Origin of the sequence: Microvirga pudoricolor (assembly GCF_016892705.1) — a bacterium.
Taxonomy (GTDB): Bacteria; Pseudomonadota; Alphaproteobacteria; order Rhizobiales; family Beijerinckiaceae; genus Microvirga; species Microvirga pudoricolor.
The window spans coordinates 115,344-167,883 of sequence record NZ_JAFEMB010000006.1; the positions used below are offsets into that span (position 1 = coordinate 115,344).

65 protein-coding genes, 1 tRNA gene and 1 pseudogene (2 of these 67 only partly in view) are annotated in these 52,540 nt (G+C 66.1%); 35 read left to right on the forward strand and 32 right to left on the reverse strand.

What is annotated here, in order from left to right; translation table 11 throughout:
• The 4 genes from ILT42_RS18230 to rpsD form a co-directional block, all read left to right on the forward strand.
• Window positions 1–251: the 3' end of an RNA methyltransferase gene (locus tag ILT42_RS18230; RefSeq protein ID WP_204217200.1), read on the forward strand. 487 nt of this gene lie to the left of the window's left edge; the window shows 251 of its 738 coding nt (coding positions 488–738); the start codon falls outside the window, past its left edge; the stop codon is at window positions 249–251.
• A 60-nt stretch (window positions 252–311) separates the two neighbouring features.
• Entirely contained in the window at window positions 312–1,472 is a 1,161-nt protein-coding gene (locus ILT42_RS18235) for a dienelactone hydrolase family protein (RefSeq protein ID WP_204217201.1), read from the forward strand.
• An 18-nt stretch (window positions 1,473–1,490) separates the two neighbouring features.
• Window positions 1,491–2,363 carry a glutamate racemase gene (gene murI, locus ILT42_RS18240; protein WP_204217202.1) on the forward strand — a complete coding sequence of 291 codons (873 nt, stop codon included), beginning with the start codon at window positions 1,491–1,493 and terminating at the stop codon, window positions 2,361–2,363.
• Between the two features lie 236 nt (window positions 2,364–2,599).
• Window positions 2,600–3,217 (forward strand): 30S ribosomal protein S4, encoded by a 618-nt coding sequence (gene rpsD / locus ILT42_RS18245; RefSeq protein ID WP_204217203.1) that lies wholly within the window; start codon window positions 2,600–2,602, stop codon window positions 3,215–3,217.
• A gap of 68 nt (window positions 3,218–3,285) precedes the next feature.
• Here rpsD and ILT42_RS18250 read toward each other — a convergent pair whose 3' ends face one another.
• The 4 genes from ILT42_RS18250 to purB all read right to left on the reverse strand — a co-directional run bounded on the left by ILT42_RS18250 (window position 3,286) and on the right by purB (window position 7,197).
• Window positions 3,286–3,870 carry a Spy/CpxP family protein refolding chaperone gene (locus ILT42_RS18250; protein ID WP_204217204.1) on the reverse strand — a complete coding sequence of 195 codons (585 nt, stop codon included), beginning with the start codon at window positions 3,868–3,870 and terminating at the stop codon, window positions 3,286–3,288.
• A 94-nt stretch (window positions 3,871–3,964) separates the two neighbouring features.
• Window positions 3,965–4,519 carry an RBBP9/YdeN family alpha/beta hydrolase gene (locus tag ILT42_RS18255; RefSeq protein WP_204217205.1) on the reverse strand — a complete coding sequence of 185 codons (555 nt, stop codon included), beginning with the start codon at window positions 4,517–4,519 and terminating at the stop codon, window positions 3,965–3,967.
• A gap of 30 nt (window positions 4,520–4,549) precedes the next feature.
• Window positions 4,550–5,800: an SAM-dependent methyltransferase gene (locus ILT42_RS18260; protein ID WP_204217206.1), complete on the reverse strand. Its 1,251-nt coding sequence runs from the start codon at window positions 5,798–5,800 to the stop codon at window positions 4,550–4,552.
• Between the two features lie 89 nt (window positions 5,801–5,889).
• Window positions 5,890–7,197, reverse strand: coding sequence for an adenylosuccinate lyase (gene purB / locus ILT42_RS18265; protein ID WP_204217207.1), 1,308 nt, complete (start codon window positions 7,195–7,197; stop codon window positions 5,890–5,892).
• Window positions 7,198–7,462: 265 nt separating this feature from the next.
• Between purB and ILT42_RS18270 the strand changes: the two genes are divergently transcribed.
• Window positions 7,463–7,951: a hypothetical protein gene (locus ILT42_RS18270; RefSeq protein ID WP_204217208.1), complete on the forward strand. Its 489-nt coding sequence runs from the start codon at window positions 7,463–7,465 to the stop codon at window positions 7,949–7,951.
• Window positions 7,952–8,044: 93 nt separating this feature from the next.
• Here ILT42_RS18270 and ILT42_RS18275 read toward each other — a convergent pair whose 3' ends face one another.
• Window positions 8,045–8,791, reverse strand: a complete 747-nt coding sequence (locus tag ILT42_RS18275) for a Crp/Fnr family transcriptional regulator (RefSeq protein WP_204217209.1) — start codon at window positions 8,789–8,791, stop codon at window positions 8,045–8,047.
• A gap of 125 nt (window positions 8,792–8,916) precedes the next feature.
• Window positions 8,917–9,588 carry a ribulose-phosphate 3-epimerase gene (gene rpe, locus ILT42_RS18280; RefSeq protein ID WP_204217210.1) on the reverse strand — a complete coding sequence of 224 codons (672 nt, stop codon included), beginning with the start codon at window positions 9,586–9,588 and terminating at the stop codon, window positions 8,917–8,919.
• Window positions 9,589–9,797: 209 nt separating this feature from the next.
• Here rpe and ILT42_RS18285 point away from each other — a divergent pair, with 209 nt between their 5' ends.
• Window positions 9,798–11,039, forward strand: a complete 1,242-nt coding sequence (locus ILT42_RS18285) for an NAD(P)/FAD-dependent oxidoreductase (protein ID WP_204217211.1) — start codon at window positions 9,798–9,800, stop codon at window positions 11,037–11,039.
• Window positions 11,040–11,323: 284 nt separating this feature from the next.
• Window positions 11,324–12,820 (forward strand): calcium-binding protein, encoded by a 1,497-nt coding sequence (locus ILT42_RS18290; RefSeq protein WP_204217212.1) that lies wholly within the window; start codon window positions 11,324–11,326, stop codon window positions 12,818–12,820.
• A gap of 126 nt (window positions 12,821–12,946) precedes the next feature.
• Here ILT42_RS18290 and ILT42_RS18295 read toward each other — a convergent pair whose 3' ends face one another.
• The gene (locus tag ILT42_RS18295) at window positions 12,947–13,969 is read right to left on the reverse strand and encodes a P1 family peptidase (protein ID WP_204217213.1); all 1,023 of its coding nucleotides are present in this window, start codon (window positions 13,967–13,969) and stop codon (window positions 12,947–12,949) included.
• Window positions 13,970–14,064: 95 nt separating this feature from the next.
• Here ILT42_RS18295 and ILT42_RS18300 point away from each other — a divergent pair, with 95 nt between their 5' ends.
• The 3 genes from ILT42_RS18300 (at window position 14,065) to ILT42_RS18310 (ending at window position 15,673) form a co-directional block, all read left to right on the forward strand.
• Window positions 14,065–14,793 carry a cytochrome c biogenesis CcdA family protein gene (locus ILT42_RS18300; protein ID WP_204217214.1) on the forward strand — a complete coding sequence of 243 codons (729 nt, stop codon included), beginning with the start codon at window positions 14,065–14,067 and terminating at the stop codon, window positions 14,791–14,793.
• A gap of 88 nt (window positions 14,794–14,881) precedes the next feature.
• Window positions 14,882–15,094, forward strand: a complete 213-nt coding sequence (locus ILT42_RS18305) for a DUF4287 domain-containing protein (protein WP_204217215.1) — start codon at window positions 14,882–14,884, stop codon at window positions 15,092–15,094.
• A 111-nt stretch (window positions 15,095–15,205) separates the two neighbouring features.
• Entirely contained in the window at window positions 15,206–15,673 is a 468-nt protein-coding gene (locus ILT42_RS18310; RefSeq protein ID WP_204217216.1) for a DUF1203 domain-containing protein, read from the forward strand.
• Here ILT42_RS18310 and ILT42_RS18315 read toward each other — a convergent pair.
• From ILT42_RS18315 to ILT42_RS18345, 7 genes and pseudogenes are all read right to left on the reverse strand, one after another.
• Complete coding sequence (locus ILT42_RS18315; protein WP_204217217.1) at window positions 15,670–16,059, reverse strand: ACT domain-containing protein; 390 nt, start codon at window positions 16,057–16,059, stop codon at window positions 15,670–15,672. The genes ILT42_RS18310 and ILT42_RS18315 overlap by 4 nt on opposite strands.
• Window positions 16,060–16,136: 77 nt before the next feature.
• Window positions 16,137–17,264: a branched-chain amino acid ABC transporter substrate-binding protein gene (locus tag ILT42_RS18320; RefSeq protein WP_204217218.1), complete on the reverse strand. Its 1,128-nt coding sequence runs from the start codon at window positions 17,262–17,264 to the stop codon at window positions 16,137–16,139.
• A gap of 186 nt (window positions 17,265–17,450) precedes the next feature.
• Window positions 17,451–17,807 (reverse strand): DUF6867 family protein, encoded by a 357-nt coding sequence (locus ILT42_RS18325; RefSeq protein ID WP_204217219.1) that lies wholly within the window; start codon window positions 17,805–17,807, stop codon window positions 17,451–17,453.
• The gene (locus ILT42_RS18330; protein ID WP_229428752.1) at window positions 17,807–18,580 is read right to left on the reverse strand and encodes an ABC transporter ATP-binding protein; all 774 of its coding nucleotides are present in this window, start codon (window positions 18,578–18,580) and stop codon (window positions 17,807–17,809) included. Before ILT42_RS18330 ends, ILT42_RS18325 begins: the two co-directional genes overlap by 1 nt.
• A gap of 26 nt (window positions 18,581–18,606) precedes the next feature.
• Window positions 18,607–19,419, reverse strand: a pseudogene (locus ILT42_RS18335) (ABC transporter ATP-binding protein); the annotation flags it as partial.
• Window positions 19,419–20,834 (reverse strand): high-affinity branched-chain amino acid ABC transporter permease LivM, encoded by a 1,416-nt coding sequence (gene livM, locus ILT42_RS18340; RefSeq protein WP_204217220.1) that lies wholly within the window; start codon window positions 20,832–20,834, stop codon window positions 19,419–19,421. The pseudogene ILT42_RS18335 and the gene livM, both read right to left, overlap by 1 nt.
• 13 nt (window positions 20,835–20,847) lie before the next feature.
• Window positions 20,848–21,768: a branched-chain amino acid ABC transporter permease gene (locus ILT42_RS18345; RefSeq protein ID WP_204217221.1), complete on the reverse strand. Its 921-nt coding sequence runs from the start codon at window positions 21,766–21,768 to the stop codon at window positions 20,848–20,850.
• Window positions 21,769–22,133: 365 nt separating this feature from the next.
• Between ILT42_RS18345 and ILT42_RS18350 the strand changes: the two genes are divergently transcribed.
• Window positions 22,134–22,655 carry a flavin reductase family protein gene (locus ILT42_RS18350; RefSeq protein ID WP_204217222.1) on the forward strand — a complete coding sequence of 174 codons (522 nt, stop codon included), beginning with the start codon at window positions 22,134–22,136 and terminating at the stop codon, window positions 22,653–22,655.
• Here ILT42_RS18350 and ILT42_RS18355 read toward each other — a convergent pair.
• A complete protein-coding gene (locus ILT42_RS18355) occupies window positions 22,650–23,507 on the reverse strand; it encodes a methionyl-tRNA formyltransferase (protein WP_204217223.1) in 858 nt (285 codons plus the stop codon). The two genes, ILT42_RS18350 and ILT42_RS18355, sit on opposite strands and share 6 nt — an antisense overlap.
• Before the next feature lie 335 nt (window positions 23,508–23,842).
• Between ILT42_RS18355 and ILT42_RS18360 the strand changes: the two genes are divergently transcribed.
• Both ILT42_RS18360 and ILT42_RS18365 read left to right on the forward strand, forming a co-directional pair.
• Window positions 23,843–24,112: an usg protein gene (locus ILT42_RS18360; RefSeq protein ID WP_204217224.1), complete on the forward strand. Its 270-nt coding sequence runs from the start codon at window positions 23,843–23,845 to the stop codon at window positions 24,110–24,112.
• A 94-nt stretch (window positions 24,113–24,206) separates the two neighbouring features.
• Window positions 24,207–24,806, forward strand: a complete 600-nt coding sequence (locus tag ILT42_RS18365; protein ID WP_204217225.1) for an exopolysaccharide biosynthesis protein — start codon at window positions 24,207–24,209, stop codon at window positions 24,804–24,806.
• A gap of 204 nt (window positions 24,807–25,010) precedes the next feature.
• Here the strand turns inward: ILT42_RS18365 and radC are convergent, their stop codons facing one another.
• On the reverse strand, window positions 25,011–25,694 hold the full coding sequence (gene radC / locus ILT42_RS18370; RefSeq protein ID WP_204217226.1) for a RadC family protein: 684 nt from the start codon (window positions 25,692–25,694) through the stop codon (window positions 25,011–25,013).
• A 76-nt stretch (window positions 25,695–25,770) separates the two neighbouring features.
• Here radC and ILT42_RS18375 point away from each other — a divergent pair, with 76 nt between their 5' ends.
• Window positions 25,771–26,202: a GFA family protein gene (locus ILT42_RS18375; RefSeq protein WP_204217227.1), complete on the forward strand. Its 432-nt coding sequence runs from the start codon at window positions 25,771–25,773 to the stop codon at window positions 26,200–26,202.
• Window positions 26,203–26,214: 12 nt separating this feature from the next.
• Here the strand turns inward: ILT42_RS18375 and ILT42_RS18380 are convergent, their stop codons facing one another.
• Window positions 26,215–26,847 carry a LysE family translocator gene (locus tag ILT42_RS18380; protein WP_204217228.1) on the reverse strand — a complete coding sequence of 211 codons (633 nt, stop codon included), beginning with the start codon at window positions 26,845–26,847 and terminating at the stop codon, window positions 26,215–26,217.
• 29 nt (window positions 26,848–26,876) lie between these two features.
• On the reverse strand, window positions 26,877–27,698 hold the full coding sequence (map, locus tag ILT42_RS18385) for a type I methionyl aminopeptidase (RefSeq protein ID WP_204217229.1): 822 nt from the start codon (window positions 27,696–27,698) through the stop codon (window positions 26,877–26,879).
• Window positions 27,699–27,861: 163 nt separating this feature from the next.
• Here map and ILT42_RS18390 point away from each other — a divergent pair, with 163 nt between their 5' ends.
• On the forward strand, window positions 27,862–28,686 hold the full coding sequence (locus ILT42_RS18390) for an FkbM family methyltransferase (protein ID WP_204217230.1): 825 nt from the start codon (window positions 27,862–27,864) through the stop codon (window positions 28,684–28,686).
• Between the two features lie 40 nt (window positions 28,687–28,726).
• Here ILT42_RS18390 and ILT42_RS23230 read toward each other — a convergent pair whose 3' ends face one another.
• From ILT42_RS23230 to sfsA, 3 genes are all read right to left on the reverse strand, one after another.
• Window positions 28,727–29,131 (reverse strand): helix-turn-helix domain-containing protein, encoded by a 405-nt coding sequence (locus ILT42_RS23230; protein ID WP_204217231.1) that lies wholly within the window; start codon window positions 29,129–29,131, stop codon window positions 28,727–28,729.
• Between the two features lie 13 nt (window positions 29,132–29,144).
• Window positions 29,145–29,390 carry a type II toxin-antitoxin system RelE family toxin gene (locus ILT42_RS18400; protein ID WP_204217232.1) on the reverse strand — a complete coding sequence of 82 codons (246 nt, stop codon included), beginning with the start codon at window positions 29,388–29,390 and terminating at the stop codon, window positions 29,145–29,147.
• A gap of 92 nt (window positions 29,391–29,482) precedes the next feature.
• A complete protein-coding gene (gene sfsA / locus ILT42_RS18405; RefSeq protein ID WP_204217233.1) occupies window positions 29,483–30,202 on the reverse strand; it encodes a DNA/RNA nuclease SfsA in 720 nt (239 codons plus the stop codon).
• A 211-nt stretch (window positions 30,203–30,413) separates the two neighbouring features.
• Here sfsA and ILT42_RS18410 point away from each other — a divergent pair, with 211 nt between their 5' ends.
• The 7 genes from ILT42_RS18410 (at window position 30,414) to ILT42_RS18440 (ending at window position 36,978) form a co-directional block, all read left to right on the forward strand.
• The gene (locus ILT42_RS18410; protein WP_204217234.1) at window positions 30,414–31,160 is read left to right on the forward strand and encodes a competence/damage-inducible protein A; all 747 of its coding nucleotides are present in this window, start codon (window positions 30,414–30,416) and stop codon (window positions 31,158–31,160) included.
• A 24-nt stretch (window positions 31,161–31,184) separates the two neighbouring features.
• Window positions 31,185–31,691, forward strand: a complete 507-nt coding sequence (gene gpt, locus ILT42_RS18415; protein ID WP_204217235.1) for a xanthine phosphoribosyltransferase — start codon at window positions 31,185–31,187, stop codon at window positions 31,689–31,691.
• 21 nt (window positions 31,692–31,712) lie between these two features.
• Window positions 31,713–33,269, forward strand: a complete 1,557-nt coding sequence (locus ILT42_RS18420; protein WP_204217236.1) for an AMP-binding protein — start codon at window positions 31,713–31,715, stop codon at window positions 33,267–33,269.
• Window positions 33,270–33,365: 96 nt separating this feature from the next.
• Window positions 33,366–33,662 carry a hypothetical protein gene (locus ILT42_RS18425; RefSeq protein ID WP_204217237.1) on the forward strand — a complete coding sequence of 99 codons (297 nt, stop codon included), beginning with the start codon at window positions 33,366–33,368 and terminating at the stop codon, window positions 33,660–33,662.
• 277 nt (window positions 33,663–33,939) lie between these two features.
• Window positions 33,940–35,253 carry a porin gene (locus ILT42_RS18430; protein WP_204217238.1) on the forward strand — a complete coding sequence of 438 codons (1,314 nt, stop codon included), beginning with the start codon at window positions 33,940–33,942 and terminating at the stop codon, window positions 35,251–35,253.
• 101 nt (window positions 35,254–35,354) lie between these two features.
• A complete protein-coding gene (locus tag ILT42_RS18435; RefSeq protein WP_204217239.1) occupies window positions 35,355–35,801 on the forward strand; it encodes a DUF4174 domain-containing protein in 447 nt (148 codons plus the stop codon).
• A gap of 61 nt (window positions 35,802–35,862) precedes the next feature.
• On the forward strand, window positions 35,863–36,978 hold the full coding sequence (locus tag ILT42_RS18440; protein ID WP_204217240.1) for a hypothetical protein: 1,116 nt from the start codon (window positions 35,863–35,865) through the stop codon (window positions 36,976–36,978).
• On the opposite strand, the gene ILT42_RS18445 is transcribed toward ILT42_RS18440, so the two are convergent.
• Window positions 36,963–37,388, reverse strand: coding sequence for a TIGR02588 family protein (locus ILT42_RS18445; RefSeq protein ID WP_204217241.1), 426 nt, complete (start codon window positions 37,386–37,388; stop codon window positions 36,963–36,965). The two genes, ILT42_RS18440 and ILT42_RS18445, sit on opposite strands and share 16 nt — an antisense overlap.
• Window positions 37,389–37,399: 11 nt before the next feature.
• Window positions 37,400–38,263, reverse strand: coding sequence for a TIGR02587 family membrane protein (locus tag ILT42_RS18450; RefSeq protein ID WP_204217242.1), 864 nt, complete (start codon window positions 38,261–38,263; stop codon window positions 37,400–37,402).
• 173 nt (window positions 38,264–38,436) lie between these two features.
• On the opposite strand from ILT42_RS18450, the gene ILT42_RS18455 reads away from it, so the two are divergent.
• Window positions 38,437–38,604: a hypothetical protein gene (locus ILT42_RS18455; RefSeq protein WP_204217243.1), complete on the forward strand. Its 168-nt coding sequence runs from the start codon at window positions 38,437–38,439 to the stop codon at window positions 38,602–38,604.
• Between the two features lie 53 nt (window positions 38,605–38,657).
• A complete protein-coding gene (locus tag ILT42_RS18460; RefSeq protein ID WP_204217244.1) occupies window positions 38,658–38,891 on the forward strand; it encodes a DUF6894 family protein in 234 nt (77 codons plus the stop codon).
• 191 nt (window positions 38,892–39,082) lie between these two features.
• Here the strand turns inward: ILT42_RS18460 and ILT42_RS18465 are convergent, their stop codons facing one another.
• The gene (locus ILT42_RS18465) at window positions 39,083–39,439 is read right to left on the reverse strand and encodes a hypothetical protein (protein ID WP_204217245.1); all 357 of its coding nucleotides are present in this window, start codon (window positions 39,437–39,439) and stop codon (window positions 39,083–39,085) included.
• 178 nt (window positions 39,440–39,617) lie between these two features.
• On the opposite strand from ILT42_RS18465, the gene ILT42_RS18470 reads away from it, so the two are divergent.
• Window positions 39,618–39,833 carry a DUF6894 family protein gene (locus ILT42_RS18470; RefSeq protein WP_204217246.1) on the forward strand — a complete coding sequence of 72 codons (216 nt, stop codon included), beginning with the start codon at window positions 39,618–39,620 and terminating at the stop codon, window positions 39,831–39,833.
• 21 nt (window positions 39,834–39,854) lie between these two features.
• On the opposite strand, the gene ILT42_RS18475 is transcribed toward ILT42_RS18470, so the two are convergent.
• The 3 genes from ILT42_RS18475 to ILT42_RS18485 all read right to left on the reverse strand — a co-directional run bounded on the left by ILT42_RS18475 (window position 39,855) and on the right by ILT42_RS18485 (window position 41,447).
• A tRNA-Leu gene (locus ILT42_RS18475) sits at window positions 39,855–39,939 on the reverse strand.
• Between the two features lie 64 nt (window positions 39,940–40,003).
• On the reverse strand, window positions 40,004–41,179 hold the full coding sequence (locus ILT42_RS18480) for an FAD-dependent monooxygenase (protein ID WP_204217247.1): 1,176 nt from the start codon (window positions 41,177–41,179) through the stop codon (window positions 40,004–40,006).
• A gap of 4 nt (window positions 41,180–41,183) precedes the next feature.
• A complete protein-coding gene (locus ILT42_RS18485; RefSeq protein WP_204217248.1) occupies window positions 41,184–41,447 on the reverse strand; it encodes a zinc-finger domain-containing protein in 264 nt (87 codons plus the stop codon).
• A 154-nt stretch (window positions 41,448–41,601) separates the two neighbouring features.
• On the opposite strand from ILT42_RS18485, the gene ILT42_RS18490 reads away from it, so the two are divergent.
• From ILT42_RS18490 to ILT42_RS18510, 5 genes are all read left to right on the forward strand, one after another.
• On the forward strand, window positions 41,602–42,366 hold the full coding sequence (locus ILT42_RS18490) for an alpha/beta fold hydrolase (RefSeq protein WP_204217249.1): 765 nt from the start codon (window positions 41,602–41,604) through the stop codon (window positions 42,364–42,366).
• A 10-nt stretch (window positions 42,367–42,376) separates the two neighbouring features.
• The gene (locus ILT42_RS18495; protein ID WP_204217250.1) at window positions 42,377–42,865 is read left to right on the forward strand and encodes a class I SAM-dependent methyltransferase; all 489 of its coding nucleotides are present in this window, start codon (window positions 42,377–42,379) and stop codon (window positions 42,863–42,865) included.
• A gap of 132 nt (window positions 42,866–42,997) precedes the next feature.
• Window positions 42,998–43,825 (forward strand): serine O-acetyltransferase, encoded by an 828-nt coding sequence (gene cysE / locus ILT42_RS18500; RefSeq protein WP_204217251.1) that lies wholly within the window; start codon window positions 42,998–43,000, stop codon window positions 43,823–43,825.
• Between the two features lie 91 nt (window positions 43,826–43,916).
• Complete coding sequence (locus ILT42_RS18505; protein ID WP_324617751.1) at window positions 43,917–44,129, forward strand: DUF3126 family protein; 213 nt, start codon at window positions 43,917–43,919, stop codon at window positions 44,127–44,129.
• Between the two features lie 14 nt (window positions 44,130–44,143).
• Window positions 44,144–44,674: a gamma carbonic anhydrase family protein gene (locus ILT42_RS18510; RefSeq protein ID WP_204217253.1), complete on the forward strand. Its 531-nt coding sequence runs from the start codon at window positions 44,144–44,146 to the stop codon at window positions 44,672–44,674.
• A gap of 15 nt (window positions 44,675–44,689) precedes the next feature.
• Here the strand turns inward: ILT42_RS18510 and ILT42_RS18515 are convergent, their stop codons facing one another.
• Entirely contained in the window at window positions 44,690–45,313 is a 624-nt protein-coding gene (locus ILT42_RS18515) for a transglutaminase-like cysteine peptidase (RefSeq protein ID WP_204217254.1), read from the reverse strand.
• Between the two features lie 360 nt (window positions 45,314–45,673).
• Between ILT42_RS18515 and ILT42_RS18520 the strand changes: the two genes are divergently transcribed.
• On the forward strand, window positions 45,674–46,492 hold the full coding sequence (locus ILT42_RS18520; protein ID WP_204217255.1) for a rhomboid family intramembrane serine protease: 819 nt from the start codon (window positions 45,674–45,676) through the stop codon (window positions 46,490–46,492).
• A gap of 150 nt (window positions 46,493–46,642) precedes the next feature.
• Window positions 46,643–47,074, forward strand: a complete 432-nt coding sequence (locus ILT42_RS18525; protein WP_204217256.1) for a CBS domain-containing protein — start codon at window positions 46,643–46,645, stop codon at window positions 47,072–47,074.
• Window positions 47,075–47,120: 46 nt separating this feature from the next.
• On the opposite strand, the gene ILT42_RS18530 is transcribed toward ILT42_RS18525, so the two are convergent.
• The 3 genes from ILT42_RS18530 to hisI form a co-directional block, all read right to left on the reverse strand.
• Window positions 47,121–48,119, reverse strand: a complete 999-nt coding sequence (locus ILT42_RS18530; RefSeq protein ID WP_204217257.1) for a patatin-like phospholipase family protein — start codon at window positions 48,117–48,119, stop codon at window positions 47,121–47,123.
• A 78-nt stretch (window positions 48,120–48,197) separates the two neighbouring features.
• A complete protein-coding gene (locus ILT42_RS18535; protein ID WP_204217258.1) occupies window positions 48,198–49,337 on the reverse strand; it encodes an MFS transporter in 1,140 nt (379 codons plus the stop codon).
• Window positions 49,338–49,420: 83 nt separating this feature from the next.
• Complete coding sequence (hisI, locus tag ILT42_RS18540) at window positions 49,421–49,834, reverse strand: phosphoribosyl-AMP cyclohydrolase (RefSeq protein WP_204217259.1); 414 nt, start codon at window positions 49,832–49,834, stop codon at window positions 49,421–49,423.
• A gap of 84 nt (window positions 49,835–49,918) precedes the next feature.
• Here hisI and ILT42_RS18545 point away from each other — a divergent pair, with 84 nt between their 5' ends.
• Complete coding sequence (locus tag ILT42_RS18545; protein WP_204217260.1) at window positions 49,919–50,365, forward strand: iron-sulfur cluster assembly scaffold protein; 447 nt, start codon at window positions 49,919–49,921, stop codon at window positions 50,363–50,365.
• Window positions 50,366–50,402: 37 nt separating this feature from the next.
• On the opposite strand, the gene ILT42_RS18550 is transcribed toward ILT42_RS18545, so the two are convergent.
• Complete coding sequence (locus tag ILT42_RS18550; protein ID WP_204217261.1) at window positions 50,403–51,434, reverse strand: radical SAM protein; 1,032 nt, start codon at window positions 51,432–51,434, stop codon at window positions 50,403–50,405.
• Between the two features lie 182 nt (window positions 51,435–51,616).
• Here ILT42_RS18550 and yidD point away from each other — a divergent pair, with 182 nt between their 5' ends.
• Both yidD and thrS read left to right on the forward strand, forming a co-directional pair.
• Window positions 51,617–51,958: a membrane protein insertion efficiency factor YidD gene (yidD, locus tag ILT42_RS18555; RefSeq protein WP_204217262.1), complete on the forward strand. Its 342-nt coding sequence runs from the start codon at window positions 51,617–51,619 to the stop codon at window positions 51,956–51,958.
• Between the two features lie 74 nt (window positions 51,959–52,032).
• Window positions 52,033–52,540, forward strand: partial view of a threonine--tRNA ligase gene (gene thrS / locus ILT42_RS18560; protein WP_204217263.1) — the 5' portion only. The gene runs 1,505 nt beyond the window's last position; the window shows 508 of its 2,013 coding nt (coding positions 1–508); it begins with the start codon at window positions 52,033–52,035; the stop codon falls past the right edge of the window.

The following is a 52,540-nucleotide window of genomic DNA, read 5'->3' on the forward strand; positions in this document are numbered from 1 at the left end:
CCGGGGGCGCTCTTCCGTTCGCGGGCGAGGCCCGGGCCGCGCCGGCGCCCAGGGAAATGCTGGCGTCGTTCTTCGACTTCGTCGAAACCGAGCTGGAGGCGGTCGGCTACTATCCCGAGGGCAAGAAGCCCATCATGGCGCGGAACATGCGCGACATGTTCCATCGCCAGGAGATGACCGAGCAGGACGTGAGAACCCTGCGCGGGGCGATTCGCGCACTTGCGGAAAGAAACCGTTTGAGAAAGCCTTAAGCTTATCAATCTAGTATGGGACAAGGGCCGATCCGCCCCTTCCTCGAACCCGAGACGCCGATGCGCCGCTTCCTGCTCCCCGCCCTTGCCGTCGCCGCCTGCATGGCAGGCGCTTGCGTCGCCGGCCCACAGGGCGCGCAAGCCGCGACGCCGCCCAAGCAGCCCGCCTCGGGGCCGGGAGGATCCGATTATGTGGCCGCGGACGTGACCAAGCGCGTGATCGGCACGGCGAGTGCCGCAACCTACGCCTTCTATCCGGCCGCCCCGGCCAAGGATCCGCGCCCGGTTGTGGTTTTCCTTCATTCCTGGGGGGCCGCCAATCCGGGCCTCTACGGCGGCTGGATCGATCACCTTGCCCGCCGGGGCAACCTCGTTCTCTTCCCGCGCTTCCAGGAGCCCAACCGCACCCGGCCCATGGAAGCCACCGCCAACGCGGCCGCTCTCATCAAGTCCGCCCTGGAGGCCTTGGCCTCCGACCCGGACGCGAAGCCGGACCTCAAGCGCGTGGCCTTCATCGGCCATTTGGCGGGCGTGCCCATCGCCTTCAACCTCGCGGCCGAGGCCGAGCAGGACGGGATCCCGGCGCCGAAGTTGGTCTTCGGCTTGATGCCGGGCGGCATCGCGTCCGACGAGAAGTCGCGGGGCATCCTCCTGAAGGATCTTTCGGCGATCCCGGCCTCGACCCTGCTGATCACCATGACGGGCGACCGGGAGCACCTGCCTGCCGACCGGGCGGCCCGGCGGTTGATGACGGAGGCCGCCGGCGTGCCAGGCACCCGCAAGCTCTTCATGCGAGCGGGCTCCGACGACCACGGCTTCCCGACCCTGACGGCCACCCTGACGTCGCCCGGCGCCAAGAAGGACGCCTACGACGCCTCCGTCCTGAAGCTGCCGCCCGATCCCCCTAAGGACCCGAAGCAGCGCAGCACCTGGAAGTGGACCCCGGACATGTCGCTCACGGGCGAGCAGACCGTCCTGACCCAGCAGCTCGCCAACAACCCGACCGACACCCTCGACTACCTGGCCTATTGGAAGACCTTCGACATGGCCGCCGCCGCCGCCTTTTCGGGCCAGGACGCGACGGCCCTGCGCCGGGAGCCCCGCTTCATCGACATGGAGAACTGGAGCGACGGCTGGCCGGTGCGCCGTCTCTCGGCGGACCTTCCCAAGGGCACCGAGGAGCAGCAGCAGGGGCGCGGCCCCCGGCGGCGGCTGAACTGAGGCGGGGAGGCTGCTTTCATGGGATTCGATCTCGTCGCAGGCTCAGCCCACCGCCCCTATGCGGCGCCGCCATCCGTTCCGACGATCCTCGTCTTCGATTCCGGCGTCGGCGGTTTGACGGTCTTTCGGGAGGTCCAGAAGGCCCGACCCGATGCCCGTTTCGTCTACGCGGCCGACAATGCGGGCTTCCCCTACGGGGCCTTGAGCGAACCGGCCCTGGCCGCGCGGGTCCAGGCCGTGATGGAGCGCCTGATCGCCCTCCATGCGCCGAGCGTCGTGGTGGTGGCCTGCAACACGGCCTCGACGCTGGTTCTGCCGCACCTGAGAGCGGCATTCGACATCCCGTTCATCGGCACGGTACCGGCCATTAAACCGGCAGCGGCCATGAGCTTCAGCAAGAGCTTCACGGTCCTGGCGACGCCCGCGACGGTGGCGCGGGACTATACCCGCGACCTCATCGAGGCCTACGCGGCGGATTGCCGGGTCAACCTGGTGGGCTCCAGGCGGCTCGCGGCCTTCGCCGAGGCCGAGCTCGCCGGCCGCCCCGTCCCGGACGCCGAGCTGCGGGCCGAGATGGCGCCCTGCTTCGTGGAGGAGGCGGGCAGGCGCACCGATGTGGTGGCTCTGTCCTGCACGCATTATCCATTGCTGCTGGGACGCATGAAACTCCTGGCGCCCTGGCCCGTGATGTGGATCGATCCGGCCCCGGCCATAGCCCGCCGCGTCACCCAGCTCATTGGTCCCCCTGTCGTTGGGCACGAGCCCGGGGAAGACGAAGCGGTCGCCGTCTTCACGGGAGCAACGGGCCTCGGCCCGGACTTGCGCAGGGCCCTGTCGGACAGGGGGCTGCCGGGCATCACGGTCGAGGAGATGCCCTTAAGGGGCGAATAGCGAGTGGCGAATGGAACGGTTGAGTTCCCCATTCGCTATTCGCCACTCACCCCTCACCGCCACATTGACTTTCCACCTCATCTCGCTTAGACCCCACCCGTTCGCGCGGCTCTCACGGGCCGCGTAAACTTTTTTACGCTCCCGTGGCCCGGCTCCGGTCGGCCTGTCGTCTCCCTGGAAACCCCAGGAGAAGAGGAGGGCGCGTTCCTCGCCATTCGACAACAAGAGGAACAGCGATGTCGAAGCGCATTCAGGCCAAGCACAAGCTTGACCGCCGCATGGGTCAGAACATCTGGGGCCGCCCGAAGAGCCCCGTGAACAAGCGTGAATACGGCCCCGGCCAGCACGGCCAGCGCCGCAAGGGCAAGATGTCCGACTTCGGCACGCAGCTGCGCGCCAAGCAGAAGCTCAAGGGCTACTACGCCAACATCACCGAGAAGCAGTTCCGCCGCTATTACGCCGAGGCCATCCGCCTCAAGGGCGATTCGGGCGAGAACCTGGTCGGCCTGCTCGAGCGCCGTCTCGATGCCGTCGTGTACCGTTCGAAGTTCGTGGCGACCCCGTTCGCGGCGCGCCAGTTCGTGAACCACGGCCACGTGAAGGTGAACGGCCGCCGCGTGAACATTCCGAGCTTCCAGGTGAAGCCCGGCGACGTGATCGAGGTGAAGGACAAGTCCAAGCAGCTCGAGGTCGTCCTCGTGGCGAGCCAGCTCGCCGAGCGCGACGTGCCGGACTACATCGAGGTCGATCACTCCAAGATGACCGCCCGCGTCACCCGCATTCCGACCCTGTCCGAGGTCCCGTACCCGGTGCAGATGGAACCGAACCTGGTGGTCGAGTTCTATTCGCGCTAAACCGCGACCGAACACCGGACATCAAAAAAGCCGCCCTTCGGGGCGGCTTTTCTTTTGGTGCTTCGCGATTATTGCGGGGCCGGGGCCTGGGGGGCGGGCGCCTGCGGTCCGGGCCGCGGACCGCCAGGGCCGCCCGGGCCGCGACGTTCCCCATGGTGACGCCAATGGCCCTTGCCGCCCTCGGGGCGCATGAGGATCGGCAGGAGCTTCTTCTGCTGGTCGTTCAGGGAGGCCCAGAAGGGCTTCATGGCGTCCGTGAGAGCCTTCAGGTTCTCGGCGCGCTGGGAGGTCCATTCCGAGCGGCGCTCCAGCATCTGCATCAGGTCCGGCCGCTCGCGGGGGCCGCCCTGGCGCATCGCGTCGCGGCGCTCGCGCATGCGCTCGAAGTTCTGCGCCCGGTCGGCAGACTGGTCGCGCAGTGCCTTCTCGACCGGAGCCCAGAGGCCGTCCTGCTCGGCGCTGAGCTTGAGGCCCGCCTTGATGCCGGCGATCCGCGCGTCGGTCAGCGCGTCGAAATCCGCACGGGTCATGGGCGCCCTGCGGTCCGGGCCGCCGGCCGGGCCGGGCCCGGGAGGGGGGCTGGGCTGGGCATAGGCGACCGCACCCGACAGCGCGATGACCGAGGCGGCGGCGATGAGCGAGAGAGTCCTCATGGATTGAGCTCCTTTTGTTAGGATCACCAGGATGGACGCAGTCTGCTCTCCCGCGAATGACTGGAACATGAACTTTTCGTCATGCGGGACAGGGTTACGCCAGGTTCTTCAGGAACCCGGCGAACCGCATCAGCCCCTCGGGCCAGGGGCCGTGGCCGCTCTCCGTGTTCATGTGCCCGGCGTCGCCCGCATCCACCACGGCCGAGCCCCAGGCATAGCCCAAGTCCTCGGCGGTCTCGTAGGACGTGAATGGATCTGTCCGGCTCACCACGAGCACCGAGGGGAACGGCAGCGGATCGCGCGGCACCGGACGGAAGGCCGGATCGATGTTCAGGGTGAAGTCGTTCCGGTCGATGTCCGGCGCGCCCACCAGGAAGGCCCCGAGCACCTTCCCTTGCGGCAGGAGGGGCGCCGCATGAGCCACCGCGACGGTGCCAAGGCTGTGAGCCACCAGAACGACCTTGCGGTCCGCCCGCTCGACGTCGCGCACGATGCGGGCAACCCAGTCGTCCTTGCTGGATCCGTCCCAACTCTCCTGCTCGATGCGCCGTGCCGTGGAAAGCTGGCGCTCCCACCGGCTCTGCCAATGCTCTGGCCCGGAATTGTCGTAGCCGGGGATGATGAGGATATCGACGTCGGAAGTACGCATGAACGCCAGATATAGGTTTTTGCCGCCGCTTCAAGCGGCGGTCTGGGCCTTGCGGGTCTCGGCCTCGCGAAGGGCCTCCTCGCGCTGCCCGATGTAGTCCCGGGTGATCGGCACCACGTCGTTGCGATGGGCGAGCTGGATCTGAAACACGACAGCGTCCTGGAAGCGGAAAGCGCTCTCCGACATGGCGAGGTAGCACTCCCACATCCGGCAGAACCGCTCGTCGTACAAGCTCTTGGCCTCGTCCCACCGGGCCAGGAACCGCTCGCGCCAGGCTTTCAGGGTATGGGCGTAATGCAGCCGCAGGATCTCGACGTCCGTGGTGACGAGACCCGCCCGCTCGATGGACGGCATCATCTCCGAGAGGGTAGGCAGATGCCCACCAGGGAAGATGTAGCGCGTGATCCAGGGATTGGTCGGGTAAGGCCGCCCCGTGCGCCCGATGGTGTGCAGGAGCATCACCCCGTCCTGCTTCAGGAGACGGGCGCACGTCTCGAAATAGGCGTCGTAGGACGCCACGCCCACATGCTCGAACATGCCCACCGAGACGATGCGGTCGAAGCTGCCGGTGGTGGATCGGTAATCTTCGAGCTCGAAGCGCACCCGGTCCGAGAGGCCGGCCTCCGCAGCCCGCCGGCGAGAGAGCGCGAGCTGCTCTTCGGAAAGGGTCACGCCCCGCACGGTGCCGGCACAGGCGGCTTGCGCGAGGTAGAGCCCGAGCCCGCCCCAGCCCGAGCCGATGTCGAGGACGCTCTGATTGGGCTCCACCATGAGCTTGGCTGCGATGTGCCGCTTCTTGGTCAGCTGCGCCTCTTCGAGGCTCGCCTCGGGCCGTTCGAAATAGGCGCAGGAATATTGCCGGTCGCTGTCGAGAAAGAGATCGTACAGCGCGCCGCTGAGGTCGTAGTGATGAGCCACGTTCTGGCGGGAGCGGCGGGGATCGTTCTCGCTGCGCAGCCGCATCCAGTTGCGGATCCGGCGAAGGTTTCTCAGGGGCAGCTCGTCCAGCTCCCCGTGTGTGTCCTGGAGGAGGAGCTGAAGGAAGTCGTAGATCGAGCCTTCCTCCACCAGAAGGCGTCCGTCCATGTAGAGTTCGCCGAGGTTCATTTCCGGGTTGACGCACAGGACCCGCTGGGCGGCTCGGTCGGTGAAGCGGATGGCGACCCTCGGGTGGCCGCCGTTGCCGAAGACATGGCGCTGGCCTTTGGCCAGCGTGACTTCGAGGGTTCCACGACGGACGGCACGGTCGAAAGCGATCGTGAGCAATTTCTCTGAAAGCATGACTGCATCTCAAGTTGGCCGCTCAGACAGGAAAAATTACACTGTCCGTGCCGCTTGCCAAGCTTGAGAGCGCAGAGCTTTCGGATGAGCTATGCGTTTCCGAAGACCCTTTGGAAGATCGTATCCACCTGCTTGAAGTGGTACCCCAGGTCGAAGGACGCCTCGATTTCTTCATGCGACAGGGCCTTCGTCACGTCGGGATCGGCCTTCAGGAGCGTCAGGAAGTCGCCTTCGCCGCGCCAGACCGGCATGGCGTTCCGCTGCACCAGCCGATAGGCGTCCTCGCGGGACACCCCCTTCTGGGTCAAGGCCAGGAGCACGCGCTGCGAGTGTACGAGGCCACCGAGGCGATCCAGGTTCTTCTGCATGTTCTCGGGGTAGACCACCAGCTTGTCGATGACGTTCGTGAGCCGGGCCAGGGCGAAGTCCAGGGTCACGGTGGCGTCGGGGCCGATCATGCGCTCCACGGAGGAGTGGGAGATGTCCCGCTCATGCCAGAGCGCCACGTTTTCCATGGCAGGCAGCGCATAGGCGCGCACCATGCGGGCAAGGCCGGTCAGGTTCTCGGTGAGCACGGGGTTGCGCTTGTGCGGCATGGCCGAGGAGCCCTTCTGGCCCGCCGAAAAGAACTCCTCCGCTTCCAGCACCTCGCTGCGCTGGAGGTGGCGGACCTCGGTGGCCAAGCGCTCGATGGAGGAGGCGACCACGGCCAGGGTCGCGAAGTACATGGCGTGGCGGTCGCGGGGAATGACCTGGGTCGAGACCGGCTCGACGGCCAGGCCCATCCGCTCGGCCACGTATTCCTCCACGCTCGGGTCGATATTGGCGAAGGTCCCCACCGCTCCCGAGATGGCGCAGGTCGCCACCTCGCGCCGGGCCTCGATGAGGCGCAGCTTGCAGCGCTCGAACTCCGCATAGGCCTGGGCCAGCTTGAGGCCGAAGGTGGTCGGCTCGGCATGGATGCCGTGGGAGCGCCCGATGGTCGGCGTCATCTTATGCTCGAAGGCCCGGCGCTTGATGGCCTCGAGGAGCGCGTCCATGTCCTTCAGGAGCAGGTCCGAGGCCCGCACCAGCTGCACGTTGAAGCAGGTGTCGAGCACGTCCGAGGAGGTCATGCCCTGGTGCACGAAGCGCGCCTCCGGGCCGACGATCTCGGCCAGATGGGTCAGGAACGCGATGACGTCGTGCTTCACCTCACGCTCGATGGAATCGATCCGGTCCACGTCGAAAGTAGCCGCCGAGCCCTTCTCCCACACGATCTCGGCCGCTTCCCGGGGGACGACGCCCAGGTTGGCGAGCGCCGTGGTGGCGTGGGCCTCGATCTCGAACCAGATGCGGAACTTGGTCTCGGGTGACCAGATGGCCACCATCTCGGGGCGGCTGTAGCGAGGGATCATCAGAAACTTCCTTGGCTCGGCTCACGACGCTCGCTCACGCTCGTCAGAGCGTTGATAAGGCCGCGCGTGGACGGGGTTGGACAGAACGATCAGAAATCGTTCCGAGATGTTTCAGCGATGGCTATTGGATGCTTCCCGGAAAGGCAAGGAAGGAGCACCCTCGGGAGGCAAGGATGCTCGATCCGGGCGGTGTTCGAGGCTGGAATTCGCTTCAGCTCCCATGATACGAGGCGCTATCCGAAACGAGGCGTGGCTGGAGTTCAACGTGCACCGATCCTTTGCCGGAATCCTGGCGAGCCTCTGGTTCCTTCATCCAGGAACGGGCCATGCCGACATTCTTGCTGTCATCATCGATGCAGCGGGCCTGCCATATGATCTCAGTCCCAATAAATATGACAACAGTCCCGATAAGTATGACAACAGTTCGGATAAATACGACAACAGTGTCGACAAGTACGACAATAGCCCGAGTAAGTATGATAACAGTCCTGCTAAGTATGACAATGGCATCAACGGAAAGAGAAGGGTCATCTCGCAAGATAATAAAATGCTTGGATACTATGTTTTCAGTCCGGGCGGAGTTTTAAATTTCTACAACATGTCTGGAAAACGTATAGCTTATATGCCTGCTGGTGGGCGTACGCAAAGCATTTTCACGGAAAAGGCTTGGTGCGGCACGATGGGAAATCGTAGTGGCGCTGTCGTGTTAGGGCTGACCAAACCGTGTTATTACCGGTTCATCCTCAATCATTGACGATCGCGTTCCCTCGTCGCGTCCGCTGAAGCGAAAGGCCGGCTCGTTCGCAGCGTGGAGACAAGCCTCCGGGCTTCTGGAGGATCGTCTCCATTACCGCTTGGTGAAGGTCTTGGGAAGCAGGCGCTGGAACGTGTTCTGCAATCGCGTGAAGCACTCGCAGGCGGCGTCCTGCAGCCCCTGCGGGTCGACGACGGTGATCCCGCCCCGGCCCTGGCGGACGAGCCCCGCCGACTGGAGCCGCCCCATGGCGATGCTGACGGTCGAACGCTGGACCCCGAGCCTTTCGGCCAGGAATTCGTGGGTGAGGGGTACGGTGTCCCCCTCGCTGCGATGGTACGAGCTCAGGATCCAGCGGCAGCAGCGGGCATCGACCCCGTGCACAGCGTTGCAGGCGACCGACTGCAGGACGCGAGAGAAGATGGCCTGGGCGAAGCAGCGAACGAGGTGTCGGATCCTGGGACGGACCCGCATGGCCTCCTGCATATCGTCGAAGTCGATCCGGGACGCCGTACCGTTCATGAGCACCACGTAGCGCCCAAAGGCTTCCCGCAGCACCACGGCCTCGACGAGACCCACGACGCCCTCCCGCCCACAGATCAACATCTCGGCCATGTGGCCGTCCTCCATCACGGCCGCGACGGAGATCGTCGTGTCGTGCGGAAAATAGGCGTGCGTCAGAGGCGCGTCGGTCTCGCACAGAATCTGACCCTGATGCAGGGTCACGACCTCAAGGGAAGGCTCCAGATAGGCGAAGTCCTCGGCATCCAGGGCTGCCAGCAGGCGGTTGGATCGATGCCCGGCCGTGCGAACCGGCGACCCGTGAGCATAGGTGGTCATTGGCGGATATGGTCTCTGTTCGCCGCGCCCAATGATAGCCCATAACGATACAGAAGCGCTACCGGCGCAACCTGTGGATAAGGCTGCGCAAAGGAGGCACGTCGCAACCTATACTCAAGGTTGCATCAACGTGCAGAGAGAGCAGCTTCTCGGATCGAAGCGATGTTGCGGGCATAGGCGCCCGGCCCGCCCTTGAAGACGGCCGATCCCGCCACGAGCGCATTGGCGCCGGCCTCGACCACGAGAGGAGCGGTGTCCGGAGTGACGCCGCCGTCGATTTCGATGTCGATGGGCCGGTCCCCAGCCATGTGCCGGACGCGCCGGACCTTGTCGCACACGGACGGGATGAAGGCCTGTCCGCCGAAGCCGGGGTTCACGGTCATGAGGAGGATCAGGTCGACCATGTCGATCACGGGCTCGATGACGGATTCGTGGGTGCCCGGATTGATGACGATTCCGGCCTTCTTTCCGAGGCCTCGGATGGTCTGGAGCGAGCGGTGGAGATGGGGACCTGCCTCCGCATGGATCGTGATGATGTCGGCCCCGGCCTTGGCGAAGGCCTCCAGATAGGGGTCCACCGGCGTGATCATGAGATGCACGTCGAAGACTTTTCGGGTGTGTGGCCGCAGGGCCTTCACCACGTCGGGCCCGATGGTGATGTTGGGCACGAAATGGCCGTCCATCACGTCGATGTGGATCCAATCTGCGCCGGCCTCGTCGATGGCGCGCACCTCTTCGCCGAGCTTGGCGAAATCCGAGGCCAGGATGGAGGGGGCGATGATCAGGGGCTGGGTCATGGCCGCGCCGGTAGCATGGGATGCGCGGCCCCGCAACGCAAACGGGGCGCCGGGCTCCCGCCAGCCCGGATTTTCGGCGGTGTGCACAAACATCGCGGTCGGCGGGAATGGACGCCGTCCGACGAAAGAGGTTAGAACCCCGCTCCAGGAAGGCGCAGGCGGCCGGAAGGCTCCCCGTCGGGCACCTTCGGCTCAACGGGATTGGTCTCATGCGTACGGATGTGGTTGTTCTGGGTGCGGGCATCATCGGCGTGTCGATCGCGGTGCACCTTCAGAAGCGGGGCCGCTCCGTCATCCTGGTGGACAAGCGCAAGCCCGGCGAGGAGACCTCCTACGGCAATGCGGGCTTGATCCAGCGCGAGGGCGTCTACCCTTACGGGTTCCCGCACGATTTCGGCGCCCTCCTGCGCTACGCGCTCAACAATACGGTCGACGCGCATTATCACCTGAGCGCCCTGCCGAAGCTCGCGCCGTTCCTGTTCCAGTATTGGATGCACTCGCGGCCCGAGAAGCATAAGGCCATCGCCCGGCTCTATGCCCCGCTCATCGAGCACAGCGTCACGGAGCACAACGCTCTCGCGGAGGAGGCCGGCGCCACGGGGCTGATCCGTCCCACGGGCTGGGTGAAGGTGTTTCGCACGCAAGCCGCCATGGACGAGCAGGTTCGCGACGCGGAGAAGGTGCGCCGCGACTTCGGCGTGCACTTCGACGCCATCGACCGGGCCGGCGTGGCGGAGCGCGAGCCCAGCATCAAGGCGGACCTCGTGGGCGGTCTCCACTGGACTGACCCGTCCTCGGTCTCCGATCCCCACCATCTGACCATGGCCTATGTGGGCCTGTTCGAGAGGCTCGGCGGCCGGCTCGCGGCGGGCGATGCCAAGACCCTCGAGCAAACGGCCGAGGGCTGGATGATCCAGACCGAGCTCGGCCCGGTTCAGGCCAAGAGCGTCGTCGTCGCCCTGGGAGCCTGGGCCGACGTGGTGACGAAGAAGCTCGGCTACAACCTGCCGCTCGCCGTCAAGCGCGGCTACCACATGCATTACAAGCCGCAGGGCAACGCGGTGCTCAACCGCCCGACCCTGGATTTCGAGCGTGGCTACTTCCTGGCCCCCATGTCCCGTGGCATCCGTCTAACCACCGGGGCCGAATTCGCACTGCGTGACGACGCGCCGACTCCGGTTCAGCTCGGGCGGGCCGAACCCATCGCCCGGGAGTTCTTCCCCCTGGGAGAGCGCGTGGACCCCCATCCCTGGATGGGGTCGCGTCCCTGCACCCCGGACATGATGCCCATCATCGGCCCGGCATCGAAGCACAAGGATCTCTGGTTCAGCTTCGGTCACGCCCATCACGGGCTCACGCTCGGCCCCATCACCGGACGCTTGCTGGCCGAGATGATGACGGGCGAGCCGACCGTGATCGACCCGACGCCGTATAGGGCCGATCGGTTCTAGGGGCGCACGGCTGCCCCGCCAACCGTGAGTCGCGCGGCCTTTTGCGGGGCCGGTCCCGCGCGGACCTATGAGCGAAACAAGATTGTCCCCAGCAATCGCGAAGCTCCTGCGGCCGCCGCACGGCCGGTTTTGGCCAGCTGTTATTTAGAAGTCGTCGTTTCGATAATTCTCAACTCCAGATCCTCCATGTCCGGAGAGTTGGCACAGGGTCGCGACTGCGCCTTGCTTTGGGACGTGACCGCGGCGGCTTGGTCCCTCGGTTGCCGGTCACGGGGAGATCGAGAATGTCACTGTTGGATGAACTCAAGAAATTCGAAGATCAGTACGGCAGCCACTTGGTCACGGTCGGCGGCGTGAGCTACGCCTTCTATGGCGGCACCCAACTGGTCGATGGTCCTCTCACGGGTGATGGGGGGTCGGATGGAGGGACGGGCTCCGATGGCGGGACCGGTTCCCCGGATGGCGGAATGCCGCCGACGCCCCCCGACGGCGGCACCTCCACGAGCCCGGGCGGCATGGAGCCGCCGTTCAAGCCCAAGCCTGGCCAGACCATGGAGCGGGACGGAAGCGACTGGATCCTGCGCGGGTTGGATGGTCGTGAAATCATGCGATACACGCCCGAAGAGACCCAGGAAATCGAGGTCGAGGGGCCTCCAGGGTCCGGTGGCGACAGCTCCAGCATCGACGGCCTCGATTATGGCCACAACGCCGTCATGTTGTCGCTGACCAGCCAGGTGACCGGGGCGAAAAGCACCATGGTGATCGGCGGCGGGCTCAACAACCTTCTCTATGGACGAGGCGGTGTCGACATCCTGTTCGGCGGCGGGGGCAACGACCTCCTGTCCGGCGGACTCGGCAACGACAAGCTCCATGGCGAGATCGGTAACGACAAGCTGTTGGGCGGCGGCGGAGACGACGATCTGTACGGGGGCGCCGGCCAGGATCGGCTGGAGGGCGATCTCGGCCACGACAACCTCGCCGGAGGGTCCGACAACGACACCCTGCTTGGCGGTGAGGGGAACGACACGGTCTGGGCGGGGTCGGACAACGACGAGGTCTGGGGCGGCGCGGGCGACGACACCCTGTCGGGCGAGGACGGCGACGACTGGATCGCCGGTGAGGCGGGCCACGATTCGATCAACGCCGGTTCGGGCCAGGACGGCGTCTGCGCGGGCGACGGCAACGACACCGTCCACGGCGGCGCCGACAACGACTGGCTCTACGGCGAGGAGGGCAACGACGTCCTGGCTGGGGACGGCGGAGACGATGTGATCTCCGGCGGCAACGGCGCCGACACGGTCCGGGGCGGGGAGGGCCAGGACAGCCTCAAGGGGGATGCCGGGCGCGACACGCTGCATGGCGAGGCTGGCAACGACACCCTCATCGGCGGCACGGGCTCGGATCATCTGCTGGGCGGGGACGGCAACGATTACCTCGACATGGATGCGGGTTCATCGGCTGGGGCCGACACCCTCGACGGGGGCTACGGCGACGACATCCTCATCGGCGACGGGGTCGGCTCGCTGCTGATCGGCGGCTGGGGCCGGGACACCTACCACATCCGGCCCTGGGCCAAGACCACCATCGCGGACTTTGCCGCCGGGCCTGACGATTACGAGAAGATCATCGTCTACAAGAGCGTGTTCGCCGATTACGCGGCTCTCATGAGCACGGCCTATCAGTCGGGAGGCAACACGGTCATCGCCAAGGGCGAGTTCAGCCTCACCCTAAGCGGCGTCAACAAGACCGCCCTGCATCTCAACGACTTCGTCTTCATCTGAGACAGGCCGAGCGATGGGGGAGGCCGGGCATGATGCCCGGCTTCTACCCCTTGGGAGATCCGTTCGGGTCCAGGCATCGGCAGGGCTTCGGTCCGTCCGAGAGTCCAGGTTGGCGCGGTGCGCCCGTTAGGCCGCGGACGGGCCGAAGCGGTCTCGCCATGCCGAGAGGGCGCCGTCGAAGGGCAGGGGCGTGGCCTCGTAGACGCCTCTCGCGATCGCGCGCGCCAGGCAGTCGCCGGCCAGAGCCGTGATTTCGATGAAATCGGCCGCCTCGTCCTCGAGCGGCTTGTGCCCCATGGCGGCCGTGAAGATCGTATCGCCGTCGTAGAGCGCATGGGCAAAGCGCAGGCCTTTGGCATGGCCGTCATGGGCCGCCACGGCCAGCCGTTTGCACTGAGCCTTGGTGAGCGCGGCATCGGTGGCGACGAGGGCGATCGTGGTGGAAGGCGGCAGGACCCCGCGTCCGGCACGGCCTTTCCAGTCGAGACGGCGCATCTCCGGGGTCACCCGCGCCGGAAGGCCGAAGCCGCCGAACTCGTCGCCCTCTTCGAAGGCTCCGGCCCAGAAATGCGGTCCATCGCCGATGACCACGGATGCGAGGGCGTTGACGATGACGAGCGCCCCGACCGTATGGCCGGACGCCGTCACGGCGCTGGCCGAGCCGAGACCGCCCTTCAGGTCGACGGTGGTGGCGCCGTAGCCACCCCCGGCGGTGCCGAGGCTGAATTCGAGCCCCGCCGCCGCCGCGGCCGCATAGCCGAGATCGCGGTAGGGCGAGTGGGTGCCCCACGCCTTATCGCCGCCGTTGAGGAGGTCGAACACGGCGGCCTGAGGCACCAGAGGCACGCGCACGTTGCCGATGGCAAAGCCTCTTCCATGCTCCCGCAGGTAGGCCTGCACGCCGCCCGCGGCATCGAGACCGAAGGCGGAGCCGCCGGAGAGCACGATGGCATCGATGCCCGCCACCGCCTTGTCGGGGTCGAGGAGATCGGTTTCGCGCGTGGCCGGCCCGCCCCCGTGAACGGAGCAGGATGCGACCGTCGCCTGGTCGAAGACCGCCACCGTGACGCCGGAGGCGAGGTCGGGGTCCGAAGCATTGCCGATCCGCAGGCCGGCGACGTCGGTGATGAGATTGCGGGGTCCGATCATGCGCGCCAGAGAAGACTGATTCCGGCCCCTTCACAAGCCAGGGAGAGGCCAACGCGCCGCCTTTCCCCGGCCCAGCGAACCCGTTAGAAGGCCCCATGCTCAGCGTGTCCCTCCCGGCGGCGGCTCTCGGCGGCCTCATCAGCTTCCTGAGCCCCTGCGTGCTTCCTCTCGTGCCGCCCTACCTGTCGTTCCTGGCCGGAACGACCTTCGACCAGCTCAGCGCGGGCGATGACCGGGCCGTGCGCAGGCGCGCCATCGCGGCGGCCCTGCTCTTCGTGGCGGGCTTCTCGACCGTGTTCGTGCTCCTCGGCGCCACGGCCTCGGCGCTCGGCCAGTTCGTGCGGCAATATCTCGACGTCCTGAGCACCGTGGCGGGCCTCGCCATCATCGTGATGGGCTTGCATTTCCTCGGGGTGTTCCGCATCGGCCTGCTCTACCGGGAGGCGCGGCTCAACGTGAACCGGCCCGTGGGCCTCTGGGGCGCCTACGTGATGGGCCTCGCCTTCGCGTTCGGTTGGACCCCCTGCATCGGACCCGTTCTCGCCGCCATCCTGGCGGTGGCCGGCTCGGAGGCGAGCGTCGCCCGCGGGGCGTTGCTGCTCGCCGCCTATTCGGTGGGCCTTGGGATCCCGTTCCTTCTGGCGGCCCTCGCCATGAAGCCCTTCGTGGCCTTTCTGAAGGGCATGCGCTCCCGTTTCCTGATGATCGAGCGGGCCATGGGGGCGCTCCTGGTCCTGACAGGGATCGCCTTCCTGACCGGCTGGATCACCACCATGTCGTTCTGGCTGCTCGAAACCTTCCCCGTTCTGGGGCGCCTGGGATAGGAGCGTGAGCCGGTTCTCCGTAGCGCTTGCGGTTCGACCGCCAGACAGCGAAGATCGCGCCCACGCACGACCCGGAGCACGAGCCGCGATGGCCAACGAACCGATCAAGGGACCCGCTTCCTACTTCCCCTCCATCGAGAAGAAATACGGTCGGCCCATCGCCGAATGGCAGGACCTGGTGCGCCGGCACCTGCCCGCGAAGCACATGGAACTGGTCGCCATGCTGAAGACCGACCACGGAATGGGGCACGGCCACGCCAACGCCCTGGTGGCCCACACGCTGGCGGCGGACAAGGGCTGAGGGGTCTTATCGCTCCGGCCGGGCAGGCCGGGCCGAACACGGGCGCAAGAATCGGATCGCGCCTCCAGGCACGGCGTGATGTCCTCCGGTCCCGACATCCGGAGACCGATCATGCCGTTTCAGACCCGCGGACTCGCGCCTGAAGACTTTCTCCCCCTCTTCGACCTCCCGGACCAGGCTTTAAGGGAGCGGGGCATCCACCGGGTTCGGGCGGACGAACCCGATGCCTATCCGTGCCGGGTCTCGCTTCGGCGGGCCACGGTAGGCGAGTGCTTGCTGCTCCTTCATCATATCCACCAGCCGAACCCGCTCTCGCCTTATCGCGCGGGCGGCCCGATCTTCGTCGGGCAGGCGGAGCAGGCGGGGCACTACCAGGGCGAGCTCCCGCCGATCCTCAGGGACCGGGTCCTGTCCCTGAGGGCCTACGACGCGGACGCGCTCATCGTGGATGCGGCGGTCGCCGAGGCGCGACTGGTCGAGGAGACGATCGAGCAATTCCTGGCGCGGCCCGAGGTGTGCCACGTGGATGCCCATTTCGCCGGCAGAGGTTGTTTCGGGGCGCGGATCGAGCGAGCCTAGGACCCGGCGTTCTCCACGCGATGCCCAGCCCGCGCCAGCGCCTTGATGGCGCCCACCACGTCCTTGGTCTTTACCAGGATGTAGTCCGTGCTGAAGGTGGATGTGGCGAAGATGCCGATCCCGGCCTCGGCCAGAGGCCCCAGCACCGAGGCCAGGATCCCGGGGGTGCTGAAATCGAAGCTCTGCTCGATCCGGAAGCAGCGCCAGCCCGCATCGGTCTCGGCGCCGTCCGGCGCGTCCGAGGCCAGGCAGGCGAGGGTGGTCTCATCGTGGGCGCGGACAAGGTGAAAGAACGTGGCGCGCGGGGGCACATGCACCGGTGCGTCCGGGGCCATGCGGCAGACTGCGTAGGGGTCCTTCAGGAGCGTGAGGGTCAGGCCGGGCATCTCGTGTCTCGCGGGTCATCAAAAAACCCGCCCTGTCGCCAGGGCGGGTCTCGTCTGTCGGCTGGAGGGCCGATCGATTACATGCCGAGCTCGTTGCCGGTGTAGTCGATCTTGCCGTCGGCGCCCTTCTTCCAGACGTACATGACGTAGTCCGGACGGGTGATGTCGCCCTTCTTGTCGAAGGAGATGTCGCCGATCACGGTCTTGAAGGGCTTACCGGCCTTCATGACCTCGGCCATCTTCTTGCCGTCGACGCTGCCGGCCTGCTTGGCGGCGTCCGCCAGGATCTGGGCGGCCGCGTAGCTGTACAGGGTGTAGGCTTCCGGCTCGTAGTTCTTCGCCTTGAACTTGGCGACGACGTCCTTGGCGTTCGGGTTCTTGCGCGGATCCGGCGCGAAGGTCATCAGGGTGCCGTCGGCGCCCGGACCGGCGATCGAGACGAACTCGGCCGACACGATGCCGTCACCCGACATGAGCGGGGCGTTGAGGCCCTGGTCGCGCATCTGGCGGATGATGAGGCCGGCTTCCGTGTGGAGGCCGCCGAAATAGACCACGTCCACGCCGGCCTGCTTCAGCTTCGACACGAGCGCGGAGTAGTCCTTCTCGCCCGGGTTCACGCCCTCGTACACCACTTCCTTGAGGCCCTTGGCGTTCATCGCCTTCTGGGTCTCATCGGCCAGGCCCTTGCCGTAGGGGGTCTTGTCGTGGATGACCGCGACCTTCTTGCCCTTGAACTTGTCGGCCAGATAGGCGCCGGCGACGCCGCCCTGCTGGTCGTCACGTCCGCAGGTGCGGAAGGTGTTCCACTTGCCGGCGTCGGTGTATTTCGGGTTGGTCGAGGCCGGGGAGACCTGCACGATGCCGGCTTCCTCGTAGATGTCCGAGGCCGGGATCGAGACGCCGGAGTTGAAGTGGCCGACGACCATCTTCACGCCCTCGGCTGCGAACTTGTTCGCCACGGACACGCCCTGCTTCGGATCGGACACGTCGTCGCCCACGACGAGCTGCAGCTTCTGACCGTTGATGCCGCCGGCGGCGTTGATGTCCTCAACGGCCTGCTCGACGCCATTCTTCAGCTGCGCGCCGAAAGCGGCGTTCGGGCCCGTGATGGGACCGGCCACGCCGATCTTGATCTGCGCGTTGGCCGCGCCCGAGAAGGCGAGGCCAAGACCGAGCGCGACGCTGGTCAACAGCAGTTTCTTCATAAAGGTCACTCCTCTGGGTGGTTTTCTGGGCCCCTTTGGCGGGAGCCGGTTTGGCAGGTTGTCCCGCCATCCGGGTCACATCATGATCTTTTTTGAAAGGATGTCACGCCGGAATTTGTGTCGCACTCGCAAGGGTTAGACGAAGGGTCTAAGCCCTTGCGCGCACGGGGATTCGATCGGGCGCCCTCAGGCCGCCGGAGACTTTTCGCGCCAGGTGAACGGCCCTGTCCGCTCGTACATCCAGCGGTACTGGGTCGTCATCTGGCGGGCACGGTAATACTGGAAGCCCAGCGTCCCGACGATCAGCATCACGATGGTGTCGATCGCGTAATAGTGGACCGACAGCAGGGTGCCCTCGAACAGGGCGTGATGGATGAAGCGCACCGCCGCGCCCAGGATCAGGAGGTAGAGGATCAGGGTCCAGTAGGGACGCCAGGTGATCGCGATGGCCCGGCCGGTCATCCAGGCGGCCCAGCCGCCCATGATCACGGTGATGAGCGCGAAGAGCCAGAAGGACGGCTCCTCATAGAGAATGCCCTGCATCAGTGGTGCCCCCCCTCGAGATAGGCGGCCTGGACCTGCGGATCGGCCAGGAGCTCCCGTCCGGTGCCGCTCATGGTGATGTTGCCCGTGACCATCACGTAACCGCGATGGGCCAGCTTCAGGGCGTGGTAGGCGTTCTGCTCCACGAGGAACACGGTCATGCCGTCCTTCTCGTTGAGCTCCTTGATGATCGAGAAGATCTGCTTGACGATCAGCGGCGCGAGACCCAGCGAGGGTTCGTCCAAGAGAAGCAGCTTCGGGCGGCTCATCAGGGCCCGCGCGATGGCCAGCATCTGCTGCTCGCCGCCCGACAGGGTGCCGCCGCGCTGGTAGAGGCGCTCCTTCAGGCGCGGGAAGAGGGTGCAGACCCGCTCCAGGTCCTGGTTGAAATGCGCGAGCCCGTTGATGGAGGCTCCCATCTGGAGGTTCTCGTACACGGTCATGCGCGGGAAGATCCGCCGGCCCTCCGGGGACTGCGCGATGGACATGCGGGCGATCTCGTGGGTGGGCATCCTGGTGATGTCCTGGCCCTGGTAGGTGATCGTGCCCTCGCGCGCCCGCGGATTGCCGAAGATGGTCATCATCAGGGTCGACTTCCCGGCCCCGTTCGCTCCGATCAGCGTGACGATCTCACCCTCGCGGACGTCCATGTCGACGCCCTTCAGGGCGATGATGTTGCCGTAATAGGTCTTGACCCCGCGCACGCTCAGGAGGACGGGCTTCGACGCCGCGGCGGACGCGGACGGGGTGACGTTCATTCCAGCGGTGCTCATACGCCGATCTCCGCTTCCACCTGCTCGACCTCTTCGTCGTCCACGCCCAGATAGGCCGCGATGACGCGCGGATCGCTCTTGACCTCGGACGGGGTGCCGTCCGCGATCTTGGTGCCGTAATCCAGCACCACCACGTGATCCGAGATTTCCATCACGACGGACATATCGTGCTCGATGAGCAGCAGCGATGTCCCATGATCCTTGCGGATGGAGAGCAGAAGGTTGTTCAATTCGAGGGATTCGCGGGGGTTGAGGCCCGCCGCGGGCTCGTCGAGGCACAGGAGCAGAGGGTCCGTGCACATGGCGCGGGCGATCTCCAACCGGCGCTGGTCACCGTAGGGCAGGTCGCCCGCCGGATCGTCCGCGCGATCGATGAGGCGGGTTTTCTCCAGCCAGAACTTGGCCTTCTCGATCGCCTCCTTCTCGGCGGTGCGGTATCCGCCCAGGCCCAGAATTCCCAGGAAAGTGTAGCCGGAGGACAGCATCAAGGGATTGTGCTGGGCGACGAGCAGATTCTCCAGGAGGGTCATGCCCGAGAACAGCCGGATGTTCTGGAACGTGCGCGCGACCTTGGCCTTCCAGTTGATGGAATTGCCTGGCAGCCGCTCCAGGAGCAGGTTGCTCCCGTCCGGCTTGCGCATGGCGATCAAGCCTTCCGTCGGCTTGTAGAAGCCGGTGATGCAGTTGAACACCGTCGTCTTGCCCGCGCCGTTGGGGCCGATCAGCGCGGTGATGTCGCCGCGCCCGACCTTGAACGACAGGTCGTTGATGGCCACGAGGCCGCCGAAGCGCATCGTGAGGTGCTGGACGTCCAGCAGAGGGTCTTGGATCCAGCGCATTAGCCGTGTCCTTCCTTGACGAGGGAGCCGGAAATGGCCTTGCGCTCCTTCAGGATGACGGTGGGTGACCGTTCGGAGATGAGACCGCGCGGACGCCACACCATCATGGCGACCATGCCGGCGCCGAACAGCAGCAGCCGGTACTCGTTGGGGTCGAAGCCCGATCCGAAGACGGCCTGCAGGAAGGTGAGATTGCGCAGGATCTCCGGCCCGCCCACCAGCACGATGGCGGCGATCGCGACGCCGATCTGCGAGCCCATGCCGCCCAGGACCACGATGGCCAGGATGATGGCCGATTCCAGGAAGTTAAAGCTCTCCGGCGATACGAAGCCCTGGCGAACCGCGAAGAACGATCCCGCGAAGCCGCCGAACATGGCCCCGATCGCAAAGGCCGTCAGCTTCACGTTCGTGGTGTTGATGCCGAGCGACCGGCACGCGATCTCATCCTCGCGCAGGGCCTCCCAGGCCCGGCCCACGGGCAGCTTGCGCAGCCGCATGGTCACGAAGTTGGTGAGGAGAGCGAGGGCCAGGATCAGGTAGTACAGGAATATGATCCTGTGCATACCATTGAACTCGAGCCCGAAGGTCTGGGCGAACCCGCCTTCGCCCGACGTGAAGGGCAGGCCGAAGAACGTGGCGCGCGGGATCGACGAGATGCCGGCGCCGCCATTGGTCAGGTCCGTCCAGTTGATGAGGACGAGGCGGATGATCTCGCCGAAGGCGAGCGTCACGATGGCGAGGTAGTCGCCCCGCAGGCGTAGAACCGGAAAGCCCAGGATCATGCCCCAGAAGCCCGCCAGGATGCCGGCCAGCGGCAGGCAGATCCAGAACGAGAGCCCGAACGTGGTGGACAAAAGCGCGTAGGAATAGGCGCCGACCGCATAGAAGGCGACGTAGCCCAGGTCGAGAAGACCCGCCAACCCGACCACGATGTTCAGGCCCCAGCCCAGCATCACGTAGGTGAGGATCAGGATGCCCAGATCCACCCAGTAGCGGGATTCGTTCAGGCCGCCCTGGATGAAATAGATGATCACCGGGAAGGCCAGCGCCACCCCGAGGAAGAACGGGATCGCGAAGCGGGACGTCTTCTGGAAGGCGTTGGGCTCCGCATGAACGAATTCCGTCGCCTGATGCGGGCTCGGAGTCGCCTCACGGGCCGCTTTCGTGGCCATGAAGGCGTGCAGGAGGATCCGCAGTCCGAACACGAGCGCGCAGAGGATCGCCACGAGGCCCCAGCGCGGGCTCAGCCATAGGTCGCCGCCGCTCTGGTCTGTCTTGTAGGCCAGGATCGGAATCGACAGGCCGAGCATGATGAGCGCGGTCTTCAAACCGTCCTTGATGGCGGCCGTCAGGTCGAAACGGTTGGGGAGCGCCGGGCTTTCGGCCGACGCGGTGGTGATGGGAGGTGCGTTCATGATGCCGTCTCCCTCAAACCTTCTCGACCTCAGGCCGTCCGAGAATGCCGGAGGGCATGAAGATCAGCACGATGGCCAGGATGGAGAACGCGGCCACATCCTTGTACTCGATCGAAAAGTAAGCGGACCAGAACACCTCGATCAGGCCGATGATCAGGCCGCCCAGAACCGCGCCCGGAAGGGATCCAATGCCGCCGAGGACCGCCGCCGTGAAGGCCTTCACGCCCGGAACGAAGCCGTCGTTGAAGCTCACGACGCCATAGTAGAGGAGGTACATGGTGCCGGCGACCGCGGCGAGCGCCGCCCCGATCACGAAGGTCAGGGAGATCGTCCGGTCCACGTTGATGCCGAGAAGCGCCGCCATCTTGCGGTCCTGCTCGCAGGCGCGCTGGGCGCGGCCGAGAGAGGTCTTCTGGACGAGGTACCAGAAGATCGTCAGCAGCACCGCCGTGGTGACCATGATGATGATCTGCTTGTAGGACAGGGCGACGTTGTAGCCGCTCTCGCCCTGGAACAACACGATCACGTCGCCGATCATCGGGGGGGTCGGCTTGTTGCGTGCCCCTTGGGCAACCTGCACGAAATTCGACAGGAAGATCGAGACGCCGATGGCCGAGATCAGAGGCGCCAGCCGGAACGATCCACGCAGGGGCCGGTAGGCGATGCGCTCGATGGCCCAGCCCCACAGGGAGGTGAGAACCATCGCGATCACCAGCACGAAAAGCAGCGCCAACACCACGGAGGAGATGCCGAGCCAGGTCGTGAAGATGAGGAAGAAGATGAGCGCGATGAACGCGGAGAGCATGAACACGTCGCCGTGGGCGAAGTTGACCATGCCGATGATGCCGAACACCATCGTGTAGCCGATGGCGATGAGCCCGTAGATGGACCCCAGCGTCAGCCCGTTGATGAGCTGCTGCACAAATATTTCCATGTCGCGCCCTTAACACCCCCTCTGGAAGGGGTTTTTTGTTTGGGAAACGTCACAGCAAAGCACGATGCAAGAGCCAGGCCAAGCGGGACGTTCGGGTGGCGCTCTCTAGCAAACGGTTTAGGCTTCGACAACGAGGGGTTATGGGCCTCATCACGGAAAAGAATGGATGCGACTCATGCCTTCGTCTAAAACGCGCGAACCTCCGGGAAAAGGTTCCCATTCCGCCCGCCGGTCGGAATGAGGCCGCACCCGGACCGCAGGGCAGGTTTGTGCCGGATCGCTTCCCCCGAGGAGCGGCAGGCCCCATATGGGGGGCATGACCTTGCCACCCGTCCCGAAGGGGAAAGACGCTTGAACGGACCCACATGCTGAAAGCGGCCTTTCCCTCCGGTCCCCCGGACGCGACCTTGCCCGACCCGATGCTCTTCCGCGAGGGCATGAGCCGCGTCGCCGGGGCCGTGCATATCATCACCACCAGCGGGCCGGCCGGAAAGGCGGGCTTCACGGCCACCGCTGTCACGCCCGTGACGGACGACCCGCCGTCCCTTCTGGTCTGCGTGAACACCTCCGCCCGCTCGCCTACGGCTCTGCTGGAGAATGGGGTCTTCGCCGTGAACACCCTCGCGGCGGATGACAGGCTTCTCTCGGAAGCCTTCGCGGGGCGCATCGACCTCGAAGGCCGTGACCGCTTCACGGTCGGCGACTGGCAGGAGGCCCTGACCGGGTCGCCGATCCTGGCCTCGAGCTTGGTCTCCTTCGCATGCCGGATCGCGGACGCGCGAATTGTTGCCACCCACCACGTGATCATTGGCGAGATCCTCCAGATCCGCCTCGGAGAACCACGCGCGCCGCTGATTTATCACGGCCGGCGTTACCACGCCCTATAGGCGGCTCTCAGGCCTGCGACGCTCGCGGGGCTGCGGATGCCAGCCCGTGAGCTGCACGAACCCGCCCCGGGCCGCCACGATGAGATGGCGCCTGTGCCGGTGGACGAGGGTTCCCGGCTGATAGCCGTGGCGTTCCTCCCACCCGGCGGCCTCCCAGACATGGATCCAGGTCGACGACACCTGGGCGAAAACCTCGATTGACCCGAAGGCCCGGACGGTGCGCAGGACTTCGCTCACAGGCTCGTTCCAGCGAAGGGTGCGCTGGGCCTGATTGACCCGGGGCCAGTAGGAGCCCTTTCCCTGGGGCGACGCCTCCCGCCAAAGGCCCGGCAGGTCGTCCGCGAGGTCGCCCGCGATGCTTTTGGCGGCCATTTGGCACTTGGCCAAGAGGGTGTCGTGGGTTTCGCCCGGCGCCAGGGAAAAGCGCCGCTGCGCCACGATGGCGCCCGTGTCGAAGGACGGCGCCAGCGCGTGGGCCGTCATGCCCCAGCCGTCGCGGCCGTCCAGGATGGCCTGGAAAAGGGGGTAGGGCCCCCGTCCCTCGGGCAGGGGCGAGGGGTGGAAATTCACCCCATAGGGCAAAAACCGCTCCCAATCCTTGATGAGCCAGGGATAGCCCGCGACGATCAGGGCGTCGCATCCCATCCGGTTCAGCCCGGCCAGGTCGGCCGGGCCGATGCGGGTCGTTTGCATTGGGATCCTGGCGGCGCGGGCCCAGGCGGCGGTCTGCGTGTTGAAATCGTAGACGTCGTCGCAGGGCCTGCTGAACAGCTTCAGCGGCGTCCAGCCCCGGTCGAGGAGCACCCTGAACACGTCGCCCAGGAAATCGATGCCGGCGAAGGCGAAGCGCATTCGCGAGTGATCCTCTGATAGGTCGGCGGCGCTGGACGGCAGCCGCGTCCGGCCGGGCGCGGGCGCGCCTCAAGGCAATGTGATCCAGCCTGCCGCAAGGGCAAGCGTACGTCCTTAAACTCTCCTTATAGGATTCGGCAGGAAGCTGCGAAGGCCCCGGCTGTCCATCCGCCTAAGGGCTCATCCGGGGGACCGGAACCGGAGCAGTAAGGCGGCATTGATTTTCGAGAGGGGGAGGGGGGTGCGCCGGCCGACATAGGGGTTTGCCGCCGCGTCGCAACGGTCATCAGGGGGCTCAGGAACCGCCTCGGGCCTCCGGCATCGCAGGAGGTCGCATGGTTTCTCAGGATTTCATCCGCCAGCTCGAAGGCTACGGTCTGACGACCGCAACGATCCTCTATCGCCTGCCCGATCACCCGAAACTGCTGCAAACCTACATTTGGCAGGATTACGATCTCGCCCCGAAGTTCCCGGTCCTGCTCGACTTCCTAGAATTCTGGAAGCGGGAACTGGAAGGTCCCCTCCACTCGGTCACGGTGGCGCATTCAAGGCTGGTCAAGCCGACCGAGTACCGCGCCGTCGAGGGGGTTCTCACACTTTATTGATCGAGGGCCTGCGCGCGAAGGCCAGCCTTGGACTCCCGGGCGAACTCGGGTAGAGAGAGCGCGTTCCATTGTTCTCTACCTGTTTCAGGGCCCCTTGTTTTCCAAAGCACGCACATCCGAGATCCTGGTTGCCCTCGCGTCGCAGCCGGGCGAACGCCTGAGCGTGCGGGACATCATGGCCGTTCTGCAGGACCGCGCCTTCGCGCTGCTCATCGTGCTGCTCGGCCTACCGAACTGCCTGCCCATGCCGCCCCCGATCCCGCTGATCTGCGGCCTTCTCCTGGGCCTCGTGGCGTTCCAGATCGCACTCGGGCGCCCGACGCCCTGGCTGCCCCAGCGTCTGCTCTCCCGGTCGATCGCCCGCGCCGACGTGGAAAAGGCGGCCCTGAAGGCGGCACCCGCCTTCCGGCGGCTGGAGCGTTTCTCACGCCCGCGCATGACGTTCCTGGATTCGCCGGTCTCCCTGCGGGTCGTGGGCCTGATTCTGCTGGTGATGGCGCTCGGGCTCCTGTTCGCGCCCCCTTTCATCGGGCAAATCCCCTTGGGCCTCGCGGTCTGCCTCGTGGGCATCGGGCTCGTGGAGCGCGACGGCATCGTGATGCTCGGCGGCTTCGTCGTCGGGGCGCTCGGCCTGACCCTGAGCCTGGGCTTCGTCTACGCGATCTTTTCGGGGATCGAGGGGTTCTTGGGCTAGAGTTGTCCTCCAAGCTCCCCCTCATCCTGAGGGAATGGCGAAGCCGTTCGTCTCGAAGCCTCATCCTGAGGGCCCGCGCAGCGGGCGTCTCGAAGGATGGTCCAGCGGAGTGTTTCCCGTACCTCCTGAAGCCCTCCTTCGAGACGCCGCTGATGCGGCTCCTCAGGATGAGGTCAGGGGTGTTTCAAACGCCTCGAAACGTCGTCAAATCAGCTTCAACCCTTTCAGGCTCGCATGACCCTCCCGGCCCACGATGATGTGGTCGTGGATCGTGATCCCGAGCGGTGTCGCCACGTCGATGATCTCGCGGGTCATCTTCACGTCCGCCGAGGAGGGCGTCGGGTCGCCGGAGGGGTGGTTGTGCACGAGGATGAGGGCCGAGGCCGAGAGTTCGAGCGCGCGCTTGACCACTTCGCGGGGATAGACCGGCGTGTGATCGACCGTGCCCGATTGCTGCACCTCGTCGGCGATGAGGGCGTTGCGCTTGTCGAGGAAGAGCAGGCGGAACTGCTCTTTGTCCATGAAGGCCATGGCGGCGCGGCAATAATCGATGACCGAGCTCCAGGAGGACAGGACCGGGCGCTTGGTGACCTCGCCCCTCGCCAGCCGCCGCCCGGCCGCCTCCACCACCTTCAGGTCGGTGATGATCCCGGCCGTGACCCCAGGCACTTCCGCCAGCCGGGCCGGGGAGGCGGCCAGGACCTTCGCGAAGCTCCCGAAGCGTTTGACCAGCTCCTTGGCGAGCGGCTTGACGTCCCGCCGGGGGATCGACCGGAACAGCACCAGCTCCAAGAGCTCGTAGTCCGGCAGCGCCTCGCTCCCGAACTCGGTGAAGCGGGCTCGCAGCCGGTCGCGGTGGCCGTGGTAATGGGGCGTGGAATCGGTCATGCCTGCTCGTTGACGGGAATCGGCCCGGGGAAGATATTCTGTTTCACATCCGTTGGGAAAGAGCAGGCGGGAGCGCATGAACAAGGACATCGACCGGATCGACGGCGCCTGCCATTGCGGCACGGTGCGCTTCCGCGTGAAGCTGGCCAACGGCCTCCACACGGCCCGCCGCTGCACCTGCTCCTATTGCCGGATGCGCGGCGCGGTCGCGGTCTCGGCGGACCGTGCCGATATCGAGATCGTGCAGGGCGAAGAGGCTTTGACCCTCTATCAGTTCAACACCGGGACGGCGAAGCACTACTTTTGCTCGACCTGCGGGATCTACACCCACCACCAGCGCCGCTCCGACCCAAGCCAATACGGCGTCAATGTCGCCTGCCTGGAGGGCGTCAGTCCCTTCGATTTCGAGGAGGTTCCGGTGAATGACGGCGTCTCTCATCCGTCCGATCGGCAGCGCGGGACAGGCTCGGAATTGGCCGGAATCCTGAAATTCATCCCGGCCAAGTAGAAAGCGGGGCGTTCAGCTCCTCTGGAACGCCACGTGAAGGCCGAGCCCGACGAGCAGGGTGCCCCCGGCCCGTTGCATCACCCGCTGGGCGCGGCCCGACCGTTGCAGCCGGCCGACCACCGCTCCGGCCAAGAACACGCAAATCACGTCGGCGAGGGAGAACATCAGGTTCACCATCGTGCCGAACAGCATGAACTGGACCCAGACCGGGAAGGCTGCTGAAGGGTCGATGAACTGGGGCAGGAAGGCCACGAAGAAGATCGCGGTCTTCGGATTCAGCACCTCGACGGTGACGCTTTCGAGAAAGGCCCGCCGAGCGGATTTCGGCGCGATGCCGGGCAGCGTGGCCTGTCCCTGGGACTTGGCCCGGAACATGGCGATGCCGAGCCACACAAGGTAGGCGGCGCCGCAGAGCTTTACGGCGAGGTAGAGGGTCGGCACCGCGTGAAACAGGACGGAGAGCCCGGCCGCGGCGGCGATCACGTGCACGTAGCCGCCCAGATGGATGCCCAGGGAGGCCATCAGGCCGGGCCACCGGCCCCGCGCAAGGGTCTGGGCCGCCGCATAGAGCATGGCCGGACCCGGCATGAAGGCGAAAACCGCCGTGGTCGCCAGAAAAGCGAGCCATATCTCGAGCGATGGCATGGCCCTGTCCCCTATCCCTGGATCGATCGTCAGCCGTACACCGTCGCCGGCGCCCCGAAGCCCTTGGGCGAGAGCGTGAAGATCTCGCAGCCGGTTTCCGTCACGCCCACCGCGTGCTCGTACTGGGCCGACAGGGAGCGGTCACGGGTCACGGCGGTCCAGCCATCGGCCAGCACCTTCACCTGCGGGCGGCCGAGATTGATCATCGGCTCGATGGTGAAGAACATGCCGGCTTTCAGCTCCACATTGTAGGACGGCTCGACATAATGGAGAATCGTGGGCGCGTCGTGGAAGACCCGGCCGACCCCGTGGCCGCAGAAATCCCGCACCACGGTGCAGCGCTCGGACTCGGCATAGGACTGGATGGCCGCCCCAATATCGTTGGTGCTGGCTCCAGGCTTGACCGCTGAGATGCCCCGCATGAGGCATTCGTAGGTGATCTCGCACAGGCGCTGCGCCTTCCGGGGCACGTCGCCCACGTAATACATGCGGCTCGAATCGCCGTACCAGCCGTCCAGAATGAACGTCACGTCGATGTTGACGATGTCGCCCTCCCGGAGGGGCTTGTCGTTGGGGATCCCATGGCAGACCACATGGTTGATCGAGGTGCAGATCGTCTTGTTGTAGCCCCGGTAGTACAAACAGGCCGGGTAGGCCCCGTGGTCCATGCCGAACTCGAACATCAGCTTGTCGAGGTAGTCGGTGGTGACGCCGGGCTTCACGTGGTCAACCAGGAGGTCCAGCGCCCTGGCGGTGAGCTGCCCGGCGCGGCGCATGCCCTCGAAGGCCTCGGGGCCGTGGAGCGGGATATCGGGCGCGGCCCGGCGGGCGGTGATTTCGGCTTCGGTCATGGGGGATCCTGTTCGTCCCGAATGTAAGGATTGGCGCGCCCGAGGCAAGCGCGGGGGACGCGGGCCTCACGGCCTCGCTTGCGAATGCCGCCTGACAATGCCAAGAGCAACCCCGTGAGCAACCCCGTTCGGCCGATATCTCGGCCCCAGGTTCCCGTCGACGATGTCCGATAACCGCCCCTTCGGCGCCTATGCCCCTTCCGGTCTGGTCCAGCGGATCCTCCAGCGCACCCGCGCCGTCTCGGCCGGCTGGCTCGGCCGGCGCATGGCCTTCGTGCTGCGGCGCTTCGCGATCCGGTCCCTGAATGGCGCGCCTCTCGACGTCGAGACCTTCGGGGCCCGGATGCGGCTCTATCCCTACAACAACGTTTGCGAGAAACGCATCCTCTTCACGCCCCAGTTCTTCGACCCTCAGGAGCTGGCCATCCTGGAGAGCCGCATCCGGGACGGCTTTACCTTCCTGGACGTGGGCGCGAACGTGGGCGGCTATGCGCTCTTCGTGGCGGCGCGCGCCGGCGCGAGGGCCCGGATCCTCGCCGTGGAGCCGCAGCCCGAGATCTTCGACCGGCTCACCTTCAACATCAGCCAGAACCCCTTCGGCACCGTGAAGGCCGTGGCGCTCGCCGTGGCCGATAAGGCGGGCGAGCTGACCCTTTTCCTTGACGAGCGCAACAAGGGCGAATCGAGCGTCAAGATCGTGGGCTCCAGCAATGCCGACGCCATCCGGGTCCCGGCCCTGCCGCTCCTCGATCTCGCCCAGCAGGAGGGCTTCACCCGTCTCGACGCCGTCAAGCTCGACGTGGAGGGCGCCGAGGACCTGATCCTGGACCCGTTCCTGCGGGACGCCCCGGAATCCATGCTGCCCTCGCTGTTCATCATCGAGGACGGGCGCGAGCAATGGCAGACGGACCTCGACACCCTGCTGACCGCCAAGGGCTACAAGCTGATCCTCCAGACGCGCCTCAACCTGCTCTACGAGCGGACGTAGTCCGGGAGTTCTGGCGCCAACCCTCAGAAGTCCCTTTGGATTATGCAGAGGATGGCTTCAGTCGCTCCAGGGCAGCGAGGAGCTCTCTCATGACATCCTCACCGGGTCTTTTCCGCTCACCTTCGATGTCGCTGAGATAACCCTGGGTGATGCTTGCTTCTTCGGCGAGCTGCTGTTGGCTGATCTTCGCGGTTTTGCGCAGCTCCCGCAGAAGGACCCCGTCGAAATTGCCTGACTCCATGCGGGCCGGGCGACCGGAGAGATCGGTCGCTATGAGCGTCTCGTCGCCCCGTGCGATCCGCTCCCGCGCCTCTGCGACGATGCGCCTGGTCACGCGGTCTTCGGCCTCCTCATCTCCGAGGCGAGCCAACATGGCATCGTAATCGCGTCGTGGGAGGAGAACGAGTTCCTCACCCCCGTCCGTGGTGATGAATTGCGCTTTCACTCCGAACCTCCCTCTAACGGTAAACATCGCGGCGGTGTCCGGCCGCCAGAATGGAGATGGTCTCAGTCGTTTCGTCAAAAACGACGCGGTAATCGCCGATCCTCATCCGAAGTCCGAGACCGCCCTTCATCTGCTTCACGTCGCCCTCGCCTGTCAGGGCATAAATGCGAAGAGCCTCAAGCAGTTGTTCCTGTACGCTCTCCGGAAAGTTCCAGAAGCTCCGAGCGGCGGCTTTGGTATAGACTAGCGTTTTATTCACGGCGATAATATCACTAAATATGGCGATATTATCGCCTTAGAAATACGCTCGTCAAACGACGCGGCTGTGTCACGGAATTGATCGAAGCGCTATCAACGCGGCGTGACGATCTCCACCGGGTGGTCGATGGCGATCTCCTCGGGCGAAATCCGGCAGGTATAGGCATAGGATTCAACACCAGCCGCGAGGGCGTGGCGGAAGGCCTTGTCATAGGCCGGGTCGATGTCGCGGGCGACGTCGAAGCGCTCGGCCCGCATCTGGATCACGTAGACCAGGGCAGCCCGGAAACCGGCCTCCACCATGTCGGCCAGCTCATAAAGGTGCTTGGCGCTGCGGGCGGCGACGCAGTCGGGGAACTCGGCGAAGCCCGCCTCCCGCATCAGGTGGCAGTTCTTGACCTCCAGGTAGCAGGGCGGCTCGCCGTCGGTCTCCAGCAGGAAGTCGACCCGGCTCGCCCGGCCATACTTCACCTCGGGCCGCACGCGCTCGTAGCGGGCGAACGGCGCGAGCCTTCCCTCGCGCAGGGCCTCGGCCACCAGGTGATTGGGCCGCGACGTGTTGATGCCGATGAGCTGGTGGGGGCCTCCGCCCGCGGGGACGTCCACGAACTCCCAGTTATAGGCGAGCTTGCGCTTCGGGTTCGAGGCCCGGGACAGGAGGACCCGGCTTCCGGGTTCCTTGAGGCCCATCATGGCGCCGGGATTGGCGCAATGGGCGGTGACGACCTCGCCGGTCGACAACTCGATATCGGCGAGGAAGCGCTTGTAGCGCTGGATCAGGCGGCCTTCGAGGAGGGGTTCGGAGAAACGCATTCGAAAAACGGGATAAATCGGAGCCCCGCCTCCTACCAGAGGATAAGCCCGCCCTACAACAGAAGCCTGCTTGAGGATTGCACGCGGGGCGGCTAAAGCCCCTGAAGCCGTTTTCAGTGGTGAAACCGTCTCCAGTTCGCGCCATGCCGCATTCTTTCGTGGCGAACCGGGTTCCACTTCGCCGGAAAATGCTCCGAAAGGAACCGATCGAATGGCCGCCTCCGTCACAGCCGCGCTCCTGGTCATCGGCGACGAGATCCTCTCGGGCCGGACCAAGGACAAGAACATCGGCTACATCGCCGAATATCTGACCGGGATCGGCATCGACCTCATGGAGGTGCGGGTGGTGCCCGACATCGAGGCCGAGATCGTGGCGGCGGTCAACACCCTGCGCGAGCGCTACACCTACCTGTTCACGACCGGCGGCATCGGGCCGACCCATGACGACATCACGGCCGACAGCATCGGCCGCGCTTTCGGGGTCGCGGTCGATCACGATCCCCGCGCCGTGGCGATGCTCAAGGAGCGCTATGGCGAGGGCGAACTGACCGATGCGCGGCTTCGCATGGCCCGGGTCCCGAAGGGCTCAGACCTGATCGAGAACCCGATCTCCAAGGCGCCTGGCTTCCGTATCGGCAATGTCATCACCATGGCGGGCGTGCCGTCGATCATGCAGGCGATGCTCGACCTTGTGGCGCCCACGCTCCAGACGGGCGTGCGCATGACGGTCGAGAACGTGGATGCCGGGAGCCTGGGCGAGGGGATCTACGGCGACGGGCTCGCTGCCATCGCGGCGGCTCATCCCGGGGTCTCCATCGGATCCTACCCGTCCTTCACGGCGACGGGGTTCCGCAATCAGATCGTCGTTCGCAGCAAGGATCCGGCCGCGGCCTCGGCGGCGGCGCGGGACGTCGAGGCCCTGGTGGCGCGTCTGACGGCCGACCGCGTTCCTCTCTAACCCACCTCGTTCAAGGGCATCCTCATGTCGCCAACCTCTCCGAAAGCCTTTCCGGTCTCCTGGGATCAGTTCCACCGCGATGCCCGCGCGCTCGCCTGGCGCCTCGCGGCCGCAGGGCCGTTCGAGGCCATCGTGTGCATCACCCGGGGCGGTCTCGTGCCAGCCGCCATCGTGGCTCGCGAGCTGGACGTGCGGCTGATCGAGAGCGTGTGCATCGCGAGCTATCACGATTACAAGAACCAGGGCGACCTGCAGGTCCTGAAGGACATATCGCCCGCCGTGAAAGCCCTCGGCGACGGAGCCGGGAAGGGCGTTCTCGTGATCGACGACCTCACCGATACCGGCAAGACCGCCAAGATCGTGCGCGACATGCTGCCGAACGCTCATTTCGCCGCTGTCTACGCCAAGCCGTCCGGCCGTCCGATGATCGACACCTTCGTGACGGAAGTCAGCCAGGACACCTGGATCTACTTCCCGTGGGATATGGGCCTGTCCTATCAGGCGCCGATTCGGGAAGGGGCGGCGGGCTAAGGGCCCCGCCGCGTTCCCCCGATGGCCGAACTCGACCTCGCCCGAACCCGCAAGTCCCTGTTCACGGCGCTCATCGACGCCCGGGACGCTCATGGCCGGGGCAAGGTCGCCCTGGAGGATCCCGAGCGTCAGCCGATCACCTTCGGCCGCCTCGTGCTCGGCGCCCTCGTGCTCGGCCGCAAGCTTGCGGCCTCGACACAGGGCGGGCGGCCCGTGGGGGTGCTGCTGCCGAACGTCCAGGGCATGGCCGTGACCCTGTTCGGCCTCAACGCTTTCGGTCGCGTGCCCGCGCTCCTCAACTTCACGGCCGGGATCAAGAACCTAACGGCGGCCTGCGAGGTGGCGGGCCTGTCGACCATCGTGACCTCGCGCCGCTTCGTCGAGCAGGGCAAGCTCGACGACGTGCTGGCGGCCTTGAGCGAGGGCCGGGAGGTGATCTGGCTCGAAGACGTGCGGAAGTCCATCACGAGCATCGACAAGGCCCGCGGCGTCATCGACAGCCTGCTGGCGCGGTGGATCCACCGGAAGGCCGGGATCGGTCCCGACGATACCGCGGTGGTGCTGTTCACGTCGGGGTCGGAGGGCAAGCCCAAGGCCGTGGCCCTGTCCAACGCCAACCTCGTGGCGAACGCCTATCAGGTCAAAGCCCATGCCGGCGACGTCCTGCAGCCGGACGACACCTTCTTCAACCCGCTGCCGATGTTCCATTCGTTCGGCCTGACGGCGGGCCTGCTGACGCCGGTTCTCAACGGCATCAAGACGGTCCTGTATCCGAGCCCGCTCCACTATCGGCAGATCCCGAAGCTCATCGCCGGGACGAACGCCACCATCGTGCTGGCCACCGACACGTTCCTCCAGGGCTATGCCCGCGCGGCCGGAGAGGGGGACCTCAGAACCGTCCGCTATGTCATCGCCGGCGCCGAGCGCGTGAAGGACGAGACCCGGCGCCTGTGGGAGCGCTACGGCACCACGATCCTGGAAGGCTACGGCGCGACGGAGTGCTCGCCCGTGATCGCCGTGAGCCTGCCGCATCGCAACCGGCCTGGCAGCGCCGGGCCTCTGCTGCCCCTGATCGAAGCGCGCCTCGATCCCGTGGAAGGGATCCACGAGGGCGGACGGCTCGTCGTGCGCGGACCGAACGTGATGAAAGGCTACCTGGATCCGGACGGCAGCGGGCGCATCGATCCGCCGGAAGGCGGCTGGTACGACACGGGCGACATCGTCACCCTCGAAGACGGGCTGGTCACCATCCGGGGGCGGGCCAAGCGCTTTGCCAAGGTCGGAGGCGAGATGATCTCGCTCGCGGCCGTGGAGACCATCGCGCAGGGCCTCTGGCCCGAGGCCAACCACGTGGTGGTGGCTCTGCCCGATGCCCGCAAGGGCGAACAGGTGGTGCTCATCACCGACAAGCCGGATGCGGACCGGGAGGCGCTTCTGGCCCATGCCCAGGCGCAGGGCTACCCGGAATTGTGGGTGCCGAAAGCGATCCTGGTGTCCGGGGTACCCGTCCTCGGCTCCGGAAAGGTCGATTACGCCGCCGCCACCGAGATGGCCCGGCGCTTGCAGAGCATGCTCTGACCGGCGTCGTACACGCGATGGTGAATCGCGCGACCGTAACCATTTGGCCATTCGAGCGTTAAAACGGCTGCCCCATCGCGCTGCGAGTCATCCGGTATGCTGAAAAGTGCCGCCCTGTCCTTGGTCGTCTGCCTGAGTGCCACAGCAGCTGTCGCGCAAGGCCGGCCGAACTCGCTCAACATGACCTGCGGCCAGGCGCGTCAGCTCGTTCTCTCGCAGGGCGCCGTGGTGATCGGCACGGGACCCAACATCTACGATCGCTTCGTCCGGGACGGCGGCTTCTGCCAGGTCGGCGAGTACCCGTCGGCGGCTTGGCTGACGACCCGCGACAATCCCCAATGCGTCGTGGGCTTCCGCTGCCGCAGCGGCCCGCCCGACGAATTCGGCGGCTGAGTCCCACAATTCGACCGGACCTCGCACGTTCGAGGGACATGCCGTTACGTCAGCAGGGCTGCCGTTTATTAAGAACCTCTAAAAACTGCTGTTGCGCTTTTGTGACAGGGATTGGGAGAGTGTATCAATACACCCTGGGTTGCCTCGTTTTTGTGCAGATTGCCCGCCGAACGATCTTCGCCCGAATTGCTCCGTCCACGGGCAGGAGTATGGTTGGCATCGCACAAGGAGATCAGGGGGGCTGATCTTCTCACCCAGTGATTTTCGGAGATTTCCCATGAAGCTCGTCAAGAGCCTGCTGCTCGGCTCGGCTGCCGGTCTCGCCGCCTTTGCGGGCGCCCAGGCGGCCGACCTTCCGGTCAAGAAGGCCGCGCCCGTTGAATACGTCCGGGTCTGTTCGACCTACGGCTCGGGCTTCTTCTACATCCCCGGCACGGATACCTGCCTGCGGGTCTCGGGCCGCGTACGCGCCGATTACCTGTTCAACTCGCCGCTGACCCGCGCATCCGACGCCGTCGGATTCCGGGCCCGTGGCCGCATCCAGCTCGACGCCCGCACGAACACGGCCTACGGCCTGCTCCGCTCGGTGGTCCGCATGGAAATCACCCGCGATTCCGGCACGCCCTTCGGCCGCACCGGCGCCATCGGCCAGTCGCCCAACATCGATCAGGCCTTCGTGCAGTTCGGCGGCCTGACCGCCGGTCGCGTGGAATCGTTCTTCTCCAACACCGACCTGCCGACCCAGCATATGGGCACCCTGCGCTTCGACGACGCCCCGAACGTGAACCTGTTCGCCTACACCTTCACGTTCGGCAACGGTTTCTCGGCCACGGTCTCGGTGGAAGACGGTCTCGACCGCCGCTACAACGACGCTACGTTCGATGATGCCGCGGCTTTCGCGTATGGCGGCCAGCGCATCCCCGACGTGGTCGGCAACATCAAGTATTCTGGCACCTGGGGCACGGCTCAGCTTTCCGGCGCCCTGCACCAGCTTCGCGCCGCAACGCCTTACACGGCCTTCGGCTTCGCGGATTATCCCGACACGGAGTACGGCTTCGCGGTCGCCTTCGCGGGCAGCGTGAACCTGCCTCAGATCGCCGAGGGTGACGCGCTCTGGTTCGCCGCCACCTACGCCGACGGCGCCCTGGGCTACCTCAGCGGCGGCAACGACGTGCTGAACACCAACCCGAACACCGCCCTGGGCGGCACCGGCCTTCTGGGCTTCACGGACGCTTACGTCGATCCGCTGACGGGCGACATCAAGCGCGGCCGCGGCTGGGCTCTCGCCGGCGGCTTCACGCACTACTTCACCCCCGAAGTGCGCGCCAGCCTCTTCGGTTCGTACCTTCGCGTGAACTATTCCGGCGCCGCCAACGCTCTGACCGCGACGGGCTACAACGGTTTCGTGGACTTCAACGAGTGGCGCCTGGGCGGCAACGTCTTCTGGCAGCCGGTGAGCGGCCTCGACATCGGCGTGGAGGCGATCTACGTCAAGCTCGACGCCCGCAACCGCTTCGTTCTGCCCACGGGCAGCGCCTACAACGACGACCATGCCTGGGAAGGCCGTCTGCGCGTCCAGCGCGACTTCTGATCCCGCCGCCTGATCCGATCGTGAAGGCCCCGGTGGAAACACTGGGGCCTTTTGCCGTTGAAGCTGTGTTCCCGCACCGGGAGCACCTTGGGAGCATTCGGATGGTCCGACGGCGGGTCACGGTGGTTCTGCGCGCGATGGCCAGCGCAGCGGCGGCCGCTGTCATGGTGGGAGGCGTATCGATGAGTGCAGGGGCGCAGGGCGGCGATCCGCTCTCATCCTATCTCTGGCAGAAGCGGATTCTTCTGGTCTTCGCGCCGGGTGCGTCCGATCCGCAGCTTCGGGAACAGCGGCGGATCGTAGCCGCCGCGGACGGCGCGGCGCGCGACCGCGACCTCGTGGTGATCGAAGTGACCGGCACCGGCCCCGGCGACGTGGATCTGCGGCGTCGGTTCGCGCCCGGAGCCGGGGGATTCCGGGCCGTGCTCATCGGCAAGGATGGCGGCGCGAAGCTGTCGTCGGACACGCCGCTCGCGGCCGAGCGCTGGATCGAGACCATCGACGCCATGCCCATGCGCCGGCAGGAGCAGCGCCGGCAGGGCAGTTGAGCTTCATGAAAAGCTTAAGCACTTGCGGCTATCAAGGATGACTCCGTCGGAGCCTCTAGCCTTGAGCGACATCTTTCACAGGGTCAGTGCCCGCGACATTGAGGTCGTGGTCGATTGCCGCGTCGGCCATATTCGCCGCCTGACCGCGAAGGTGGGCGGCAGGCCCGTGGAGCCGCTCCACACGGCGCCGTGGGTGGATGATCCCGCGATCCTGGCGGACGAGAGCATTACGCCCAACGCCCGGCATCTGTCGGGCGACTTCTTCTGCGCGCCGTTCGGGCGAAACGACATCGACGTCCAGCCCACCCACGGCCTCCCGGCGAACGCGCCCTGGCAGGTTCTGGATGTCGTGCCGGATCCGCGCGGCGGCACGCTGGCGCGCTACGAATTGCGCGCGTCCGTCCTCGGCGCCAGGTTGATCAAGGAACTGCGCGTCCTCGACGGCCATCCCTTCCTGTACGAACGCCACATCTTCGAAGGCGGCGAGGGCGCTCTCCCGGTCGCCAACCACGCGATGACGCGCATCAGCGGTTCGGGGCGCATCAGCGCCTCCCGCAAGCGTTTCGGCGTGACGCCCGCCGTCCCCATGGAGACGGACCCGTCCCGCGGGCGCTCGGCGCTCGCCTATCCGGCCCGGTTCGACGATCTGAGCCTCGTTCCGAGGATGCACGGCGGCACGGCGGACCTGACGCGCTATCCGTTCGCGGAGCGTCACGAGGATTTCGTGATCCTGGTGGAGGAGCCCGGCAACGCGGTGGGCTGGACCTGCGTGGCGCGCCAGCCGGAGGGGGACGTGTTCCTCAGCCTCAAGAACCCGTCCGAACTGCCGTTCACGTTCTTCTGGATTTCCAATGGCGGCCGCGACTTCCACCCCTGGAACGGTCGGCACGTCGGCGTCCTAGGCGTGGAGGATGCGAGGTCCTACGGGGGCTATGGCCATCGGGCGTCCGTGGCGCCGAACGAATTCTCCGAGGCGGGCTTTCCAACCGCATTGCACCTCGACCCCAATGGGCGTGTTGGGGTGCGAAACGTGATCGGAGGTGTCCCCCTCCCGCCGGGATGGTCAAGGGTGGCGGATGTGCAGGTGGAGGACGACCGCATCGTCCTGGCCGGTCCGGCGGGCGAGACGGTCTCCCATCCGTTCGACGGAACGTTCCTGCTTCAGGGGTCGGTATAGCTCGTCGGCGCGATCCTGAGCGCGCCCGAAGCGGGGTCGTCCCGGAAGATCAGGCTGGCCTTGCGCTCCGAGTGCGGCGGGACGTAGTCGAGCTCGGTTTCCGCCTCCTCGAGGGAGTCGCCGCGTCGCAGCTCGCCGCGGATGCGCACGGCCGCCGCCGTGGACCCGCCCCGGTTGATGGCCCGGAACTGGACGACGTAACCGGAGGGCGACCGGGTGGTGTCCGAGACCTGGACCTCGATGCTCGGCGTCGTCCCGTGCTCGGCAAGGCCGAAATACACCATGTAGCCGACGATGGCCGCCACCAGGACCGCGCCGAAAGCGGCTGCGACCCATTCCCAACGCGACGTCGACGGCCGCCCCGGGGCCGGCTCGGAATTCTGACCGTTCTGGCGGTTGGGATCGTTCAAGGGCGGGGCTCCTACAGGATCAGCCGGGCAGCGGCCGCGCCGATCGCGCCGGGGAAGCCGAGCACGATGCAGGCGCTCAGAAGCGCCTCCGGACCCATTCCGAGGGTTCGGTCGAAGGTCCAGAGCAGGTAGAGGGACACCAGCAGCACGATGGCGTAGCCAACGATCGTGAAGCGGAAAAAGAGGCTCAGGAAGGTTGCGTCCGGGTGATGCCGGGGCTTCCCGGCGAACTCCACCGAGTAAACGAAGGCGTGCATGATGAGGAGCGAGAGCACGAGCAGCCCAAGCTGCTGCCACGGCCCCATCATGTAGGACACCAGAACGATCTCCTCCGTGGGAGCGACGTTGAGGGCCAGGAACAGGGCGCCCGCCACCATGAGGAAGAGCTCCTGCCCATAGCTCGGCTCGCGTCTTCGGCGAGACTGACGGGTATCCTCCTCGTCCCCGGCGCCGGCCATCTGACCCTCGGCGAGCACCGCCCCGACGCTGCCCGCGAAGGTCTGCAACAGAACCTTCCCAAGGATCTCCCGCGAGGACATGTCCGGACCGATCACGCCGAAGATCAGAAGGATGACGACGGCCATGATTGTGGCGACCGCGATGGCCACGAAGGCGTCGACTGCGTCGTCCCGCAGCGTCTCGGTGGATTCGAACCCGCCCACGTAAGAGAGCCCCGTCAGGAGCGGCACCATCAACAGCAAAAGGAGCGCGAGTTTCCAGGGATTGGCATAGAAGCCGATCCACCACATCTCCATGGTCATGAGCATGGGGAGACCGAACAGGAGAGCGCCTGCGAAGGCGCGGGCAAGGCCGACCAGGAACTGCCGGTCCTCCGAGGGATGCGCCCTCGTGGTCTTGCCGTTTGTTGCTTTCACGCCTGAAGCCACGGCCTTCACTCACGCAACCATTGCCTTCATTCTGTGCCAGCCCGCACCGGTTTCAAGGCATCGGCCAAGCTTCCCCTAACGGATACGCGACGGCCCGTCACATAGGCGTGGAGCGTTCCATCTGATTTTCGTGATGGAGCATAACCGGGGCTGCGGGGCATATGAGTGAGTTGGTGATCGCCTATCTGGGCGTGGTGATCGTGCTGTTGACCCTGTCGACGAGCATCGGCGGCGAGGAGGGCGTCGATCTCAAGCATATCCTCATCGCGGCGTTCGGTTGGCCTCTCCTGGGGCCCGTGCTGGCCTGGCGGGCATGGCTTGCGCGTTGAGGCGCTTTTGGCCAATCTGAAGCCGCCCGCCCCGTAGCGTTCGAGTTCTGACCATGCCCCTGTATTTCTTCAATATCCGCGACGGCTATGAGGTGGACGAGGATGAGGAGGGCGTCGAGCTTCCGGATCTCGAGGCCGCCCGCGCCGAGGCTCTCGCCACCGTCGAGGAGCTGCGCGACCAGATTCCGGACGCGGACGATATCCAGCTCGAGATCACAGACGATACAGGCCGCCGTCTCCTGACGGTGCCCTTCAGCCGCCGCTCACACGGCCACCGGCGCCGATAGCGGACACCGAACCTTAAGGATTCGCGCGGGAGACTGGTCCTCGCCGCCGTCGCGGCTGAGGAATGCCGGTATGCGTACGCTCGCCCTCGTGCTCCCCACCCTCGTGCTCGTCCCGTTCGCCGGCGCCTGCGCGGCCGCCGCGACGATCCTGGTCTCCGCCCTGGTGAGTCCCTGACGCCCGTCCGTTCGGCTCAGTTCGGAATCGCCGCCGAGGGCAGGGTGCTCCGGTCGGGACTGCGGTAAACGCTCTTGGGCACGTCGTCCGGGGCGATGGGCTCGCCCCGGTAGGCCGGGCGCGGTTCGTCTTCGCACACCTCTCGACCGCGCTCGTATTCCGGGCCGAACACCCCGATCCGGCGCTGAATCTGCGTCCGGCAGGTCTGCGTCTGGAGGCCGCGGTTCGAATCGACGGTCACGCTGCGTTCGTAGGCGCGGCCGGACCCCTCGTAGGGATCGTATTGGAACTGGCTGACGGACATCTCCGCGCCTCCCGCGCATCCGGCGAGAGCCAAGGCGAGAGTGCCCCAGACGAAAATTTTGGCATTCATGGCGAATCTCACGCGCTGTCCCGATGCGCCGGACCCTGCCGGCAGAGCCCGGGAGACTGTGTAGGGGTGTCCGGTCTCCGACACAATGTTCGGCCGTCCCAGGAGCGCCCGGCCGATCCTGGCACGCGAATTGCTTTTCGTTCGACGTCGTTCAACCTGTCCATCATGGGAGCGTTCAATGCCGCGCTATTACTTTCACCTCCAGAACGAGCAGGATTTGGACATGGACGACGAGGGCATCGAACTCCACGACGACGAGGAGGCCATCGGCACCGCGGTGGACACGGCGCAACGCCTTCGCCGGGGGCTGCTCTACCGGGTCGATGCCCGGAATCCTTGGAAGATCTACATCGCCAACGAAACCGGCCACCTGCTCCGGGACGTGTCGTTCTGACGGTCAAGGCTGACGCCAAGCTGGTGCGGACGGCGGGGATCGAACCCGCACGGGCAAGCCCGAGGGATTTTAAGTCCCTTGCGTCTACCAGTTTCGCCACGTCCGCGTGAGGGGAAGCGTTAGCGATCCGTGGTCCCCAGCGCAAGGGGGCGGGCTCGAGAGGGCGTGGCTTAGGGCCCGTAGCCGTAGAGCCAGGCATATCGTTCCGTCATGCCCTCGGGGCCCAGGCGGCCCATGACGAGGTTGCGGGCGAGCGCCAGCGGGCCCGACAGGTGATAGATGCGACCGTTGCGACGGGCCTCGCCCTGCACCCGCGCGACGCGGCCGAGCCTCTGGCCCTCATAGGCCTGGAACGCGAGGGGGATCGTCGGCGCGCGCCGGAGATGATCCGCCAGCGCCTCGGCGTCCTCGATGGCAAGCGCCGCTCCCTGCGCCAGGAAGGGCAGTACCGGATGGGCCGCGTCGCCCAAGAGAGCGAGCCTGCCCCTTGCCATCCGGGTCGCAGGCCGGTCCGCCAAGGACCAAAGCAGCCAGGACTCGATCCGCCCCAAGAGGTCCCGCAGCGGCAGGCAGGCGGTGCGGTAATGGGCGACGAGCTCCGCTCCGTTCCCGGGCGCCGCCCATCCTTCGACGGGCGTGCCGGTTCGCTGGATCGCCACGACGTTGAGGAGCCTGCCACCCGCGACGGGGTAATGCACCACGTGGCCGCGCCCGCCGAGCCAGAGGCCGGTCTCGTTGGCGGCAAGCGCGGGAGGGACCTGCTGCATCGGCAGTGTGGCGCGCCAGGCGACGTAGCCCTGAAAGTCCGGCGCCTCGTCTGTCCCGAGGGCTGCGCGAAGCCTGGACCAGACCCCGTCTGCCCCCACGACGGCCTTGACCCGGAGTACGTCGCGCGTCCCGGTGTCCGATCTCAACGACACGTCCACGCCCTCAGGGGTCTCGGTGACGCTTTCCGCCATCCGGCCCATCACGAGACGGATCGCGGGCTGGGAGCGCACGGCGTCGAGGAGAATCGTCTGCAGGTCGGCCCGGTGCACCACCCAATAGGGCGCGCCGAACCGCTCGCGCATGAAGGCGCCCAAGGCGATGCGCCCGGCCTCCCGGCCCGACCGGATCGCCCGGACGACCACTCTCTCCGGCTCGCCCACGGCGCGGCGCAGGGCAGGCCCGAGCCCGAGGCCCAGGAGGATCCGGCTGGCATTCGGCGAGAGCTGGAGCCCGGCCCCGACCTCGCTGAAGCCCGTGCGCCGCTCGACCAGCATCACCCGATGGCCCGACCGGGCCAGCAGAAGGGCGGCCGTCAGGCCGCCGATGCCGGCACCGACGACCGCGACGGGGAGGTCCACCGCGTCAGCGCGAGGAAGGGTCGGTCGCGAAGTCCGGCTCCCACACGCATTCGCGCGGCCGGGCCTCGCTGGCCTTCAGGGTGGCGTCGTACTTGTACAAGGTCGAGCAGTACGAGCAGACGACTTCCTCGTCATAACCCATGTCGATGAAGATGTGCGGATGATCGAAGGGCGGCCGCGCGCCGATGCACATGAATTCCTTGGAGCCCACGTGAATCACGGCGGCGCCGATATCGTTGTGGAAATGCGGGGTGCCCTTGTCGGCCATCGTCCATGCCCTGTGGTCTGAGATTGGGCGGCACCATAATGTTTGACGAGCCATGCGCCTAGAGTGGATTTTGCCGTTCCGGGATTGCGAGAATCCGGGTCCCCCGGCGGGCAAAATGCTCTAGGGTGCGGCAAAACGAGTGTGTTCCAAGCCCATGTTGTTCTTCAATTCCGGCGGCGTCAGCATCGCCTACGTGGACCAGGCCCCGGATTCGGGCCACGGGGATCCGATCGTCCTCATCCACGGTTTCGCCTCCAGCCACGCTGTGAACTGGCTCAATACCCTCTGGTTCAAGACCCTGAACCATGCGGGTTTCCGGGTCGTCGCCTTCGACAACCGGGGCCATGGCGAGAGCGAGAAGCTCTACGATCCCGAGGCCTACAACTCCTATACCATGGCGGACGACGCCCGCCGCCTTCTCGACCATCTCGGGATCGAGCGGGCCGACGTGATGGGGTATTCCATGGGGGCCCGCATCGCCGCCCACATGGCGCTCCGATCCCCGGAGCGGATGCGATCCCTGCTCATGGGCGGGCTCGGGAGCCATCTCGTGGACGGGGTCGGGCTGCCGCTGGGCATCGCGGACGCCATGGAGGCGCCCTCCCTGGACAGCCTCACCGACCCGATGCAGCGTATGTTTCGCGCCTTCGCCGATCAGAACGGCAGCGACCGCCGGGCGCTGGCGGCCTGCATCCGGGGCACGCGCCAGTCCCTGACGGCGGCGGAGGTGGGCTCCATCACGCTCCCGACCCTCATCGCGGTGGGCACCAAGGATGCGGTCTCGGGCCCGGCGGAAGGACTCGCCCGGCTGATGCCCAACGCCACGGTTCTCGATATTCCGGGCCGGGACCACAACCTCGCGGTGGGCGACCGCGTCCATAAGCAGGGCGTTGTGGACTTCCTGTCCCGGCGGCCATGAGAGGCGGCTCATGACACGGCTCGACAGCGCCATCCGGCGCCTCACGGCGCAACGCGACCTCCTCGACTGGGCCGCCTGCGAGATCGCTCCCTCCGGGCTGATCGTCGAGCTCGGCCTCGGCAACGGGCGCACCTACGACCACCTGCGCCAGCGGCTGCCAGGCCGGGAGATCTACGCGTTCGAGCGGAAGGTCGCGGCCCATCCGGACTGCATTCCGGGCGACCCTTACCTGATCGTCGGCGACATTTTCGAGACGCTCCCCGCCTTCACGGAGCGGGTGGGAACGGGCTCCGTGGCCTTGATCCACGCGGATATCGGGTCCGGGGACGAGGCCTCAAACGCGGCGGTGGCGCGGCGGATGTCGCCTCTCTTCGAGCCCCTGCTGATGCCGGGAGGGCTCCTGCTCGGCGATCGGCCCTTCATCCTGCCCGGGTGCAAGGATCTTTCGGATGAGGCCAGCGTTCCGAAAGGGCGCTACTTCGTCTACCGGCGCCTGTGATAATTATTTTCTCTCTGGGAAAGACCCGCGATAGCGCGAAAGTGTCGTGGGCGCGAGTCGATGGGGCTAGGTAACGGGCCGAAACGGTCTTATCTGTCCCGGCATCGGCCGCTGGCTGTCGAGGAGAATGCCATGAATCAGATCCGGATGAAGCCGGAGGGCAAAGCCCTCGTGGCCACGGTCGACCCGCTCTGGGATCGTCTGCGCCGGGAGGCCGAGGACGCGGTGCACGACGAGCCCGCCCTGGCGGGCTTCATGCTGAGCTCTGTCCTCCACCAGCCGAGCCTGGAGGCCGCCGTCATCCACCGGGTCGCGGCCCGCCTCAGCCACCCGGCCGTTCCCAACGACATCATCCAACAGACCTACCTGGAAGCGGTGGACAGCGACCCGGCCATCGGACAGGCCTTTCGGGCGGATATCGCGGCGGTCCTCGACCGCGACCCGGCGGCAACCCGCGTTCTCGAGCCCGTCCTGTACTTCAAGGGCTTCCACGCCATCCAAACCCACCGGCTGGCCCACTGGCTTTGGACCCGGAAGCGCCAGGATTTCGCGCTCTACCTTCAAAGCCGGTCCTCGGACACCTTCCAAACCGACATTCATCCGGCGGCCCGCATGGGCCGGGGCATCTTCCTCGACCACGCCACCGGACTGGTCATCGGCTCGACGGCCCTCATCGAGGACAACGTGTCCATGCTCCAGGGCGTGACCCTCGGCGGCACCGGCAAGGAACGGGGCGACCGGCATCCGAAGATCCGCCACGGCGTGCTCATCGGCGCCGGCGCCAAGATCCTCGGCAATATCGAGGTCGGTCACTGCGCCCGGGTCGCCGCGGGCTCCGTCGTGCTTCAGCCGGTGCCCCACAACGCGACGGTGGCAGGCGTTCCGGCCAAGGTCGTGGGATCGGCAGGCTGCGCCGAGCCCGCGCGGTCCATGGACCATTTCCTCATGGACGGCATCTAGGCCCTTTCCGCGTGTCCCGGGGGGCAAGCCTGCTTGCCCCCGCATGCCCGACGTGGCAAGTGCAGGGCATTCAACAATGAAAGGGTTCGCAGTGGACAAGACCGAGATGGCGAAGATTGAGCGCTACCTGCGCCAGACCTTTGCAAATCACTCGATCCGCGTCGTCGGACGGCCGAAGAAGACCGATTCCGCTGAGGTTTACATCGGCGAGGAGTTCGTGGGCGTGCTCTTCCTGGACGACGAGGACGGCGATCGTTCCTTCAACTTCACGATGGCGATCCTCGACACCGATCTCGAGGACTGAGGGACCGGACGGCGATGCCAGTCTACAGCCTTGACGACGCCACGCCCGACCTCCCAGAGGCCGGGCGTTTTTGGATCGCTCCCGATGCGCATGTGATCGGCCGGGTCCGCCTCGCGCCGGATGTGGGCATCTGGTTCGGATGCGTTCTGAGAGGCGACAACGAGTGGATCGAGATCGGGGAGGGGACCAATGTCCAGGAGGGCTGCGTCCTTCACACCGACATGGGCGCTCCGATGCGGATCGGGCCGAACTGCACCATCGGCCATCGCGCCATCCTGCATGGCTGCACCATTGGCGAGAATTCCCTGATCGGCATGGGCGCGACGGTGCTCAACCATGCCCGGATCGGCGCCAACTGCCTCGTGGGCGCCAACGCCCTGGTTACCGAAGGCAAGGAATTTCCCGATAATTCGCTGATCGTAGGGTCGCCCGCGCGCGCCATCAAGGCCCTCGGCCCGGATGCCGCCGAACGGCTGAAGGCGTCCGCGCAAGGTTATGTGAAGAACTGGCAGCGCTTCGCGAAGGGCCTGAAGCGGGTCGAGTGATCCGCCAGCTCCGGCCTATTTATTGGCCGTGGTGGTCGGCGAGGTGGTGATGCCGCCCAGCGACACCCAGGCCGAGGCCTCCTGGCTCTCGCGCTTCACGTAAGCATAGCCCGTCTGATCCCAGGACAGAACCGCCGACGTCTTGTTGTCGAGGATGTAGTCGCCTTTGTCGGTGCGCACCATCAGCACCGCATGGCCCTCGCCCAGCTCGTCGATGACAACCGTCATGCGCATGGCGCGGCGCGGAAGGCCGAGATCGGCGAGGAGCTTGCGCTTGAGAAGTTGATAATCCTCGCAATCGCCCTTGCCGTCGATGGGAAACGACCAGTAATCGACCACGCCGAGGTGGTCCTGGTCCGTGACGGGCTTCACCTCCGCGTTCACGCGCTTGTTCACCGACACGATGGCGTTCCAGACCTGCGAGGTCAGGGTGATGATCCGCGGCTCGTTGGAATTGACGGCGCATTCCGCCGGATTCTTCTCGCAGAACTTGACCCATCCGAGGATCGGCTTGGCCGTACCGCTGTTCTGGATCGGCTGACCGCCCGACGGCAGCGACGCCACGGTCTGGGCCTGGACGGCGGAACCTGAAACCAACGCAAAACCGAGAAACGCGATCTTGAAAATGTGGCGACCCATGAAGCGCCGGGCGCGAGCAACCGAACCAAACTTGGAAATCAATGACTGCCCCATGCCCCACCAGCCGGTTAAACTTCTTTTAACCAAGCTCGCATGGTTGCCGGGAGGGCTCAAGCTTAAAGTAAAAGGTGAGTTAACGCGTCGCGGAGCCGTTGGTTCCGTTATGGTTAACGAAACGTAAATTTTTATGAGAACGTAAGGTAAGTCATTGTTTCAAAAGGAAACATGCGGCGCGAATTTCCAGCCTACGGGACTGTGCACATCCCGCCGCGGGCTCTATGGTAACGGTCTCCTGCTGAACTGCGTTCAAACGATGGCGCGATCGCCCAGCGCCCAGCCAAGAAGTTTCCGTAACGTCATATGCCTCTCCCTCAAGCGAATCCCCGAGAGCCGATCTTCAACCTGCCGGCCGTCGTTCTTGCGTCCCTGGCGCTGTTGGTCGGCATCCACGCGCTGCGCGACCTCGTGCTCTCGGATGCCGTCAATTTCGACATCCTGATCGATTGGGCCGTCATTCCGGCCCGATGGGCGGCGGCCTATGGGGGTGTGCCGCCCGACGAGATCCTGAACGCTCTGTCCTCGAGCCCAGGAGACGAGCCCTCGCTGCCCCTCGAGCTTGCCCGCTACATCCTGGCGCAGGGGTCGGGCCATCCGCTGAGCGGCTTGACCTACGCTCTCCTGCACGGGTCCTGGACCCATGTGCTCATGAACGGGGTGTGGCTTGCGGCCTTCGGGACGCCCGTCGCGCGGCGCTGCGGAGCGTTGCGCTTTCTTCTGCTGGCCGCCGCCGCCGCACTGGCCGGCGCGATCTTCTACACGGTGGTGCACCCGCTCCAGGTCATCCCGCTCATCGGCGCGTCCGCGGCGGTGTCCGGCATGATGGCGGCCGCCGCGTGGTTCATGTTCTCGCCACCGGTCTGGATGCTGGAAGGCCGGATCTCCGAGCCCCACGAGCGCCCGAGGGAAAGCCTGGCCGGTCTCGTGACCAATCGCCAAGTGCTGCTGTTCTTAGGGGTCTGGCTTCTCATCAACTACTTCTCGGCGGCGTTCGCCGAGCCTCTCGGGGTCACGGATGCCAGCATCGCCTGGGAGGCGCATATCGGCGGCTTCCTGGCCGGCTTGCTGCTGTTTCCCCTGGTCGACCCCCTGCCGCCACGGGAGCGGCGCGCCTCGGCTTGAAATGCTCGGATTTCTGCCCGATGATCCCCCGATGAACAGGGTCGGGGCCGTTCCGCCTGTTTGACGCGGGACGAGAAACCCCCGGCCTCAGGCAGGCCGCTGGCCGCGCGGGCACGCCGTTCGCGAAGGCCGGGCCACGGAGGGTGCCTCATGAGCGTCAACAACATCCTGCAGACCAAAGGCACGAAGGTCGCGACCATCGCGTCCACCCACACCATGGGCGAGGCCATCAAACTGCTGGCCGAGTGGAAGATCGGTGCGCTTCTCGTGACCGACGGGGTGAAGCCGGTGGCCGGCATCATTTCCGAGCGCGACATCGTCCGGGCCATCGCCCATAAGGGGCACGCCATCCTCGGCAGCTCTGTCGCCGATCACATGACCCGGGACGTGGTGACCTGCACGAGCAAGTCGGACATCACCGACATCATGGAACTCATGACCCGAGGCCGCTTCCGACACCTGCCGGTGGTGGAGAACGACAGGCTCGTCGGCGTGATCTCCATCGGCGACGTGGTCAAGCACCGCCTCGCCGAAATCGAGGCGGAGACCCAGGCCATCAAGGACTACATAGCCACGGCTTGAGAGATCGTCCGCTCGAGCCCCCGGGTCGCGTGCGGCATTGCGGGCCTCAGGCCTGCTCGGATTCCTTGATCAGGTCGAGGATATCGGGCAGGGCCCGCTCGGCCGCCTGCCGGCCCAGGGTGATGTACTCTTCCGCCCTGTGGAACTCGAACAGCCCCATCTTGGCGAGCTTGGGCGAGATCATGATGTCCGGCGGATCGCCCGCGAGCCGGGAACGGGCAATCCGGTCCTGGGTGATGTTGAAGGCATCCACCATGACCGTGGCGAGGCCCGGCGCGTTGGGCTTGTGCGGGCGGTTCGACCGGATCGGGAACAATCCCCAGCGGCGTGGCTCGCTGATGGCCGACTCGATCTCCTGCTGGTCGCTGGTGTCCGATTCGTAGGATTGGATCACCGTGCCGCGAACGCGGATCTCGCCATTCAGGTTCACGCAGATCACGAGATCCGCGCCCAGCGCCCGAGCCGCCGTGATTGGAATCGGGTTGACGAGCGCTCCGTCCATGAGCCAGCGACCGCCTACGCTCACGGGTTCGAACACGCCCGGCAGGGCGTAGGACGCCCGCATGGCCTGAACCAGGGACCCTTTCGTCAACCAGACCTCATGGCCGCTCACCAGTTCGGTGGCGATGGTGCAGAAGCGGATCTGGAGGGTTTCGACCCGCTCGTCGGTCAGGTCCTGGTCCAGCAGCCGCTGGAGCCGTCCGCCGCCGATGAGGCCCGTGCCGCTGATATTGAAGTCGAGCAGTCCCATGACGCGGCGCTTGGTCAGTGCGCGGGCGAAGGCCTCCAGGTTGTCGAGCTTGCCGGCCGCGTAGCAGCCGCCCACCACGGCCCCGATGGAGCTTCCGGCAATCACGTCCGGCGTGATGCCTGCATCCTTGAGCACGCGCAGGACGCCGATATGGGACCAGCCCCGCGCCGCACCGCCGCCCAGGGCCAACCCAATTTTCAGCTTGGTGCGAGCCTTCCGCTCGACCGGTCCCTGCGCGTCCATGCCGCCGCCACCCGATCCGATGTTCCTTCGAGCGATGTTATCCCACAACATGGTCCGGCTCCAGGCTCGCCCATGCATGGCAGGATCTCATGAAGAGGTGATGAACGGCGATGGAGCAGGAGCGGTACGTCATGCGAAGGAGGACACGACCCGACGGGCCATGAGCATCACGGCCAGCGCCAGAAGGACCAGGACCGAGAGGGCCGCCCGGAGGCCCACCGCGTCGCCCCCGAAACCGATGAAAGGTGGACCGAAAAGCAGGCCCGCATACCCGAAGGTAGCCACCATGGCGACCCCGATCCCGGGCGGAATGCCCTTGACCTGGGTGGCGGCGCTGAACAGAACGGGCACCACGTTCGCCAGGCCCAGCCCCATGATGGCGAAGCCGAGAATCACGACCGATGGCGTCGGGAGCGCCAGGGCGAGGGCCAGCCCGCATCCGGCCAGGGCTGCCCCCATGACAATCGTGCGCACCCGTCCGAACTTGTGCACCACCGCGTCTCCCAGCAGGCGGCAGGCCGTCATGGTGAGGGAGAATGCCGCGAATCCCGCCGCCGCCATGTCCAGGGAGGCCCCGGCCACGGTCTGGAGGTAGATCGCCGACCAATCCACGAGCGCGCCCTCGATGAGGAAGCACATGAGGGTCATGATGGCCAGACCCAGGATGGCCCCGCGGGGCCACGCGAAGGCATGGCCTTCCTCCGCCTTGCCCTCGTGCAGCACCCGCGCGGATGCCGCCAGGAACAGAAGCGCCATGGCGGAGCACGACACGGCCAGGGTCGCCACGACGCCGAGATCGGCCTTGATCATCAGCCCAGACGCGGTGGCGCCGAGGAGGCCGCCGAGGCTGAAGAAGGCGTGGAAGGAGGACATGATGGGGCTGCCCCATTCCCGCTCCACGGCCGCCGCGTTGGTGTTCATAGACACGTCCATGGCCCCGTTGCAGGCGCCGGCCAGGAGGGAGGCCACGATCAGGAGGGGCAGATTGGGCGCGATGCCGGGCAGGAAGAGCGTGACGGCGAAGCCGAACGCCGCCGCCAGGACGGTGGTGCGGCTGCCCAGAAGGCCCGACAGCCAGCCCACCACCGGCATCAGCACCACCGCGCCGAGCCCGAAGGCCAGGAGCGCGAAGCTGATCTGACCGTCGGACAGGGACAAGGCGTCCTTGAAGCGGGGGAGCTGGGCCGCCCAGGTGCCGATGCCGAAGCCGTTGCCGAAGAAGATCGCGGCCGCGGCGGCGCGGGCGGAGAAGCGGGGATGCGAAATCATGGGATGCACATAACCGGTGGAAGGCGTTCTCGCACCCCACCAGAATCGGGGGGCTGCCCTGTGGGGGCGGACAGGCGGCTCCGCTATGAAAGGGTCAGGACCGCCTGCCCGTCCCGGACCACGACGGTCCGGTAGAAGCAGGACCGGCGGCCGGTATGGCAGCAACCGCCGTCGCCCGCGACGCGAACCTTCAGCCACAGGGCATCCTGGTCGCAATCCACGCGCATCTCGACCACGGTCTGGATCTGCCCGCTGGTTGCTCCCTTGTGCCAGAGTTCGCCCCGGGAGCGGGACCAGTACCATGCTTCTCCCGTCTCCAGGGTCCGAGCCAGGGCGTCGGCGTTCATGTGAGCAACCATCAGGAGCTCACCGGTCTCGACATCCGTGGCGATGCAGGTCACGAGCCCATCCGGGCCAAAGCGCGGGGTCAGGACATGGCCTTCCTCCAACTCAGGCTTCGAACCGGAGGCCGGGAAGGGCAGGAGGGTGTCAGCCATGGGGAAACCTTCGAGATCGGGGCAGCGGATCGCGGATCGTGATAAGGATCCCTATATGGAGCGCAAGCCCCGGACCCCGGACCCATGCTGAACGAAATCTACAACAAGCGTATTCTCGAGCTGGCGGCGGGCATTCCTCGCCTGGGCCGCCTGCCCGACGCCCATGCGTCGGCCTCGGCCCATTCGAAACTGTGCGGCTCCACCGTGACGATCGACCTGAAGCTCCACGGCGGCGTGGTGACGGATTTCGCCCATGAGGTGAAGGCCTGCGCCCTGGGCCAGGCTTCCTCGTCCATCATGGCCGCGAACATTGTCGGCGCGACAGCCGACGAGCTGCGCGCGATCCGGGAGGCGACCCGGCGGATGCTCAAAGCGGGCGGGCCGCCGCCGGACGGCCGATGGGGCGATCTGAGGGTGCTCGAGCCGGTGCGGGACTTCAAGGCCCGTCACGCCTCCGTGCTCCTGACCTTCGACGCCGTTGTGGACGCCATCGACCAGATCGAGGCCGGACGCGACGCCAAGTCCGCCTAAAGGGTGCGTCGCGTCGAGGGGCGTGCCCGCGTCCTGGTCAGGCCGACAGCCTCATCGGCGCGCGGCGCTGCAGGATCCGCGCTTGGTCGTCCGCCGAGCCGTAGCGCATGTCGAGGCTGCGGGCCGTGTGGGCCCAGTCCGCCATGGTCTTCACCGATTCCATGAGGCCGACCACGAACGGGTCCGAACGCCAAGCCCGGACCTTGGGCCAGAGGCTCTCCAAGGATTCGTCGAGAATGTTTCCGACCTTGGCCTCGTAGATCGGGAAGGCGCGCAGCGCCCCATCCGGCTCGATATGGGCGATGTCCAGGTCGACGGCGCTGATGCCGGGTTGAGGCAGGAAATAGCGCACGTCCGTCACGGATATGTCGACTTCGCAACCGGCCTGGGCCGCGAGCCGCTGCCCCACCGCGATCATGCCGACCAACTCGTCGATGGACAGGAGCTCGCTGTCCTCGAAATCTTTCTCGGCCGCCAGGCCGGACGGAATGACCGCTCCGAACCGGATGAAATCGAGCCCTGGAAAGCGCTCGACCGCCATGGCGACGAAGCGCTCGAGATCCGCCTCACGGGCCCCGGACCGGGTCAGGGTGTAGTCGATTCCGAATGTGTAGCAGCCCTGGCCCGACGCCTGTCGTTCCAGCTTGACGCGGTGAAGGGTGTCCAGCGCCCGCAGGCCGCGCTCGAAGGCGCCAGGTCGGCCGCGGACGGTATCGTGGATCGCCGGATCGGCGCCGTCGACGCTCACCGCGACGCTTGCGACGGACTCGGCCAAGGCCCCTGCGGTGCGCTCCGGCATCGACCAGCCGCTCGTGAAGACCGTCACGGCGATCCCGGCGTCGTGCAAACGCCGCATGGCTTCGAGCGCCCAGCGAACCGAGAGGGGCTCGCCACCCGAAATCGAGACCTTCTTGGCCTGCGCCGCGATGATCCTGTCGATGACCCGCATCGCCGCGTCGCGATCCAAGGTGCGAGCTGGGCGGCGCCCGGACTCGGTGTAGCAATGGACGCACCGCAAGGGGCAGGCATAGGTGATGTCCCAAATGAATTTGCCGATCGCGACCGCCATGACCACATGCCCCCAAGGCCAGCTTCCCGCAGGCCTCCTACGTATCGTAACATTGTATCGTACTTTCAGGTTCGCCTTCCACGCAGCGGTGGTTGAAGGGCGCCGGTCGGCACGACGGGGTTGCAACCTCAGGACGCGGTTGCCGCTTGAACTGGGACAGGGGAGAGGTTGGAGACGGATTCATGGAAGCCTCGGCCAAGCATCTTCCCCGCCGTGTGGCCCATGTGGCGATCCGCGGCTACCAGCTCACTTTGTCGGGGCTGGTCGGCCGCCAGTGCCGACACCTGCCATCCTGCTCGGATTACACCGACGAGGCCATTCAGAGACATGGATTCTGGGCTGGGGGCTGGATCGGATTCGCGCGGATCTGCCGCTGTGGCCCGTTCGGGACGTCGGGGCTCGACCTCGTTCCTGAAACATTGCCCGAACGATCCGGCTGGTATAAGCCCTGGGCCTATGGCCGTTGGCGAGGCGTGAATGCCCCTGCGGTCACCTGCGAGGCGGTCGAACCTGACGGCGACTGACCGCGCTTCGACCCCGCACCCGTCGGCCCCCGCTTACCTGCTTTGTTGGCAGGAGTGAGCCAGGAGACCCATTGATGATTACCCTCACATTTCCCGATGGCAACCAGCGCCAGTACGAGCCCGGAACCACCGGCCGCGCGGTTGTGGACAGCATTGCCAAGTCGCTGGCCAAACGCACTGTCGCCATGGCGCTGGACGGCACCGTGACGGACCTGGCCGATCCGATCGGCCGCGACGCCAGGATCGAGTTTCTCAACCGCGAGGACCCGCGCGCCCTGGAGCTGATCCGGCACGATGCCGCGCACGTGCTTGCCGAGGCCGTGCAGGAGCTGTTCCCGGGAACGCAGGTGACCATCGGTCCCGTGATCGAGAACGGCTTCTATTACGACTTCGCCCGCAACGAGCCGTTCACCCCCGAGGATTTCCCCGCCATCGAGGCCAAGATGCGGGAGATCATCGCCCGCGATAGGCCTTTCACGAAGGAAGTGTGGAGCCGCGACAAGGCCAAGAGCATCTTCAAGGACAAGGGTGAGGACTACAAGCTCGAGCTCATCGATGCGATCCCGGAAGGCCAGGACCTGA

Bases quoted from the DNA above. Each gene is read 5' to 3' on its own strand.
- purB (WP_204217207.1), bottom strand. From the start codon at position 7,197: ATGATCCCTCGCTACAGCCGCCCCGAGATGGTGGCCATCTGGTCACCC.
- ILT42_RS18330 (WP_229428752.1), bottom strand. From the start codon at position 18,580: ATGAGCACCGCTGGAATGAACGTCACCCCGTCCGCGTCCGCCGCGGCG.
- livM (WP_204217220.1), bottom strand. From the start codon at position 20,834: ATGAACGCACCTCCCATCACCACCGCGTCGGCCGAAAGCCCGGCGCTC.
- ILT42_RS18455 (WP_204217243.1), top strand. From the start codon at position 38,437: ATGAGTGAGTTGGTGATCGCCTATCTGGGCGTGGTGATCGTGCTGTTG.
- ILT42_RS18520 (WP_204217255.1), top strand. From the start codon at position 45,674: ATGCCTCTCCCTCAAGCGAATCCCCGAGAGCCGATCTTCAACCTGCCG.
- ILT42_RS18255 (WP_204217205.1), bottom strand. From the start codon at position 4,519: ATGCGTACTTCCGACGTCGATATCCTCATCATCCCCGGCTACGACAAT.
- ILT42_RS18350 (WP_204217222.1), top strand. From the start codon at position 22,134: ATGCTGAAAGCGGCCTTTCCCTCCGGTCCCCCGGACGCGACCTTGCCC.
- ILT42_RS18310 (WP_204217216.1), top strand. From the start codon at position 15,206: ATGCCGTTTCAGACCCGCGGACTCGCGCCTGAAGACTTTCTCCCCCTC.
- ILT42_RS18550 (WP_204217261.1), bottom strand. From the start codon at position 51,434: ATGGCGGTCGCGATCGGCAAATTCATTTGGGACATCACCTATGCCTGC.
- ILT42_RS18495 (WP_204217250.1), top strand. From the start codon at position 42,377: ATGACACGGCTCGACAGCGCCATCCGGCGCCTCACGGCGCAACGCGAC.
- map (WP_204217229.1), bottom strand. From the start codon at position 27,698: ATGACCGAAGCCGAAATCACCGCCCGCCGGGCCGCGCCCGATATCCCG.
- murI (WP_204217202.1), top strand. From the start codon at position 1,491: ATGGGATTCGATCTCGTCGCAGGCTCAGCCCACCGCCCCTATGCGGCG.
- ILT42_RS18345 (WP_204217221.1), bottom strand. From the start codon at position 21,768: ATGGAAATATTTGTGCAGCAGCTCATCAACGGGCTGACGCTGGGGTCC.
- ILT42_RS18390 (WP_204217230.1), top strand. From the start codon at position 27,862: ATGTCCGATAACCGCCCCTTCGGCGCCTATGCCCCTTCCGGTCTGGTC.
- ILT42_RS18460 (WP_204217244.1), top strand. From the start codon at position 38,658: ATGCCCCTGTATTTCTTCAATATCCGCGACGGCTATGAGGTGGACGAG.
- ILT42_RS18485 (WP_204217248.1), bottom strand. From the start codon at position 41,447: ATGGCCGACAAGGGCACCCCGCATTTCCACAACGATATCGGCGCCGCC.
- ILT42_RS18530 (WP_204217257.1), bottom strand. From the start codon at position 48,119: ATGTTGTGGGATAACATCGCTCGAAGGAACATCGGATCGGGTGGCGGC.
- ILT42_RS18425 (WP_204217237.1), top strand. From the start codon at position 33,366: ATGCTGAAAAGTGCCGCCCTGTCCTTGGTCGTCTGCCTGAGTGCCACA.
- hisI (WP_204217259.1), bottom strand. From the start codon at position 49,834: ATGGCTGACACCCTCCTGCCCTTCCCGGCCTCCGGTTCGAAGCCTGAG.
- rpe (WP_204217210.1), bottom strand. From the start codon at position 9,588: ATGACCCAGCCCCTGATCATCGCCCCCTCCATCCTGGCCTCGGATTTC.
- ILT42_RS18380 (WP_204217228.1), bottom strand. From the start codon at position 26,847: ATGCCATCGCTCGAGATATGGCTCGCTTTTCTGGCGACCACGGCGGTT.
- ILT42_RS18535 (WP_204217258.1), bottom strand. From the start codon at position 49,337: ATGATTTCGCATCCCCGCTTCTCCGCCCGCGCCGCCGCGGCCGCGATC.
- ILT42_RS18315 (WP_204217217.1), bottom strand. From the start codon at position 16,059: ATGCCCGGCCTGACCCTCACGCTCCTGAAGGACCCCTACGCAGTCTGC.
- ILT42_RS18300 (WP_204217214.1), top strand. From the start codon at position 14,065: ATGCTCAGCGTGTCCCTCCCGGCGGCGGCTCTCGGCGGCCTCATCAGC.
- ILT42_RS18375 (WP_204217227.1), top strand. From the start codon at position 25,771: ATGAACAAGGACATCGACCGGATCGACGGCGCCTGCCATTGCGGCACG.
- ILT42_RS18515 (WP_204217254.1), bottom strand. From the start codon at position 45,313: ATGGGTCGCCACATTTTCAAGATCGCGTTTCTCGGTTTTGCGTTGGTT.
- rpsD (WP_204217203.1), top strand. From the start codon at position 2,600: ATGTCGAAGCGCATTCAGGCCAAGCACAAGCTTGACCGCCGCATGGGT.
- ILT42_RS18490 (WP_204217249.1), top strand. From the start codon at position 41,602: ATGTTGTTCTTCAATTCCGGCGGCGTCAGCATCGCCTACGTGGACCAG.
- ILT42_RS18360 (WP_204217224.1), top strand. From the start codon at position 23,843: ATGGTTTCTCAGGATTTCATCCGCCAGCTCGAAGGCTACGGTCTGACG.
- ILT42_RS18410 (WP_204217234.1), top strand. From the start codon at position 30,414: ATGGCCGCCTCCGTCACAGCCGCGCTCCTGGTCATCGGCGACGAGATC.
- ILT42_RS18305 (WP_204217215.1), top strand. From the start codon at position 14,882: ATGGCCAACGAACCGATCAAGGGACCCGCTTCCTACTTCCCCTCCATC.
- ILT42_RS18285 (WP_204217211.1), top strand. From the start codon at position 9,798: ATGCGTACGGATGTGGTTGTTCTGGGTGCGGGCATCATCGGCGTGTCG.
- radC (WP_204217226.1), bottom strand. From the start codon at position 25,694: ATGACCGATTCCACGCCCCATTACCACGGCCACCGCGACCGGCTGCGA.
- gpt (WP_204217235.1), top strand. From the start codon at position 31,185: ATGTCGCCAACCTCTCCGAAAGCCTTTCCGGTCTCCTGGGATCAGTTC.
- ILT42_RS18355 (WP_204217223.1), bottom strand. From the start codon at position 23,507: ATGCGCTTCGCCTTCGCCGGCATCGATTTCCTGGGCGACGTGTTCAGG.
- yidD (WP_204217262.1), top strand. From the start codon at position 51,617: ATGGAAGCCTCGGCCAAGCATCTTCCCCGCCGTGTGGCCCATGTGGCG.
- ILT42_RS18430 (WP_204217238.1), top strand. From the start codon at position 33,940: ATGAAGCTCGTCAAGAGCCTGCTGCTCGGCTCGGCTGCCGGTCTCGCC.
- ILT42_RS18290 (WP_204217212.1), top strand. From the start codon at position 11,324: ATGTCACTGTTGGATGAACTCAAGAAATTCGAAGATCAGTACGGCAGC.
- sfsA (WP_204217233.1), bottom strand. From the start codon at position 30,202: ATGCGTTTCTCCGAACCCCTCCTCGAAGGCCGCCTGATCCAGCGCTAC.
- ILT42_RS18510 (WP_204217253.1), top strand. From the start codon at position 44,144: ATGCCAGTCTACAGCCTTGACGACGCCACGCCCGACCTCCCAGAGGCC.
- ILT42_RS18420 (WP_204217236.1), top strand. From the start codon at position 31,713: ATGGCCGAACTCGACCTCGCCCGAACCCGCAAGTCCCTGTTCACGGCG.
- ILT42_RS18295 (WP_204217213.1), bottom strand. From the start codon at position 13,969: ATGATCGGACCCCGCAATCTCATCACCGACGTCGCCGGCCTGCGGATC.
- ILT42_RS18275 (WP_204217209.1), bottom strand. From the start codon at position 8,791: ATGACCACCTATGCTCACGGGTCGCCGGTTCGCACGGCCGGGCATCGA.
- ILT42_RS18325 (WP_204217219.1), bottom strand. From the start codon at position 17,807: ATGCAGGGCATTCTCTATGAGGAGCCGTCCTTCTGGCTCTTCGCGCTC.
- ILT42_RS18250 (WP_204217204.1), bottom strand. From the start codon at position 3,870: ATGAGGACTCTCTCGCTCATCGCCGCCGCCTCGGTCATCGCGCTGTCG.
- ILT42_RS18320 (WP_204217218.1), bottom strand. From the start codon at position 17,264: ATGAAGAAACTGCTGTTGACCAGCGTCGCGCTCGGTCTTGGCCTCGCC.
- ILT42_RS18235 (WP_204217201.1), top strand. From the start codon at position 312: ATGCGCCGCTTCCTGCTCCCCGCCCTTGCCGTCGCCGCCTGCATGGCA.
- ILT42_RS18545 (WP_204217260.1), top strand. From the start codon at position 49,919: ATGCTGAACGAAATCTACAACAAGCGTATTCTCGAGCTGGCGGCGGGC.
- ILT42_RS18525 (WP_204217256.1), top strand. From the start codon at position 46,643: ATGAGCGTCAACAACATCCTGCAGACCAAAGGCACGAAGGTCGCGACC.
- ILT42_RS18435 (WP_204217239.1), top strand. From the start codon at position 35,355: ATGGTCCGACGGCGGGTCACGGTGGTTCTGCGCGCGATGGCCAGCGCA.
- cysE (WP_204217251.1), top strand. From the start codon at position 42,998: ATGAATCAGATCCGGATGAAGCCGGAGGGCAAAGCCCTCGTGGCCACG.
- ILT42_RS18465 (WP_204217245.1), bottom strand. From the start codon at position 39,439: ATGAATGCCAAAATTTTCGTCTGGGGCACTCTCGCCTTGGCTCTCGCC.
- ILT42_RS18470 (WP_204217246.1), top strand. From the start codon at position 39,618: ATGCCGCGCTATTACTTTCACCTCCAGAACGAGCAGGATTTGGACATG.
- ILT42_RS18260 (WP_204217206.1), bottom strand. From the start codon at position 5,800: ATGCTTTCAGAGAAATTGCTCACGATCGCTTTCGACCGTGCCGTCCGT.